This window comes from Nostoc sp. KVJ20 (genome assembly GCF_001712795.1).
GTDB lineage: Bacteria > Cyanobacteriota > Cyanobacteriia > Cyanobacteriales > Nostocaceae > Nostoc.
On record NZ_KV757639.1, the window covers coordinates 1 to 49,809 of the forward strand.

Annotated in this window: 31 protein-coding genes and 1 tRNA gene; 21 read left to right on the forward strand and 11 right to left on the reverse strand. The window is 43.2% G+C overall.

Annotated elements, in window-relative coordinates:
* Positions 1-208: 208 nt before the first annotated feature.
* Both A4S05_RS20715 and recN read right to left on the reverse strand, forming a co-directional pair.
* Positions 209-586 (reverse strand): hypothetical protein, encoded by a 378-nt coding sequence (locus tag A4S05_RS20715; RefSeq protein WP_176727051.1) that lies wholly within the window; start codon positions 584-586, stop codon positions 209-211.
* A gap of 118 nt (positions 587-704) precedes the next feature.
* A complete protein-coding gene (gene recN / locus A4S05_RS20720) occupies positions 705-2,453 on the reverse strand; it encodes a DNA repair protein RecN (protein ID WP_069071692.1) in 1,749 nt (582 codons plus the stop codon).
* Between the two features lie 256 nt (positions 2,454-2,709).
* Between recN and A4S05_RS20725 the strand changes: the two genes are divergently transcribed.
* Positions 2,710-4,722, forward strand: a complete 2,013-nt coding sequence (locus A4S05_RS20725) for an ABC1 kinase family protein (protein WP_069071693.1) — start codon at positions 2,710-2,712, stop codon at positions 4,720-4,722.
* A 31-nt stretch (positions 4,723-4,753) separates the two neighbouring features.
* On the opposite strand, the gene cysC is transcribed toward A4S05_RS20725, so the two are convergent.
* Positions 4,754-5,308 (reverse strand): adenylyl-sulfate kinase, encoded by a 555-nt coding sequence (cysC, locus tag A4S05_RS20730; RefSeq protein ID WP_069071694.1) that lies wholly within the window; start codon positions 5,306-5,308, stop codon positions 4,754-4,756.
* A gap of 545 nt (positions 5,309-5,853) precedes the next feature.
* Between cysC and A4S05_RS20735 the strand changes: the two genes are divergently transcribed.
* Together A4S05_RS20735 and A4S05_RS20740 are read left to right on the forward strand one after the other, a co-directional pair.
* Positions 5,854-6,105 carry a DUF4915 domain-containing protein gene (locus tag A4S05_RS20735; protein ID WP_218107963.1) on the forward strand — a complete coding sequence of 84 codons (252 nt, stop codon included), beginning with the start codon at positions 5,854-5,856 and terminating at the stop codon, positions 6,103-6,105.
* A 147-nt stretch (positions 6,106-6,252) separates the two neighbouring features.
* Positions 6,253-10,989 (forward strand): beta strand repeat-containing protein, encoded by a 4,737-nt coding sequence (locus A4S05_RS20740; protein WP_069071696.1) that lies wholly within the window; start codon positions 6,253-6,255, stop codon positions 10,987-10,989.
* A gap of 220 nt (positions 10,990-11,209) precedes the next feature.
* Here A4S05_RS20740 and A4S05_RS20745 read toward each other — a convergent pair whose 3' ends face one another.
* Both A4S05_RS20745 and A4S05_RS20750 read right to left on the reverse strand, forming a co-directional pair.
* Entirely contained in the window at positions 11,210-11,644 is a 435-nt protein-coding gene (locus tag A4S05_RS20745) for a hypothetical protein (RefSeq protein ID WP_069071697.1), read from the reverse strand.
* A gap of 183 nt (positions 11,645-11,827) precedes the next feature.
* Positions 11,828-14,812 carry a valine--tRNA ligase gene (locus A4S05_RS20750; protein ID WP_069071698.1) on the reverse strand — a complete coding sequence of 995 codons (2,985 nt, stop codon included), beginning with the start codon at positions 14,810-14,812 and terminating at the stop codon, positions 11,828-11,830.
* A gap of 596 nt (positions 14,813-15,408) precedes the next feature.
* Between A4S05_RS20750 and A4S05_RS20755 the strand changes: the two genes are divergently transcribed.
* A complete protein-coding gene (locus A4S05_RS20755; RefSeq protein ID WP_069071699.1) occupies positions 15,409-20,841 on the forward strand; it encodes a trifunctional serine/threonine-protein kinase/ATP-binding protein/sensor histidine kinase in 5,433 nt (1,810 codons plus the stop codon).
* Between the two features lie 632 nt (positions 20,842-21,473).
* The gene (locus A4S05_RS20760; RefSeq protein WP_069071700.1) at positions 21,474-21,746 is read left to right on the forward strand and encodes a GlsB/YeaQ/YmgE family stress response membrane protein; all 273 of its coding nucleotides are present in this window, start codon (positions 21,474-21,476) and stop codon (positions 21,744-21,746) included.
* A gap of 355 nt (positions 21,747-22,101) precedes the next feature.
* Here the strand turns inward: A4S05_RS20760 and A4S05_RS20765 are convergent, their stop codons facing one another.
* Positions 22,102-23,385, reverse strand: coding sequence for a nucleotide-binding protein (locus A4S05_RS20765; protein ID WP_305121579.1), 1,284 nt, complete (start codon positions 23,383-23,385; stop codon positions 22,102-22,104).
* A gap of 93 nt (positions 23,386-23,478) precedes the next feature.
* On the opposite strand from A4S05_RS20765, the gene A4S05_RS20770 reads away from it, so the two are divergent.
* Both A4S05_RS20770 and A4S05_RS20775 read left to right on the forward strand, forming a co-directional pair.
* Positions 23,479-24,309, forward strand: coding sequence for a metallophosphoesterase (locus tag A4S05_RS20770; RefSeq protein ID WP_069071701.1), 831 nt, complete (start codon positions 23,479-23,481; stop codon positions 24,307-24,309).
* A 192-nt stretch (positions 24,310-24,501) separates the two neighbouring features.
* Positions 24,502-25,335 (forward strand): metallophosphoesterase, encoded by an 834-nt coding sequence (locus tag A4S05_RS20775; protein WP_069071702.1) that lies wholly within the window; start codon positions 24,502-24,504, stop codon positions 25,333-25,335.
* Positions 25,336-25,853: 518 nt separating this feature from the next.
* Here A4S05_RS20775 and A4S05_RS20780 read toward each other — a convergent pair.
* Together A4S05_RS20780 and A4S05_RS20785 are read right to left on the reverse strand one after the other, a co-directional pair.
* Positions 25,854-26,594 carry a hypothetical protein gene (locus tag A4S05_RS20780; protein WP_069071703.1) on the reverse strand — a complete coding sequence of 247 codons (741 nt, stop codon included), beginning with the start codon at positions 26,592-26,594 and terminating at the stop codon, positions 25,854-25,856.
* A 249-nt stretch (positions 26,595-26,843) separates the two neighbouring features.
* The gene (locus A4S05_RS20785; protein WP_069071704.1) at positions 26,844-27,455 is read right to left on the reverse strand and encodes a J domain-containing protein; all 612 of its coding nucleotides are present in this window, start codon (positions 27,453-27,455) and stop codon (positions 26,844-26,846) included.
* 29 nt (positions 27,456-27,484) lie between these two features.
* Between A4S05_RS20785 and A4S05_RS20790 the strand changes: the two genes are divergently transcribed.
* The 12 genes from A4S05_RS20790 (at position 27,485) to A4S05_RS20845 (ending at position 45,615) form a co-directional block, all read left to right on the forward strand.
* On the forward strand, positions 27,485-28,582 hold the full coding sequence (locus A4S05_RS20790; RefSeq protein ID WP_069071705.1) for a tocopherol cyclase family protein: 1,098 nt from the start codon (positions 27,485-27,487) through the stop codon (positions 28,580-28,582).
* A gap of 33 nt (positions 28,583-28,615) precedes the next feature.
* Positions 28,616-28,689, forward strand: a tRNA-Arg gene (locus A4S05_RS20795).
* Positions 28,690-29,044: 355 nt separating this feature from the next.
* Positions 29,045-29,575: a YdcF family protein gene (locus A4S05_RS20800; RefSeq protein ID WP_069071706.1), complete on the forward strand. Its 531-nt coding sequence runs from the start codon at positions 29,045-29,047 to the stop codon at positions 29,573-29,575.
* Positions 29,576-29,920: 345 nt separating this feature from the next.
* Complete coding sequence (locus A4S05_RS20805) at positions 29,921-31,084, forward strand: GuaB3 family IMP dehydrogenase-related protein (protein ID WP_069071707.1); 1,164 nt, start codon at positions 29,921-29,923, stop codon at positions 31,082-31,084.
* Positions 31,085-31,124: 40 nt separating this feature from the next.
* Positions 31,125-31,298 carry a hypothetical protein gene (locus A4S05_RS41780; protein WP_176727052.1) on the forward strand — a complete coding sequence of 58 codons (174 nt, stop codon included), beginning with the start codon at positions 31,125-31,127 and terminating at the stop codon, positions 31,296-31,298.
* A 134-nt stretch (positions 31,299-31,432) separates the two neighbouring features.
* The gene (gene rpsT / locus A4S05_RS20810; protein WP_069071708.1) at positions 31,433-31,729 is read left to right on the forward strand and encodes a 30S ribosomal protein S20; all 297 of its coding nucleotides are present in this window, start codon (positions 31,433-31,435) and stop codon (positions 31,727-31,729) included.
* A gap of 212 nt (positions 31,730-31,941) precedes the next feature.
* A complete protein-coding gene (locus A4S05_RS20815) occupies positions 31,942-32,739 on the forward strand; it encodes a TatD family hydrolase (RefSeq protein WP_069071709.1) in 798 nt (265 codons plus the stop codon).
* A gap of 783 nt (positions 32,740-33,522) precedes the next feature.
* The gene (rpoB, locus tag A4S05_RS20825; RefSeq protein ID WP_069071711.1) at positions 33,523-36,822 is read left to right on the forward strand and encodes a DNA-directed RNA polymerase subunit beta; all 3,300 of its coding nucleotides are present in this window, start codon (positions 33,523-33,525) and stop codon (positions 36,820-36,822) included.
* A 123-nt stretch (positions 36,823-36,945) separates the two neighbouring features.
* Positions 36,946-38,823, forward strand: a complete 1,878-nt coding sequence (locus A4S05_RS20830; protein ID WP_069071712.1) for a DNA-directed RNA polymerase subunit gamma — start codon at positions 36,946-36,948, stop codon at positions 38,821-38,823.
* Positions 38,824-38,927: 104 nt separating this feature from the next.
* The gene (locus A4S05_RS20835; RefSeq protein ID WP_069071713.1) at positions 38,928-42,974 is read left to right on the forward strand and encodes a DNA-directed RNA polymerase subunit beta''; all 4,047 of its coding nucleotides are present in this window, start codon (positions 38,928-38,930) and stop codon (positions 42,972-42,974) included.
* A 422-nt stretch (positions 42,975-43,396) separates the two neighbouring features.
* The gene (locus A4S05_RS20840) at positions 43,397-44,185 is read left to right on the forward strand and encodes a class I SAM-dependent methyltransferase (RefSeq protein WP_069071714.1); all 789 of its coding nucleotides are present in this window, start codon (positions 43,397-43,399) and stop codon (positions 44,183-44,185) included.
* A gap of 95 nt (positions 44,186-44,280) precedes the next feature.
* Complete coding sequence (locus A4S05_RS20845) at positions 44,281-45,615, forward strand: hypothetical protein (RefSeq protein ID WP_069071715.1); 1,335 nt, start codon at positions 44,281-44,283, stop codon at positions 45,613-45,615.
* Between the two features lie 150 nt (positions 45,616-45,765).
* Here the strand turns inward: A4S05_RS20845 and A4S05_RS20850 are convergent, their stop codons facing one another.
* The 3 genes from A4S05_RS20850 to A4S05_RS20860 form a co-directional block, all read right to left on the reverse strand.
* Entirely contained in the window at positions 45,766-46,203 is a 438-nt protein-coding gene (locus A4S05_RS20850) for a response regulator (RefSeq protein ID WP_069071716.1), read from the reverse strand.
* A gap of 230 nt (positions 46,204-46,433) precedes the next feature.
* Positions 46,434-47,810: a DUF3370 domain-containing protein gene (locus A4S05_RS20855; protein ID WP_069071717.1), complete on the reverse strand. Its 1,377-nt coding sequence runs from the start codon at positions 47,808-47,810 to the stop codon at positions 46,434-46,436.
* 31 nt (positions 47,811-47,841) lie between these two features.
* The gene (locus A4S05_RS20860; RefSeq protein WP_069071718.1) at positions 47,842-48,363 is read right to left on the reverse strand and encodes a pyroglutamyl-peptidase I family protein; all 522 of its coding nucleotides are present in this window, start codon (positions 48,361-48,363) and stop codon (positions 47,842-47,844) included.
* Between the two features lie 58 nt (positions 48,364-48,421).
* Between A4S05_RS20860 and hisH the strand changes: the two genes are divergently transcribed.
* Positions 48,422-49,057 carry an imidazole glycerol phosphate synthase subunit HisH gene (gene hisH / locus A4S05_RS20865; protein ID WP_069071719.1) on the forward strand — a complete coding sequence of 212 codons (636 nt, stop codon included), beginning with the start codon at positions 48,422-48,424 and terminating at the stop codon, positions 49,055-49,057.
* 84 nt (positions 49,058-49,141) lie between these two features.
* The gene (gene rsmD / locus A4S05_RS20870) at positions 49,142-49,687 is read left to right on the forward strand and encodes a 16S rRNA (guanine(966)-N(2))-methyltransferase RsmD (protein WP_069071720.1); all 546 of its coding nucleotides are present in this window, start codon (positions 49,142-49,144) and stop codon (positions 49,685-49,687) included.
* The last annotated feature ends 122 nt before the right edge of the window (positions 49,688-49,809 follow it).

The window sequence follows — 49,809 nt, forward strand, 5'->3', positions numbered from 1 at the left end:
ACCAGACTGAGAAATGCTATACTTGTTTAGATAACATCCAATACGGTTCGGTTAAAGGGGAAAGGGAAAAGGGGAAAGGTTTTGAATACATCCTTTACCCTTTTCCCCTTACCCTTTCCCCAGACCACAAGGAAAATGAAAAATGCTTATCCGAACTGTATTGATATACCTGTTTGTAATAGGATACTTAGCAACCAATACGTTTTAGTTAAGGACTCCTGGTAAAATATTTTTGTTTTTTGAGACGCGATAAATCGCCGTCTCTACAAACGACTAAAAAGCGGTCATCTGGAGAAAAAAGAAAGTGAAAAGGCCCAGACATTCGTCTGTTTAGAAGTTCGCAGATTTGTGTCATCTCTGGATAGGCATACAAGGACACGCCATCTGGATACTTGTAAGAGAAGAATTTCGTCTCATTGTGCGAGAAGCCATAAATTCTCTTAGGAAAACGGTAAATTTGTTGACCTGTAGCTAAATTCCAAAAAATAGCATGGTCTTTTTGGCAAGCAGCAACAGTTCTACCACCATCTAGGAGAAATACTTCTCTAACTACAACCCCTTTATCCATTTCAAAGGTACGAATCACCTTAGAAGAAGTAATTTCCCTGACAGTTACTTGCCCTTGTCAATTGCCACTAACTTGGTAGCCACCTGCTTGCATAGGTTTACTTCATCAGACATAATTGCCTCGCTCTGCTGTAATATCAATTTTGCTCCCGGTGACGGTGGTTTGCAGCTTGTAATAACAGAGATTCTGCAAAAGCGATCGCATCGCTTGCAGATTTACCACCAGCTAACTGCGCTAATTCTTCCCGGCGAGTGGTTAAATTATCTAAAGTAGTAACTCTGACAACAGTACGCTGTTCAGCATTTCCATTGTTGGCTTTTTTACCCTTACTTGGATTAATAGTTTGCTTATCTACGCGGAAATGCCGATCAGCCATTGCCGCAACTAAAGGCTGGTGGGTAACACATAACACTTGGTTGCGTTGACTTAGCTGGTGTAATTTTTCCGCGATCGCTTGGGCTACCCTTCCCGAAACCCCGACATCAATTTCATCAAAAACCATCGTTCCAGCCACGTCAACCTGAGAAAAACAAGCTTTCAGCGCCAGTAAAAAGCGGCTCATTTCCCCGCCAGAGGCAACTTCCGTTAAAGGTTGCAGTGGTTCTCCAGGGTTGGAACTAAATGTAAAGGTAATTTTATCTGCTCCCATCGCAGTTGGGAAAGCTGGTAATATTTCAACCAGAAACTTCACCTTTTCCATCGCTAGGGGCTTGAGTTCAGCTATCAAACGTGATTCTAAATTAGCAGCCGCCTTACTCCGCAGTTGAGTTAACTGATTAGTTGCTTGGGTGAGTTTTTCAAAACACGCCTTTTCTTGCTGTTCCAAGTTTTCAATAGATTGTTCGCTGTCGTTAAGTTGGGCCAATTCCCCTTGGATACGTTGGTAATAAGCGATCGCTTCTGTAAGTGTCGGCCCATACTTGCGGCAAATTTGCTTTAATTCCTGAATCCGTTCTTCCACCTCTTCCAACCGCTGCGGATCGGCTTCCAAACCATCCCCATAAGCATTAATTTGCCTTCCCACTTCCATTACCGCAGCTTGGGCGTCCCGCACCAATTCCAACAAATGTTGTAGTTGGGTATCGTATTCCACCATGTCATTTAATATCGCCTCACTGTCTCCCAATAAATCACCTGCGGCGGGAGTTTCATGATCGTTTTGATACAAAGCCTGATAAACTTTGTAACTCATCTGTTGCAAATCGACAACATGATTTAGGCGTTCCCGTTCTTGTCCCAATTGTTCCAATTCATTTGGTTCACTGAGATTGGCTGCTCCCAATTCCTGCACTTGATAAGTCAGCAAGTCGAGTTGTTGCAACCTTTCCCGTTCTGATGTCCGGCGTTTTTCTAGTGCTAAATGTGCCTGTTGGTAAGTACTAAAGCTCGTGGCAACTTTATGACGTTGCTGCATTAGAGAGTCGCCGCCATATAAATCCAACCAGTCCCGGACTTGGGCAGATTGTCCTACTTGTACCGTTTGACCTTGAGCAGTAATTTCCACCAAGCGATCGCGCATTCCTCCCATAATCTGGCGATTTACCAACACACCATTCACCCGCGATCGACTGCGGATATTACTAGCGGTGGCTGTGATTTCTCGGCTTATGACTACAGAATTTTCATCAAGTAAATCTATTTCTTGTTCGGTCAACCAAGCTGCTAGAGGGGCGTTTGAGGTGAAAGTCGCTTCCACCATCGCCCGACTTGTTCCTGTACGAATGACTCGACTAGAAACTTTACCTCCTAAAGCGGCATCAATGGCATCCAAGATAATCGATTTTCCAGCGCCGGTTTCACCTGTCAACACATTTAGTCCCGCGCCAAATTCCAATTCCAGTTGGTCAATTAGGGCAAAGTTTTCGATTCGCAGACAGAGCAACATCAAGCCAAATTCTCCATGAGGGCAGATGCGAGATACTTCTAACTTACAAGACAATAAGCATGAGCTTTCAGCAACTAGCAATACCTACTACTATTGAACTAGTATGCCCGTTTAAGTGTAGCAGACCTATTAGCACTATGAGCAGGGAGAAATGAGGAAGAAATAACGAATGCCCAATGCCCCATTTCCAATTCCCAATTTCTAAACATATTGTTACAATACTTAATGTGATCGTTCTGAACTGGTAGCCTTCTTCATGATTGTTAAGACACTTCCCCCTAGTTCCCAACTGATTCAGGAGGACAGTAGCAACGGCACAAATCGCCGAGGCGAACTGGACGTTATTGATATAGTGCCAGAAGATAATGGTACACAAGGCTTGGTTGTGCGTAGGCGTAGCCCATCGCAGACATCAGCATCCCTGTTAGCTGCCCAAAAGCTCAGGACAACTGCTCAACCAGAGACGCTTTACGATCCCGTAGGCATAGCCGCGCATTACCAAAATAGAAAACTGCAAGTTGTACGGCGGATTTTCGCCGTGTTGGGGCCGACCCTATCTTTTGCTTTTGGGTTGTGGTCGGATAGTAAACGGGGAATTGTCGTCAAAAATGATCGCCGCCGAGCCACTCAGTTACGAGAATTACTGACGCAACTGGGGCCTGCTTACATCAAAATTGGACAAGCTTTGTCCACCAGACCGGATCTAGTTCCTCCCGTATACCTAGAAGAATTAACTAGGCTACAAGACCAATTACCACCTTTTCCCAACGAAATTGCCTACCAGTTTATCAAAGAAGAATTAGGCGCACCTCCAGAAGAGGTTTACGCCGAACTCTCAGCCCAGCCAATTGCTGCGGCTTCCTTGGGGCAAGTTTATAAAGGTAAGCTAAAAACTGGTGAAGAAGTCGCTGTTAAAGTTCAACGCCCTGACTTAAGAGAGGGGATCACCATTGACTTGTATATCTTGCGTAACCTCGCTGCTTGGGTGCAGAAAAAGGTCAAACGGGTAAGAAGTGACCTAGTTGGGATTCTTGATGAATTAGGCGATCGCATCTTTGAAGAGATGGACTACATCCATGAGGGCGAGAATGCCGAACGATTTTTCGAGCTATATGGTCACATAAAAGACATATACGTACCGGAAATTTACTGGGAATATACCAATCGTCGCGTCTTGACGATGGAGTGGATTAACGGCACTAAATTAACCCAGACAGAAGAAATTAGCGCCCAAGGTATAGATGCTCGTTATCTAATTGAAGTGGGTGTGCAGTGTTCCCTGCGCCAGCTGCTAGAACATGGATTTTTCCATGCAGATCCCCACCCTGGTAATTTGTTAGCGACAACTGATGGTAAATTAGCTTATCTCGACTTTGGAATGATGAGCGAGATCAAGCCACCACAGCGTTATGGTTTGATTGAAGCGATCGTCCATGTCGTCAACCGCGACTTTGAAGGATTAGCAAAGGACTACGTTAAGTTAGATTTCTTATCACCAGAAACCGATTTAACACCAATTATCCCAGCTTTTGCAAGAGTCTTTGCTGATGCCGAAGGAGCCAGTGTTGCCGATCTTAATATTAAAAGCATCACCGATGAACTATCTGCTTTGATGTATGAATATCCTTTCCGCGTACCGCCTTACTACGCTCTAATTATTCGCTCACTCGTGACACTGGAAGGTATTGCAATATTTATAGATCCGAACTTTAAAGTCCTCAGTGAAGCTTATCCCTACGTTTCTAAACGCCTGTTAACCGACTCAGCACCGCAATTAAGAGCATCATTGCAAGATTTGCTATTTAAAGATGGGCGATTTCGCTGGAATCGCTTAGAGAACTTGTTAAAAAATGCCCGCAATAGTCAAGACTACGACTTTAATTTAGTGCTGAATCAGGGAATAGAATTTTTGTCATCTGAACGCGGTGCTTTTATTCGTGACAAACTAGTAGATGAATCTATCAACGGACTTGATGCTTTAGGTAAAAATGTTTTGCATAACTTTACCTCCCTGTTGCGGGAACGGGTAGGATTGACAGCAGTTAATGAAACTCCAGCGGCCACAGTTGAGCAACAACAAACGTTGCAGCATATCAAACGTATATTGGGCATTCTTCAAGAAACAAGAGGCTTTGACCCAGTGCAACTAGCGTCCCAAATTGCCCAGTTATTGGTAAATTCAGATGTACAACGTTTGGGTCAACAAATTGCTAGTCGCTTCACGCAAAAAGCAATAGCCAGGTTAATTCGGCAATTATTGATAACGTAGTAAAAGTTATGAGTTAAAAACTTTCTTTAACTCATAAATTAATCATTTTAGCAGTTGTATAACCCAATTCTTCCAGCTTTTCTAAAACCTTAGTTGCACTTTCAACAATGCTTTCTTGGTTAGTTTTGCATTCGACTTCAGGACTGAGTGGTATTTCATAAGGATCATCAATACCAGTAAAGTGCTTAATTTCCCCGGATCTAGCTTTTTTATATAACCCTTTCACATCTCGCTGTTCACAAACTTCTAATGATGCATTGACGTACACTTCAATGAAAGATGGAATACTTTGGCGCACTTCTTCCCGAATTTTGCGGTAAGGAGAAATGGCTGAAATCAATACAATTACATTATTTCTGGCCAGAAGGCTAGCCACAAAGCCAATGCGCCGAATATTCTCTTCTCGATCCTCTTTACTGAAACCCAACCCTTTGCATAAGTTTTGACGTATCGCGTCGCCATCCAAAACTTCAACTCTATATCCCTGTATCCGCAGTTCCTTCTCTACGAATTGACAGATAGTAGTTTTACCTGCACCACTTAAGCCAGTGAACCATATTGTCATACCATATTCTTTTTGTCTCATCCTACCTCCGCTGTAGACTTCAAATGGCACACCCAAAAAAGCTTTTTTGGATAATGTCAGGTCAAATAATAATTTTATTTTTAAAATCTTTTTTTAGCAGGAATTTCGGGCGTCGCTTGGCGACTAGTATCAGTCTTGCTACTTTTACTTCTACTAATTTCGAGCAAAGGAATCGCACTTACACGTATATCGCTTCAATATTTAATACAGCGACTAGCGATGTCTACGATGAGCTATGCCTACGCACTTGCTCAAGCCTAACAACGGGCTTTATGGCTATAAAAAACAAAAACTGCTAACCTAGGCTTCAAATTCTTGAAGTTTTGACCAAGCTTTATATTCAGTATATATACAGGTTTATTTTAAAGAAATAGTCTTTATTATGACAATAGTCTATTAAATAAGACTTAGCATTAGGACATTATAAAAAACTAAGTTCAAAATGTTTACAAAGTTAAATACAGTGCAGTTTTATAGCTGCGCGAACTTTCATCAGGGGGCGATTCCTTTGGATTGCTTTCCTAGTAAAAGTTTGTTTTTTGACAATGATGGCACACTTAGTGGTCTATCTCATTAATTTTACAGGGTTAGTTTGCCACGGATGGCATACTTCCCAGGCGACCTCAACATTCACGACCTGGAATTTGGCAGAGAAGGACTATGGATTGTCAACACCCACTTTTTCTGCCTTGATTCTAGACTTCAGCTTTGTACCACGCTGGCATCCCAAATTTATTTCCCAATTAGTATCAGAAGATCGGTGCCACCTGAATGGGTTAGCGATGGTTTTGAATTAGGAACGAAAAGACATCCGCCAAGCATTTACTGCAGCAGAGTTGAACTACTGGTTGCGATCGAGTGCGGTGATTCCTAATGACTAAGGAATCTGTCTAATCACAGCGTAATTGTTGAAATCAAATTTTTAGTTTTTTCAGAGGTTTTTCATGGCTGAATTCAAAGTCAATACTGAGAACGCTAGTAATCAAAATAACTCCACAGTGGCAATTGATGCAGATGGGGATTTTGTTATCTCCTGGCAAAGCTTTGGTCAGGACGGGTCTGGCTATGGAATATATGCTCAACGCTACAACAGTTTTGGGGTAGCTCAAGGGAGCGAATTTAAAGTCAATAACACCACCGACAACGACCAAAAGAACCCCATAGTAGCGATGGATGCAGACGGGGACTTTGTCATTTCCTGGCAAAGCCTGAATCAAGACGGTTCTGGCAATGGAATATATGCCCAACGCTACAACAGTGCTGGGGTGGCTCAAGGGAGCGAATTTAAAGTCAATACTGAGAACGCTGATCAGCAAAGTAACCCCACATTAGCGATGGATTCAGATGGGGACTTTGTTATCTCCTGGCAAAGCCTGAATCAAGACGGTTCTGGCTATGGGATATATGCCCAACGCTACAACAGTGCTGGGGTGGCTCAAGGGAGCGAATTTAAAGTTAATACTGAGAACGCTGATCAGCAAAAGAACCCCGTAGTAGCGATGGATGCAGATGGGGACTTTGTCATTTCCTGGCAAAGTTATCAGGATGGGTCTTACTATGGGATATATGCTCAACGCTACAACAGTGCTGGGGTAGCTCAAGGGGTCGAATTTCAAGTTAATAACACCACCAACAACGAGCAATCGAACCCCACAGTAGCGATGGATTCAGATGGGGACTTTGTTATTTCCTGGCAAAGCCTTAATCAAGACGGGTCTAGCTATGGGATATATGCCCGACGCTACAACAGTGCCGGGGTAGCTCAAGGGGTCGAATTCCAAGTCAATAACATCACCAACAACGATCAAAAAAACCCAGTAGTAGCAATGGATACAACTGGGGACTTTGTTATTTCCTGGTCTAGCTATGGTCAGGACACATCTTATGATGGGATATATGCTCGACGCTACAATAGTGCCGGGGTAGCTCAAGGGGTCGAATTCCAAGTCAATACCTTCACCCCCAACTATCAATCTAACCCCACAATAGCGATCGCTCAAGATGATAACTTTGTCATTTCCTGGCAAAGCACTAATCAAGATGGGTCTGGCGATGGCATATATGCCCAACTATACAAAAACAGTGGGGTTCCCCCGACTATCACTTCTGGTTCTGCCTCTGCCTTGGCATACATTGAGAACGCCATTACAGCCATTGACTCAGGCATCACTGTCAGCGATGCAGACTCCCCCAACCTTTCCAGTGCCACTGTCAGCATTACCAGTGGTTTTGTCTCTGCTCAAGACACCCTCGCTTTTACCAACCAAAATGGAATTACGGGCAGCTACAACAACAGCACAGGGGTTTTAACCTTAACTGGCAGTGCCACTGTTGCTAATTATCAAACCGCACTGCGTTCTATTACTTATACCAACACTAGTGATAATCCCGCTACTACACCTCGTACCGTTAGCTTTCTAGTTAATGATGGGACTGCTGATAGCACCGCAGTTACCCGTAATATTAACATTACGGCGGTGAATGATGTACCCATTGCTACTGCCACCAACTCTGCCCTGGCATATACTGAGAACGCCACTATAGTCATTGACTCAGGCATCACCCTCAGCGATTTAGACTCTGCTAACCTGTCCAGTGCTACCGTTAGTATTACCAGCGGTTTTGTCCTTGCTCAAGACACCCTTGCCTTTACCAACCAAAATGGAATTACAGGCAACTACAACAGCAGCACAGGGGTTTTAACCTTAACTGGCAGTGCCACTGTTGCCAATTATCAAACCGCACTGCGTTCTATTACTTATAACAACAGCAGTGATAACCCCAATACTACACCTCGTACCATCAGCTTTTTAGTTAATGATGGGACTGCTAATAGCACCACTGTTACCCGCAATATTAATATTACGGCAGTGAATAGTGCGCCCGTTGCTACTGCTACCAACTCCGCCCTGGCATATACTGAGAACGCCACTACAGTCATCGACTCAGGCATCACTGTCAGCGATGCAGACTCCCCCAACCTTTCCAGTGCCACTGTCAGTATTACCAGTGGTTTTGTCTCTACTCAAGACACCCTCGCCTTCACCAACCAAAATGGAATTACAGGCAACTACAACAGCAGCACAGGCGTTTTAACTTTAACTGGCAGTGCCACTGTTGCTAATTATCAAACTGCACTACGTTCTATTACTTATATCAACAGCAGTGATAACCCCGCTACTACACCTCGTACCGTCAGCTTTCTAGTGAATGATGAGACTGCTAATAGCACCACCGTTACCCGCAATATTAATATTACAGCGGTGAATGATGATCCCGTCGCTGTTAACGATAGCATCACCACAAACAAAAATACACCCATTATCATTAGCGCTACTACTTTGTTGAGCAATGATATGGATGCAGATGTCATTGATGTATTGAATATTATTAGCTTCACTCAACCTAGCCACGGAAGCTTACTTAACAACAACAACGGTACTTACACTTATACGTCCGTCGAAAACTATTATGGCTCCGACAGCTTCACTTACACCATAAGTGATGGGCAAGGAGGCAGTAGCACTGCTACCGTCAACTTGACCATTAATGAAGTCACGCCTCCCATTAATGGCACTTCAGGTGCAGATAACCTGACTGGTACAGGGATCATGGATATCATCTCAGGGTTGCAGGGCAATGACACCCTCAACGGACTAGGTGATAACGACACTCTCGATGGCGGCGATGGAAATGATTTCTTAGATGGTGGTACAGGAGATGACAGTCTCATTGGTGGTAAAGGCAATGATACTTATATTGTGGACAGCATCGGGGACACTATTATTGAAGCCGCCAGTGCAGGCACAGATTTAGTTAAATCTTCAGTGAGTTGGGTGTTGGGAAATAACCTGGAGAACTTGACCCTGACTGGAACCGACGCAATCAATGGTACTGGCAACAGCCTTAAGAACATTCTTATAGGAAATACTGCTGCTAACAACTTGAGCGGAGGAGATGGTAACGACAGTCTTTTTGGTGATTCAGGTAATGACACCTTGTTGGGCGGTGCAGGCAATGACACCTTGAATGGAGGTTTGGGATCTGACACTCTTGATGGTGGCGCAGGCAACGACATTTACACTGTAGACAACATAAACGATGTTATTGTTGAAGGCTTAAATGCAGGCACAGATTTAGTCAATTCTTCAGTGAGTTGGGTGTTGGGAAATAACCTGGAAAAATTGACCCTGACTGGAAGCTCGGCAATCAATGGTACTGGTAACAACCTTAACAACATCCTCATAGGAAATACTGGCGCTAACAACTTGAGCGGAGGAGATGGTAACGACAGCCTCTTTGGTAGCTCAGGCAATGATACCTTGTTGGGCGGTGCAGGTAATGACACCTTGGATGGAGGTGCAGGGATTGACAGTCTTGATGGTGGAGCAGGCAATGACATTTACACTGTAGATAATGTGAACGATGTTATTATCGAAGGTTTAAATGCAGGCATAGATTTAGTCAAGTCTTCGGTGAGTTGGGTGTTAGTAGATAATCTAGAGAACTTGACACTGACTGGAAGCTCGGCAATCAACGGTACTGGTAACAGTCTTAATAATATCCTCATAGGAAATACTGGCGCTAACAACTTGAGTGGAGGAGATGGTAACGACAGCCTGATTGGTGGTACAGGTAATGACACCTTGTTGGGTGGTTCCGGCAATGACACCTTGGATGGAGGTGCGGGGATTGACAGTCTTGTTGGTGGAGATGGTGATGACATTTACACTGTAGACAGCCTCAGCGATATTGTTGTCGAAGGCTTAAATGCAGGTATAGATTTAGTCAAGTCTGCTGTGAGTTGGGTGTTGGGAAATAACCTGGAGCATTTAACCCTGACTGGTAGTAAGGTAATCAATGGTACTGGTAACAGCCTTGATAATATTCTTACGGGAAATGGTGGCGCTAACATCTTAAGCGGAGAAGGTGGCAATGATAGCCTCTTTGGTGGCTCAGGCAATGACACTTTGTTGAGCGGTGCAGGTGATGACATCTTAGATGGAGGTGTAGGGATTGACAGTCTTGTTGGTGGAGCTGGCAATGACATCTACACTGTAGACAACCTCAGCGATATTATTGTCGAAGGCTTAAATGCTGGCACAGATTTAGTCAATTCTTCGGTGAGTTGGGTGTTGGGAGATAATTTGGAAAACTTGACCTTGACTGGAACCAAGGTCATCAATGGTACTGGTAACGGCCTTAATAATATCCTTACGGGAAATAGTGGCGCTAACATCTTGAGCGGAGAAAGTGGCAACGATCGCCTCTTTGGTAACTCAGGCAATGATATTTTGGATGGAGGTGCAGGTGACGATGAACTCATCGGTGGAATTGGTCGAGATACGCTAACTGGTGGAACTGGGGCAGATAGCTTATATCTGACTGATACCCGCACTGGTGGCTATGATACTATTACTGATTTTAATGTTGGAGATGATACAATATTCATTTCCAAGGCAGAATTCGGACTCAGCCAATCTCAGAATACTGTACTTGATTCCGGCTTGTTCCGACTTGGTACTATTGCTACAACCGCAAGCGATCGCTTTATCTACAATCAAACTACGGGGAATATATTCTTTGACGTAGATGGGACTGGTAAGACTGCACAAGTTCAAATCGCCCAGTTCTCCAATCAGGCAATGCTTACTAATGCAAATATTACTGTGATTGCCTAACTTTGCTCAGACAATTAACCTAGAATCAACCTAATGTAGAGACGCGAAATTTCGCGTCTCTACACGCTTGTGGGTACTGTGGCTTTATAGGCTAATACGCTTGGGTTAAGGGCTACTGGCAACAATTTTGAGTTTTTGAGACGCGATAAATCGCCGTCTCTACAAGTGTTTTTGCTCATTCTGAACTCTATTGCTTTATAGGTAACACAACTGCAAACTTTTAACTTTCCTCTTGGGTATAACCATTTTTCTCGCGTTTGAGGCTTTCTTCTAAGGCTTGAATTTGTTCACGTCTGGCTTCTAATTCCAAGGAACGCCTTGCTAAGTCTTGGTTTTGCAACGTCAAGGATTGTCGCCAATGTTCTGCTCGCTCGGCTTCGTGCTGCAAAAATTCTGGGGTAATGCCGATGGTGAGGTAGCTTTGTACCAGATGGAGTACCCAGTTGGTGGCGTCTTCTATTCTTTCAATATCGCCTGTAGGGGAAAGTTCCACTAAAACAAGCAAGTTCTCACTCATGATCTTTCCCTTTCCCAACAGAATGAAAGCCTCTTCGGGAATTATCGCCCACAAGTTATCAGCTTCTTGACGCGCCAATAAGCGTAACTGGTGCTGGTCTAAAAAATCGTTTTTACGCACCTGGGCTAGATATAGCATGAGGGTCGCTTCGCTCCACAATTCAAAATTAAAAATTCAAAATTAATAAAAAATTAATAAAAAATTAATAAAAAATAAGTGCCAGATATTGATATTTTGATTTTGTTCATTCGTAATGGGTAATTGGGAATTATTTTACATTCCATTACCCATTACAGTTATCCTAAGCCACGTTGGCGATCGCTACGACAATCCCTTCAAACGCTCGCGCAAAATTTCTGCTTGCTTCTGTGCTTCTGCTAAAGCTTCCCGCGCTCCCTGTACTACGTCGGCTCTAGCTCTATCTACGAAACTAGGATTGTTTAATCTGGTACTCAGGGATTGAACTTCTGCTTCAGCTTTACTCAAGCTTTTTTCTAGCTTGGCACGCACAACTTCAATATCTACCACACCGCTGAGAGGAATTAGCACTTGTATTGTACCAATTACACCTGCGATCGCATTTTCCGATTCTTGTGGTTGTTCTAATTCTCTCTGTGGGAAAAAGCGTCTCCATAACCTAAGTCTCGCTTGAGCAGTCAGTAAATTTTGGCTCACAAACCAAGCTGTGTAACCAAAACCAACTAGTTCAAAGAAAGTTCCGACAATGGGAATGTCATCAATGGCATACCCAACAGCTAAACCCAATCTACCAAAGACAATGGCCACAATAATTAAGCCAATTATCTTCAAACCCCTTTGAGGTTTTTTCGCAGCAACAGTTTGGTTTTCTTGCTTGTCAGTAATAATTAAAGTCTCAACCTTAGCCAAATCTTTAATATAAGACTGTCCAGCAGTAAGAATTTCCCGCTCCTTCTGGCTTTCAGTTTGCAAATTCGCTGTTACTTTAACCCCTGGTTTAATATCCGCTTCAGCCCGCAAATTCCGAATTGTGCGGATAGTAGCAATCAGCAATTCAAATTGTTCTTCTAAACCTAAGTCAATCAGGTTTGCATCTATCTGGGGATATAGTTGCAATGGTAAGGTTTGTGGTGAATCTGGTGGTTGTTGGGTGAGAGTTTGCCAAATTTCTTCGGTAATATGAGGCATGAAGGGATGAAGCAATTTCATAATCCCTTCCAGCACATAACCAAGGGTTTGCTGTGCTACCTGCCGCGATGCGGGATCGGCATCTGCTTGCAATCTGGATTTCACCAATTCAATATACTGATCGCAGAAATCACCCCAAATAAACTCGTAGAGTCCTTTTGCTGCTTCCCCTAAACCGTAATTATCGATGTAATTCGTGGTTTGTTTAACAACTTGATGATACCGCGAGATAATCCAGCGATCGCTCAATTCGGTAGCGACTGGGTTCCCCAATTGTTGCGGTGTTTTTCCATCTAAATTCATCATCGTAAATCGGGCTGCATTCCACAACTTGTTTGCAAAGTTGCGGGACGCTTCCACCGATGCTGATTCATCCTTTTTGCGATCGTATTCCAGCCGGATATCTTGACCCGCACCAGCCACTTCCCTAATTAGGGTATACCGCAAGGCATCAGTACCATATTTGTCAATTAATAACAATGGGTCAATACCATTACCTTTGGTCTTTGACATCTTCTGACCTTTTTCATCCAGCACCAAGCCGTGGATGTAAACGGTTTGGAAAGGCATTTGCTCAGTAAAATGCCCAGCCATCATTGTCATTCTAGCTACCCAGAAAAAGATGATGTCAAAGCCTGTTACCAAAGTTGTAGTCGGGTAGTAAGTTGCTAAATCCTGAGTTTGTTCCGGCCAGCCCAAAGTCGAAAACGGCCAGAGTCCCGAAGAAAACCAAGTATCTAGCACATCTGGGTCTTGTTCTAACTTGACATTTTCGCCAAATTGTGATTTAGCTTTCTCCCAAGCTTCAGTTTCCGATTTCGCTACTACAAAGGGCGTGTTATCGGTAATTTGCCCATCCGTTTCACTGACAGCGTACCAAGCAGGAATTTGGTGTCCCCACCATAATTGGCGAGAGATACACCAATCTTTGAGTTTTACTAGCCAATCACGATAAACCTTAGTCCAGCGTTGGGGGACAAACTCTGGGGAAGTTTGCTGGTCGAGGAATTCGAGAGTGTTGTCAGCGAGGGGACGAATTTTGACAAACCACTGAGTTGAGAGGAGGGGTTCAATAGGTACTTTACCGCGATCGCTGTAGGGAACGGTATGCTTATAATCTTCTATCTTCACCAGAAAGCCATCTGCCTCTAGACGAGAAACCACATTCTTTCTAGCAACAAAGCGGTCTTGTCCTTGAAACTCCCCGGCATTGGCGTTGAGAGTGCCATCTTTATTCATAATGTTGATAAAGGGCAAATTATGACGCTTACCCATGTCAAAATCGTTCGGGTCATGGGCGGGAGTCACTTTCACGCAGCCTGTGCCGAAAGTAGGATCAACGAATTCATCGCCAATGATGGGAATTTCTCGTTGTAAAATGGGCAGAGTTAGAGTTTTGCCGATGAGGTGTTTATAGCGATCGTCATTGGGATTAACTGCTACTGCCGTATCACCTAGCATAGTTTCTGGTCTAGTTGTCGCCACCTCTACAAAGCCGGAACCATCGGTGAGAGGATAGCGGAAGTGCCAGAGATTGCCATTAACCTCTTGATTTTCTACTTCTACATCAGACACAGCCGACTGAGAAGCTGGACACCAGTTAACTAAATATTCACCACGATAAATTAAGCCTTCCTCGTAAAGACGAGTAAATGCCTCGACAACAGCTTTAGATAAACCCTCATCCAGGGTAAACCTTTCCCGTGACCAGTCCACCGAGACACCCAAGCGTCGTAGCTGATTAAGAATCGTTCCCTCAGACTCCGCTTTCCATTGCCAAGCGCGTTCTAGGAACTTTTCACGCCCCAACTCGTAGCGAGTTTTACCCTCTGTCTTGAGTTGCTTTTCCAGCATACTATGCACAGCAATGCTGGCGTGGTCAGTTCCGGGTAGCCACAGGGTATTGCGCCCCTGCATCCGGTGGTAGCGCACAAGAGTATCAATCAACGCACTTTCAAATGCGTGTCCCATGTGCAAACTGCCGGTGACATTCGGCGGTGGAATGACGATACAGTAAGGTTCGCCGCCTTTATTAGGGTCAGCTTTATAAACTTGGTTGTCTTCCCAGAATTTTTGCCACTTGGCTTCAGTGGAAAAAGGGTCGTAGAGACTGGGAAGATTGGGAATGGTTGCGGTCATGCGGGGCAAACTAACTATGGAAGGACTCTATTGGCACTCCCTGACCTGAAGGTGCAGGGATTCTTGATTCAACGAGTCCACTTGGGTTAGACCCCTTGCGGTATCTAATCCAGAGGTGGTTCTCTCCTCAAGCGTTAACTTTCCGAGTGCCCCTCGGTAGTTGGATGATTCCAAAATTTGTTTGATTTAAACTCTGATCGCCTAGTCCCCATGAAGATTTTACCTATTCCTGGGTTGTTCTAGAACTATGGAATAGAACCCCATATCTTCAATTGTCAAGGTACAGATTGCCGTTAGGCACTTAGGTTTTTATACAGGTTGATTACCGTTCCTGTTAAGCCCAATCTTACCAGAACGTGACTGAGGCGTAAACACCTCAAACCGTTTTCATCACGCAGTCTGAAGTACGGAATACGGCGCTGTGCGCCTGTTCCTCAAGGGTTGGAGAGGGTTTGATGGAAACGTAGATATCAAGGGTATCGTCTTCTCTGCAAGAGGCTGCACATTGGCGAAATGTCTCCCAGAGAAGACGCTATCTGTAAGTATTGCCATGTTTTTGGGAAACCTAAATACTGAGGTCTCAAAGATTAAGCCCTATGGTCAGCATTCCCGGATATCACGTTAGCGAAGAACTCTACAATGGTTCTCGAACCTTAGTTTATCGTGCTAATCGAGAAACTGATCAAAAATCTGTGGTGATTAAGCTGATGAAAACTGCTTATCCCAGCTTCAGCGAATTGGTACAGTTTCGCAATCAGTTCACCATCGCCAAAAATTTGAATATACCTGGAATCATCCAAACCTATAGTCTGGAACCCTATCAAAATGGCTATGCGTTAGTGATGGAAGACTTTGGGGGAATTTCTCTTAAAGAATGGGGAGTAGGGAGTAGGGAATGGGGAGTGGGGGTAAGGGTAGAATCTCTGATGGAATTTTTACGAATTGCGATCGCACTGTGTAATGCATTAGATATTCTAATTCGTCATCGGATCATTCACAAAGATATTAAACCCGCCAATGTTTTAATTAATCCAGAAACTAAAGAAGTTAAGTTAATTGACTTTAGTATTGCATCTCTGCTGCCACGGGAAACTCAAATTCTTATGAGTCCTAATGTGCTAGAAGGGACACTCGGTTATGTATCTCCAGAGCAAACTGGAAGGATGAATCGGGGGATTGACTACCGGACTGATTTTTATTCTTTGGGTGTAACTTTTTACGAATTACTATCAGGGCAATTACCATTTCAATCGCAAGACCCGATGGAATTGGTACATTGTCACATTGCAAAACTTCCACCCCTTTTAGGGGACAGGGGAGAGGGGACAGGGAATAGGGAAGAGATTCCTCAAGTTCTCTGTGACATTGTGATGAAACTGATGGCTAAAAATGCCGAAGACCGATATCAGAGTGCATTTGGGCTGAAATATGATTTAGAAAATTGTTTGGCTCAACTCAAGGAGACGGGGAAAATTGCAAGTTTCCCAATTGCTCAACGTGATGTGTGCGATCGCTTTATTATCCCAGAAAAACTCTATGGTCGTGAGCATGAAGTTGAAACTCTGCTAAAAGCCTTTGACCGTGTTACCAACAACCAAACTGAACTAATGCTGGTGGCTGGTTTTTCTGGTATTGGTAAAACTGCAATTGTTAATGAGGTTCACAAACCCATTGTCCGGCAAAGAGGCTACTTCATTAAAGGCAAATTTGACCAATTTAATCGTAATATCCCCTTCTTTGCTTTTGTCCAGGCGTTTCGAGACTTAATGAGGCAATTGCTGAGTGAAAGTGATGCCCATTTGTCAACTTGGAAAAATAAGATTTTACAAGCACTGGGTGAAAATGGGCAAGTCATTCTTGAGGTAATTCCAGAACTAGAACAAATTATTGGTCAACAACCATCTGCAACGCAACTGTCATCAAGTGCAGCACAGAATCGGTTTAATTTGTTATTACAAAGGTTTGTTAAAGTATTCACTACCAAAGAACATCCCCTAGTCATTTTTTTAGATGATATGCAGTGGGCAGATTCAGCATCAATGAAGTTAATCCAGTTACTAATGAATGAGTCCAAGGAAGGATATTTGTTATTAATTGGAGCTTATCGAGATAATGAAGTGTCTGCTGCTCATCCATTAATGTTGACATTAGATGAGATTGCTAAAGCTAATGCTACTATTAACAAAGTTACATTAGCTCCTCTGAGTGAAGCAAGTTTAAATAAACTGGTTGCTGATACCCTAAAATGTTCACTACAAAACACACAATCTTTAACACAGCTGGTATATCAAAAAACCAAGGGCAATCCATTTTTTAGTACACAGTTTTTCAAAGCTTTGCATGAAGACCAGCTAATTAAATTTGATTTAGAGACCGGAAGTTGGCAATGTAATCTTGCCCAGTTAAAGGCGTTAGCTCTGACAGACGATGTGGTTGATTTTATGGTATTACAGTTGCGAAAATTGCCAGCATCAACACAGAATATTTTGAAACTAGCAGCTTGTATTGGTAATCAATTTGACTTAGCAACATTGGCGATTGTTTCTGAAAATTCCGAGACTGAAACCGCAACATCCCTCTGGAAAGCACTACAAGAGGGATTAATTCTGCCACAAAGTGAAGTTTACAAATTTTATGTCGGGCGAGAAACACAGGATTTAGTACAAAGTTCGCTAACTGTAAACTATAAATTTTTACACGATCGCGTTCAACAAGCAGCTTATGCATTAATTCCAGAGGATAAAAAACAATCCATCCATCTGCAAATTGGTCAACTGCTATTAAGCAAAATACCTATTAAAAAGCAGGAAGAGAGAATTTTTGAGATTGTTAATCAGTTGAATATTGGTGTAAAGCTAATCACTAGACAGTCTGACAGAGATAAATTAGCACAGTTAAATTTGCTAGCTGGTCAAAAAGCCAAACTATCCACGGCTTATACTAATACGATCGAATATATTAATTGTGGTATTCAGCTATTGAGAACAGATAGCTGGCAACAACAGTATTCACTCACATTAGCATTATATGAAGAAGCTGCTTCAGCAGCCTATCTCATGGGTCAATTTGACCAGGTAGAAGAGTTTGTTAAGCAAGTGCAACACCATGCTAAAGCTTTACTAGATCGGGTTAAATCGATTGAGATTCAAATCCAATCTTATTTAGCTCAGAGTCGTTTTGATGATTCAATTCGGACTGCGATCGCACTGCTAAATCTCTTAGGCGTAAAACTATCTCATCAAGCGAATCAAACGCAAAATTTATTAAGTTTAGCTAAAACCAAATTAAGATTTTTAGGTAAATCTCCTTTAAGTTTAATTGATTTAGCTGACATGACGGGGGACAAACAACTGGCAGCAATCCGAATTCTAGCTAGTACGAATTCAACGGCTTATATTGCTCGTCCAGATTTATTGCCACAAATAATTTTGAGCGAAGTCAATTTATCGATGCAGTACGGCAATGCAGCTGCATCTGCATTTGGCTATGCCTGGTATGGATTAATTGAGTGTGGCATTCTGGGAAATATTGAGACAGGTTATGAATTTGGTCAATTAGCATTGCAAGTCCTCGAAAAATTTCATAGTAAAGAATTAAAAGCTAGAACCTTCTTCATTGTTCAAACATTTATTAATCACTGGCATCAACCCCTTAAAGACACAATCGCACCGTTAACTGAAGCCTATCAAGTAGGTTTAGAAACAGGAGATATTGAATATGCAGCTTGGGCTAGCTATAGCTGTAGTTTTCATGGATACTTGATGGGGCAGGAATTGGCTGAGTTAGAAAAACAGATGGGTGACTATGCTGAAGTCTACAGCCATTTTAAACAAGAAAAACCTCAGACATATATTAATTCATTTCGTCAAGCCATCTTGAATTTGTTGGGACAGTCTACTAATCCTAATTACTTATCAGGTGATGTTTATGATGCACAAACTATTCGCCCTTTACAACAGCAAGCAGGCGATCGCACTGGATTGAGTTTTAGCTATGCCAATGAACTCATACTTTGCTACCTGTTTGAAAATTATACCGGAGCATCTGAAGCCGCAATTCATGCAATGACCTATTTAGATGGGGTAACATCGGCGGCAATTGTACCAATAGTTTATTTTTATGAGGCGCTAACCCAATTAATTCTCTATCCAACAGCAACAACTGCCCAGCAAAAACAGATTCTTAAAAAAGTAACTTCCCATCAGAAAAAGCTGAAAAAATGGGCGCATCATGCCCCAATGAATCATCAACACAAATTTTACTTAGTTGAAGCAGAACGGCATCGGATTTTGCAGCAAAAAAACAAAGCAATGGAACTGTACGATCGCGCCATAACTCTAGCTAAAGAAAACGGATATATCCAAGAAGAAGGCTTGAGCAATGAGTTGGCTGCCAAGTTATACCTCGACTGGGGCAAAGAAAAAATCGCCCAAACTTATATGCAAGAAGCTTATTACTGCTACGCTCGTTGGGGTGCTAAAGCCAAAACCGAAGACTTAGAAAAACGCTATCCCCAACTCCTGGTTCCCATCTTACAAGAGCAGCTTAATCCCTTGCAACTGAGATCAACCATCGATACATCATCATTTCCACATCAAACCATCCACACAAATCTTTCTAGTAGCAGTATTTCTGAAGCCCTCGATTTGGCTACCATTCTTAAAGCCTCACAAGCTCTCTCCAGTGAAATTAAATTAGAGCAATTACTCACTATTTTCTTGCAAGTGATAATGGAAAATGCTGGGGCACAAAAAGCTGCCCTACTTGTACTCCAACAGGAGAACTTAACAGTTGAAGCCGTAGCCACCATCAATGAAGGAGTCACTCTACTATCTGTACCATTATCAATCAGCGAAGGCATTCCGATTACACTAGTAAACTTTGTCAAACACAGCTTAAAAACCGTTGTGCTGGATGATGCAACAGCAAAAACTGATTTTATCGCCGATCCATATTTCATTCAGCAACAACCTAAGAGTGTGTTGTGTACGCCGATATTAAACCAGGGTAAAATCATTGGGCTGGTGTATCTAGAAAATCCGCTGACAATTGGTGTATTTACGAGCGATCGCACTGAAGTCATCCAACTGCTATGCTCCCAAGCCGCCATATCTCTAGAAAATGCCCGTCTTTATCAAGAATCTCAGAATTATGCCGATCAACTAAAGCGATCGCTGCAAGAACTTGAGCATACCCAACTACAAATGGTGCAAAACGAAAAAATGGCAACCTTGGGCAATTTAGTTGCAGGGGTGGCACATGAAATTAATAATCCCATAGGATTTCTCGAAGGTAGTCTCAATAATGCCGAAGAGTATACTCAAGACTTACTTGCCCATATTCAATTGCTTAAACAACATCATCCCACTCCAGCGATCGCAGTCATTGAGCATGGCGAAAAAATTGACCTAGAATTTCTGATTGAAGACTTACCAAAGCTAGTAAGTTCGATGAAGGTGGCTTCGGAACGGATTAAAGACATTAGTACCAGTCTTCGCACCTTTTCCAGAGCCGATACAGCCGAAAAAGTTGCTTGTAATCTCCATGAAGGGATTGAGAGTACCCTGTTGATTTTGAAGTATCGCCTCAAAGCTAACGAAAAACGTCCAGCGATCGAAGTCATCACCGAATATGGAAAATTACCACCTGTTAAGTGCTTTTTGGGACAACTAAATCAAGTGTTTATGAACATCCTCGCTAATGGCATTGATGCCTTAGATACATCCATTAGCGGGCTTTCTTTTGCTCAAGCCCAAGCAAATCATCAGCAAATACTGATTCACACCGAAGTATCCAGTGACGAGCGCACGGTAACAATTTACATCAAAGATAACGGTCAAGGGATGTCAGAGGAGGTTAGAGCCAGGATCTTCGACCACCTGTTTACAACTAAAGAGGTTGGGAAAGGAACAGGATTAGGATTAGCGATCGCTCGTCAAATCGTTGAGGAAACCCATAACGGGCGGTTGAGTTGCAATTCTGTGCTTGGCGAAGGAACAGAATTTGTCATAGAGATTCCAGTGTCTTAATAGCTACTAGTACCGCAAGGCGTAATTCGTAATTCGTAATTCGTAATTAATTGTTTGCAAAGGTTTCAGACATTTAAAATGGGTGGCTGATTTACGCCAAACTGTACTAGTGCGATTTCAAAAAATACAGAGATAAAAACGAGGGGAAAAGGGGAAAGGAATAAACAATTCACCCACAAAGGGCGAGGTTTTTATCTTTTCCCCTTACCCTTTTCCCAGCCCAGATAACAGATGAAGAGTGCTTATCCGAACCGTATTGAGAGCTACCTTATTCACAATACAGGTCGATGCATTAGCTTTTCTAATCGTGTGCGCCTGATTTTGCCTCCTTTACATTACTTTAGAGACAGTCTCTAAAAACTTAGCTTAATTCTTCTAGTAGAGGAGAGAGCTAATTAAAAATGCGTATACTGCAATTACCAAGCAATAGTTTGATAAGCCCCTAGTTAAAGACCGACTAGGAGCTTTTTTTATTGATTATCTATCTCAATTGGATCATATTGAAAAAACTTAGTAGTAATTAAACTATTCCTTATGGATATTAATAATTAATTCTGATGGTAGATTGAGTCAGAGATGAAGATAGTTAATATGTATTTGTCGGTCAAAAACGTTTACCAAAATTAACAACAATGAATATTCTTGCTTGGATTGTTTTAGGTCTAATTGCTGGTGCGATCGCAAAAGCTATATATCCTGGTCATCAAGGCGGTGGAATTCTAGGAACAATTGTGTTAGGAATCATCGGTGCTTTTGTTGGCGGTAGTTTAGGTGTATTCTTCAGTACGGGAACCTTAGCTTTAGCAGCTCCTAGTCTTAGCATTCCAGGCATTGCGGTAGCAGTTCTTGGTGCGATTGTCGCAGTTTTCTTGTGGAATTTACTAACCAACCGCAGTGCTGTATAAAAGTAAAATTGCGGTAAATCAATGAGAAAGATTTCGCAAATTCATTTAACTATTTTTAACTGTGAATTAAATTAAAAAAATAGCGTCTCCGTAATTACAGGTAGGCGTTATTTTTTTGATTGTAATAAAATAATCAAAATTAGCGCTAGCTAATAGGCTATTACAGTTCAGATAAGACCAAAACACTTGTAGAGACGGCGATTTATCGCGTCTTCAATACCCACTAATAGGCTATGTTACAGCTTAGAGAGTGTTTAAAAGTCAGTAAAGCCTTCATTTTCAGCACAGATATTGCTAAAAATTCGACAGGTAGGAAGATTAGCGATCGCTAAGTATAAATGTTATTTTAAGAGTGTTAATTAGCTCTAAGAATTCCTATGCCAGCTTTTCTTTCAATATAATCTGCTAAGTTGATAAAATCTTCACGCGGGTAGCACCTTCCACCAACCAGATCAAAAGCTAATCTACTGGCAGGATTTTCTGGATTTTCGAGTATATGTATACCCCAGTAGTAAAGTAGGTCACTAGTGCGAATACAAACTTCTTCTGGATCTATACAATGAAATTTATTATCTATTTTGCTAATTTCCTTATAAGCATTAGAATAGACTTCTTTTAAAAGTCTTAAACGCTTAATGCCAGGATCTTTAAAGTTGTTAACTAGTACAAATAAATGAGCTTCATGATTTATTTTACGTATATCTGTCACAGTTGATTGAATAACTTTACCATGCTTGCTTATTCCCAGTGGATTAAAGGTTGTTGGAATAATACAATAATCTAATCGCTTAACTAGCTCTCCTGGATTACGCTCTAATGCTGGTGAGCAATCGCAAATTACTATTTGACAGTCACGGGCAGCATCTTCATTCCAATCATTTCCATTAAACACTTGAATAGTTGTTCCTACACCTTTAGGATTGGGAACAAAAACACCATCACCTACTAATTTTTGCAGATTTTGTTCTGGATCTAAATCCACAAGCGCCACATTAAATCCTTGCAGCGCTAATGCTCCCGCTAAATGTCCTGCTACAGTTGTTTTCCCTACTCCACCTTTACAGGTAAAAATCCCAAAATAAACTTTTTTTGGTGTAATTTCTTCGGTAGTTTCAGGATTACTTCTGCCACCAATGACAGAATCACCATCAATCCCAACAAGCTTATTTTCATGGGCAATCCCACAACGAATTCTAGTATCTTTACCCCAGGTTCTCATTAATGCCAATGCTGGGCCGCCAAATCCTTTTGTGGTTATAAACCAACCAAAATTAAATTTTTTGCCTTCGTCAGAATCTAAAAAGTCAGCAAACTTTAAAAGCTGCGGCGCTGTTACGTTACCTTTTAGCCATTTAACCTGAACAACACCAACTAGATTTCCTTTTTTGACCACTAGATCATAGCCAGGTTGATTGGTCTTTGCAGTTTCAACAGTCCAATCTGCTTTATGGATCAGTTTTGCTACGTGCTGCTCAAAGTGGGTAAAATCCTGGATGAATTGTGGTTCTAATGGTGATGGCATAAACAGCTTTAAGTATTTTGGATCAATGCGGTAGTATGTAATACAGTATACTAAATTAACAGCAAAGTTACGTCTGAGTTTAATAAGTATAAATACTATAAAATCTACAGGTTTCATAAAATTTTCAATAAGTTGGACTGGTCGCTGCACACAAACCGACGATGTTTAGTTAAGCTGTAAGCGCTATGATTAAAGTTTATTGAACGTCTTATGCACTGGTTGTTATCTGGGCCGTTGAGTATAGAAGAATTGACGGTTAACATTGCAGGGTTGCCTGCATCGTTACAAGGTAAGAAGTTGGTGCAGTTGTCAGATTTTCACTACGATGGTTTGCGGCTGTCGGAAGATATGTTAGAAAAAGCGATCGCAGTTACTAACGAAGCTGAACCAGATTTGATTCTATTAACTGGTGACTACGTAACTGACGATCCGACGCCGATTCACCAACTGGTACTTCGACTCAAACATCTGCAAAGTCGCAGTGGTATCTATGCTGTTCTTGGCAATCATGATATACATTACAAACACGCAAAAACAGAGGTTACACAGGCGTTAACTAGCATTGGAATTCACGTCCTTTGGAATGAAATTGCCTATCCACTAGGAAAAGAATTGCCACTCGTTGGACTTGCGGATAGTTGGTCACAGGAATTTCACCCCGCACCAGTTATGAACCAGCTAAACCCCGACACACCCTGCATCGTTTTATCGCACAACCCCGATACTGCGGAGATATTACAAGCATGGCGAGTCGATTTACAATTATCCGGTCATACTCACGGTGGTCAAATCGTGATTCCCGGAATTGGCCCTGTGGCGTTGTTTTACGAGAAACTTGTAGAAAAAATACCCAAAAAAGTGCGACGTCGATTCCCATTTTTGGAAGTAAATGTTTCTGTAGTCAGCCATTGGGAATGGGCACAGGGTTTTCATCAGCTAGGAAAAAATCAGTTATATGTCAATCGTGGTTTGGGAACTTACCTCCCAGGACGCTTATTTTGCCGCCCAGAAGTTACTATAATCACCCTACAAGGTGAGTAAGCTAATTCAAAATTCAATATAAAAGAATGCAATTACAGCAGGTATTCTGGCTAATGAGTACCTGGCATACATAAATGAAATCAATGAATTAATTGTATCTACAGTAGATGACATAAATTATTGCATTTTATCAAGTTACATTTTGATTTTTGGTAAGCTGTAAGCGCTGGTATGAGGAGTCTCGGTTGCCTTATGCATTGGTTGTTTACGGGACATTTAAGAGTAGATAAAATAACGGTTAAGATTGCACAACTTCCTGCATCTTTACAAGGTACAACGCTAGTGCAGTTGTCAGATTTTCACTACGATGGTTTGCGGCTATCGGAAGATATGCTTGAAGAAGCGATCGCAGTTACTAACGAAGCTGAACCAGATTTAATTCTATTAACTGGTGATTACGTAACTGACGACCCCATGCCAATTCACCAACTGGTGCTTCGATTAAAACATTTGCAGAGTCGCTGTGGTATTTACGCCGTACTCGGCAACCACGATATCTATTACAGCCACTCCAAAGCAGAAGTTACACAGGCTTTAACTAGCATTGGGGTGCATGTGCTTTGGAATGAAATCGCCTATCCACTAGGAAAAGAATTACCACTTGTGGGACTAGCTGATTATTGGTCACGGGAATTTTACCCCGCACCAATCATGAATCAACTGGATTCTGTTATACCCCGTATTGTTTTATCCCATAACCCAGATACAGCCAAGATATTGCAACAATGGCGCGTAGATTTGCAACTATCTGGTCATACTCACGGTGGTCACATCGTAATTCCGGGCATTGGCCCCCTAGTACTTTATTACAAAAAGCTACTCAAACAAATTCCTAAAAAATTGCGGCGTTGGGTAACATTTTTTCTGGGAGACTGCTCGAAAGTAGTGCGATATTGGGAGTGGGCGCAAGGATTTCACAAGATAGAAGAAAATCAACTATATGTCAATCGTGGTTTAGGAACTTATAAACCAGGACGTTTATTTTGTCCGCCAGAAGTAACTGTAATTACCTTAATTAGTCATTAACAATTCTGAATTTTTTAATGAACTCAAAGCAGAAACCGCCAGAAGCTACGATGGATAGGTATCAGCAGCTTGGGGCGGTTTCTTGAAGATTGGAGAATTCAGAAATAACTAACTCAACTAAGGTGGACAGCATTCGCGATCGCTCTACTCAGAATTGCACATCCTTACATTTCAACTAGGTAGGCATTTTCTGGCTGTGCGTTCTAAAACCTCCAAAACAACTCATTGAACTCAAGGCAAAAACACATTCAATGGATGCCACAACCATAAAGAGCGATCGCAAGAACATTAGAGCAGGAGGCACAGGCTCTAACTTGAAAGTTTTTGTTTAACTTTTAACCTGTTTGTACCTTGCTCTTAATCTAGCATCGTGTTTGTTTAGCTACAAGACACGTTTACTAAACTTTAACAGCATTAATTTATCGCAATAATTCAAAAATATTGCTTAAAAACTGCCCACTTGTTGCGTATTGGCGTGAATACCAACATTATCAAGTGGGCTGAAAGTTCAGAAGCCGTTATTGAGCAGAACCGCCTCCGCCTGTAGTAGCATCACCTGCGGTAGAAGAACCGCTATTAGATGCAGGTGGAGTAGTTTTAGAGGTATCACTTGTCGTGTCTGGAGCGACATTCTTGGGAGAAGTATCGCTCTGCGAAGTCGGAGTGTTATTAGATGGACTCGTGGTCTGGCTCTGTGTCGCATTGGGAGTTGGCTGAGTTACAGAAGGTGCTTTTTCTGCCGCAGGCTGCTGGGGTGGAATGGTAATGTTAATATCCGGTTGGCGAGGTGCAGATGGAGGTGTAGCCTGCTGTTGTGGAACAGGAATAGGAACAGGTACTTCTCTAATTGTTTCGATTATCGTCGTTTGTGGTTGAGGAGATGCACTGGGGGTTGCACTACTATTACTCGGTACAGGAACCACGACTGGTACAGTCTTGTCAACGGCTGCGTTATTCTGCTGGTTGAAGTACCAAACTCCACCTATAACCAAACCAAGCAGGGAAGTAATGATAATACCCAACACTAAACCACCACTAACATTGTTTTCATCACGCTGGGCTAAATCTGCCTGCTGATTGCTACGCTCAGTATTTCTACCTTGTACGTAACCGTTACTGAAAGAGTTTGGATTAACTGTGCTGTTCTTTACGGTTTCAGTGGTTTGCGTCAAGTCAGTGTGAGTATTACCATTAGCATCAGTGTAAGATTCTTGCTTAAATTCACTGTTTTGGCTTTCGCGTTCATTGGGAATAGGCATAGCTATTGATTTCACTCCTCGATATCATGTTGACAAACTAAAGTTTTGTAAAAACAAGAGGTTTTACTCAATTGAAAAATATATGTTGCTGATAAATGTTGGGTTTTATTTGCTACGCGACTGTTGGTGATTCTCAGGATAACCTCTGAGATCAGCAAGTGGCTCTATCTGTAGGAAGTTAATACTTAATCAAGAGAAAGAGTGTCCCAAAGATGGATGTTATTAAGGTGTCACCTGATGGGTAAAACCTTATCTCCAACGCCGATTTAGCCTCAGTAAACTTTTTATCCTCTGACAAAATCTTTCTACCAGAGGTCTAGGCTTTGATACATATCTAGGTGAGCGCGATCTACGTGTACTCCCCGGATTTCTTAACTCTTGTTCTATTTGAGCAGCTTTATTTAAATCTGAAGCGGCTCTATATTCGTATCCCAATTGTGAGCAAACTAGTCCACGATATTTATACGCGTCAACGTAGTGAGGATTGAGACGAATTGCGTGGGTAAAATCTGCGATCGCATCCTCATATCTTCCTTCTGTAGCATTCTCTACTCCTAAAGTATAGAAAGTTTCTGCATCCCAACGATTGACAGATATTTTTGTGGGATTTTTAGGCGAAGATGAAGATGGATTTTCAGGAATGGGAGGCTCAGATGGACTTTCAGATTTGAGCTTATTGTAAGCTGCGTTGATTGATTTGATTTTTTCCTCAGCTTCCTGTTTTTGCTTTTGATCAACAAAGCGATCGGGATGCCAAATTTTCACCAGTTTACGGTAAGTTCGCTTCACCTGTGCTTGAGATGCACCGGGTTCCAGCCCCAGAATTTCATAAGCATGATTGATATCGAGGTCATCGCGCATACTGAAAAAATCGGCAACTATATAGATATATGTTAACTATTCCCCTAAATCTCCTTCAATCAACCCAAACGCCTCATTCTGGTTATCACTGGGATGGAAGTAGTCGCCGCTTCTTTGAAGGCTGGTATTACCGCGTCACGTTACCGGAAATTGGACAAACATTCGCCTTTATGTACTCCATTGAAGACCCCATCGGCGATAAACCCCACAGCGGTGGTGCAGCTCAAATACTAGGGCCAGATGATGAGTATCTATGCCGTACTTTTCCTGATGTCAACAAATTTTGGGGTAGTCGGGATGTCCTGGGTTTAGGTCATTGGGGTAAAACCAATTTGCAAGTTTCTCCCCTATACCTCCTTCCAGCAGAGTTTAAGCATCATGTACAAGAAGGCTATCAAGCTACAGCCACCTTGAACCAGGGAATAATTTGCGATCGCGCTACCAATAATTATTGCCGTTGGGAGTATGAAATTCAACCAATATACGGTTGGGGAAATCAAAACAGCATTCAGCAATCAACCGCAGGCTGGCTGTCGTTCTTGCAGATTTTTGAACCCGGATGGCAAATTTTGATGGCTCATGGTTTAGCCAGTGGAAAGATTGACTGGAATGGCAAAATCTACGAATTCACCAACGCCCCAGCCTACAGCGAGAAAAATTGGGGTGGTGCTTTTCCTCAAAAATGGTTTTGGATAAATTGTAATTTCTTTGAAGGCGAACCCGACTTAGCATTAACTGCTGGCGGTGGGCGGCGGGGCGTGCTGTGGTGGATGGAATCTGTAGCGATGATTGGACTGCACTATCAAGGCAAGTTTTATGAATTCGTTCCCTGGAATTCAAAAGTAGAGTGGGAAATTCAGCCTTGGGGTAGATGGCAAATGAAAGCTAGTAACTCTCATTACGAAATTGAATTGACAGGAACCACCAATCTATCTGGTACACCTCTACGTGCGCCCACAGCAGAAGGTTTAAGATACTGTTGCCGAGATACTATGCAAGGAAAGCTAAATTTAGAGTTACGAGAACTGAATGGAAGAAAATCTCAAATAATTCTCAAAGCAGAAAGTCTTCTTTGTGGTTTAGAAGTAGGCGGCGGCTCTTGGGATAATTGTTGGCAGTCTGACTAAAACTACTGCTATAATTATATATGCTTCGCAGTTGGGGTTGTAGCTCAGTTGGATAGAGCGGACGCCTCCTAAGCGTCAGGTCGTGCGTTCAAGTCGCACCAGTCCCGTTTATTCAGGCAATTAACATATAACAATTCATCGGAGCACAGCCTTGCTTGTGCACCTGCTATTAGTCTCTATTCTATGCAATCGAGAAGAACTAGATAAAGTGGTTACAACCCTTTGATGAATCGTCCGATACAGGTTAGGATAATCCATCAATTAGAGGTAAAACTTTAAGCACGCTTAATCGCGCTGCGACGAAAAAATCGACCAAATTTATTATATTTGGGCAGATTTTTTGGAAGTTTGCTAATCTACTATCAATTGTTTTTTCTTCTAGACAGAGAAAATTTTGGACTGAGTAAATTAAGTTATTGAGCCTTGAATAAGCTACTCTTTACAGGTAAATCTTTTCGTTTTATGGCTTTTGTCCTACCGCTATTCGTGTGGTGGGGATACAAAGAAGTACAAAACCAATTTGTACAGCCGCAAGCAGTTATAGTGTTGGGTGGTTCAACGAGACGTTTAGAGAGAGAGAAGTTTACAGCAAAGTTTGTTAGTGAGCATCCAAATATACCGATTTGGATTACTGGCGGTAGTCCACCTACATTCACCCAACGAGTGTTTACCAAAGCTGGTATTGATCCCAAACGTTTACACTTGGATTATGAAGCAGTAGATACAGTTACTAATTTTACTACGTTGGTGGATGATTTGCAAGCTCGTGGCATCAAGAGCGTTTACTTAATTACTTCAGACTTCCACATGCGTCGGGCTTGTGTCATCGGCGAAATTATTTTGGGTAGTCGGGGTATTTATTTAAAACCAGTGCCAGTTCCTTCAGAAAACCCCCCTGAATCTATCGAAAAATCTATTCGTGATGGAGCTAGAGCGATAATTTGGTTAGCAACTGGTTACACTGGTGTCGATGCTGCGAAAAAGAAACGGTAAATAAATTTGGGATTTTGGAAATGAAAATTTTCAAATTCAAAAACTTTATCGAGATGAAATAAGACAAACTATTCCAAGTTGGTGGCATTTATGGGAATTTGCATGATCTTGACCTAAGTCAATACAGGCAAATTAAGAGAACTAATGCCAATAATCTTGACATCAACTCAGTAAGAACAGACACATCAAAGTATAATTTTTGAAAAACTAGCGCAACACTAACCTTCAAACAACACAGCAGCCTGGACTGTTCGGAGTAGTCTAGTATAGTTCGGGGAAAAAAACGCCCCAAGTTCTCCCACAATTTGATACCCTAGCTTAAACAGATTTGAGAAAATTTAAAGCGTGGAAATTCAACTTGGGCGGGGAAAAACAGCTCGCAGAGCTTACGGAATAGATGAAATTGCTCTAGCCCCCGGTAACAGAACACTAGACCCTAGTTTGGCGGATACTAAGTGGCGTATTGGCAATATTGAGCGAGAAATCCCGATAATTGCCAGTGCAATGGATGGCGTAGTAGATGTTCGTATGGCTGTACGTTTGTCACAGTTAGGAGCATTAGGTGTCCTCAATTTAGAGGGGATTCAAACTCGCTATGCTGACCCAGAGCCAATATTAGATCGGATTGCCTCTGTGGGGAAAGATGATTTTGTTGCCTTAATGCAAGAACTCTATGCCGAACCAATAAAGCCGGAATTAATTGAACAACGTATTCAGGAAATTAAACAACAAGGTGGGATTGCGGCGGTAAGTGCAACTCCAGCCGGTGCAAGTAAATACGGTGAGGCGGTGGCAAAAGCTGGGGCAGATTTATTTTTTGTGCAGGCTACGGTAGTTTCTACTGCACATCTGTCACCAGAGTCTTTGGTACCACTTGATTTAGCAGAATTTTGCCGTTCCATGCCTATCCCAGTGGTGTTGGGAAATTGTGTGACTTATGAAGTCACTTTGAATTTGTTGAAAGCTGGAGCAGCTGGAGTACTGGTGGGAATTGGGCCTGGTGCCGCTTGTACGTCCCGTGGCGTATTGGGTGTGGGTGTGCCACAAGCGACTGCGATCGCAGATTGTGCAGCAGCACGAGATGATTACTACAAGGAAACCGGCAACTATATCCCCATTATTGCTGATGGCGGTTTAATCACCGGTGGCGACATTTGCAAATGCATCGCCTGCGGTGCCGATGGTGTGATGATTGGTTCCCCCTTTGCCAGAGCCGAAGAAGCCCCAGGAAGAGGTTATCATTGGGGTATGGCGACTCCCAGTCCAGTCTTACCCCGTGGCACCCGGATTCGCGTTGCCACAACCGGTAGCTTAGAGCAAATACTCATTGGCCCAGCCGGACTAGATGATGGCACTCACAATCTTTTAGGAGCCTTAAAGACGAGTATGGGCACTTTGGGAGCTAAAAATATTAAAGAAATGCAACAAGTGGAAGTTGTGATTGCGCCTTCCCTATTAACTGAGGGTAAAGTTTACCAAAAAGCTCAACAATTAGGTATGGGGAAATAAAGGGAATAGAGAGTAGGGAGTAGGGAATAGGGAATAGGAGATGGGGAGAAATAGCCCCATACCCAATGCCCACTCCCCACCTTTGCAGGGTAGGTATTTAAGAAAGGTTATAGATAGTTCACTACTATACTGGTTGTTAAGTTTTTGGGTGGAGGATGAAAAGCGTTTAGCACAACCCGCTGATTTACAATTTGAAGTTGCGGATAGTGGCTGATACTCCATACACTCTTGGTAGCCAGTGTGTTTAAAGAGAATTTTTTTAGGAAATTATAACATTGGCAATTTGGATGCTATATTAGTAAGTCTAGTAGTGTGTGTACATAATTAATAGTATTTTTGGAATTGACTGTGGCGAATACAAAGTCTGCTCTCAAGCGTGCCGAAATCGCAGAACGTAACCGACTGCGTAATAAAGCTTACAAATCAGCAGTCAAGACGCTGATGAAGAAATACTTTAATGCTGTAGCTGCCTGTACAGCTAATCCTACCCCAGAATTAAAACAAGAAGCACAGGCTCGCTTATCCGAAGCTTACGGCAAAATCGATAAAGCAATCAAACGGGGTGTCCTTCACCCCAATAATGGGGCAAGGAAAAAGTCAAGATTGGCTCACAAATTAAAACCCCTCATACAAACAGCTGAGTAGTCATTGGTCATTTGTCCTTTGTCATTAGTCACAAAACAAAAACAGAAGTCTGAGCGCCGACTGTCAACGATAGCGTAGCTTTACCGAGTCCCCTTACCCTTAATGGGAAGCAAGCTATTTGCAGCGTTCCGTCGGTATCGTCTGCCTCCATGCCCAACAGGGTACAAAACTCCGGAAACAAATGACGAAGGACAAACAACAAAGGACAAAAGATGCAACTGATAGACACACACGTACATCTCAACTTTGATAGTTTCCAGCCGGATTTAGCAACAGTGCGATCGCGGTGGCAAGAAGCAGGTGTAGTGCGTTTAGTACATTCCTGTGTTCACCCAGAGGAGTTTTCCAGTATTCAATCCATAGCCCAAGAGTTTCCCGAAATCAGCTTTGCTGTTGGATTACATCCTTTAGATGCTGATAAGTGGAATAGCGAGACAGCCGAGAAAATCAAAACTTTAGCTAGTTCTGACTCGAATGTAGTGGCCATTGGAGAAATGGGGCTGGATTTTTACAAAGCTGATAACTACGAGCAACAGTACATGGTGTTCGAGTCACAGTTGGCGATCGCATCTGAACTCAACTTACCAGTGATTATTCACTGCCGCGATGCTGCTGTGGCAACCAGAGAAGTGTTGCAAAAATGGCGAAAACTCAAAGGAGAAAGAGTGCGGGGTGTCATGCATTGTTGGGGAGGAACACCAGAAGAAACTCAGTGGTTTCTGGATTTGGGCTTTTACATCAGCTTTAGCGGAACGGTAACGTTCAAAAACGCCAAAGCGATCCAATCCTCAGCTGTGATGGTGAATAGCGATCGCCTACTGATTGAAACAGACTGTCCTTTCCTATCCCCAGTTCCGAAACGGGGTGAGAGACGCAACGAACCTGCTTACGTGCTTTATGTAGCCGAGCAAGTAGCTAAACTGCGTCAGGAAACGGTAGAGGCGATCGCCCATCAAACCACCCAAAATGCCTGTGAATTATTTGGTTTGTCAATATCAGGTGTGCCCTAGTATATTTTGTTAAGTTGTGCTAAAAAAATATAACTCTAGGGGGACAAAAATATGCTAATATTATTCCCTCAAAAACATTTTGCTTGCGCCATAATGATAAAGGAAGGAACCTAAAACTTTTCGTCTGAATTTTCCGTGCTGTTATGGCTTGGCCATCCTCCCAATCTCTACAAGCGGATGCTCTCCACACATGACTAACCGTGCCAATCCAAATTGAGCTAGACTTTTGCACAACATCGGCTTGGTGTGTATTGAACCTATTGAAAATCGTTAAACAAAATTGCCTTGTGAGTACAATTCAGCAAAATAAAGTGATTCTGATTCAAAACCGACAAGGTACGGATCATCCCCTCAGTCTTAGGATATCTAGGATATCACTGAGAGTATAAACAGCGGGGTGGACTGAAGACACACCGGATGGAGCTGCGTCAGCAAATTAACGCGCTTTTTGGAGGGGAAGTGAGGAAAGTAGATCAAACTCAGGAATATCTCAGCATATTCTTTTTGAAATGGGGATTGGGGATGAGGTGTGGGGTGCAGAGTGGAAAGACTTTCAGCAACTTCTTTCCTGCTCCTCTGCTCCCACATTTCCTATTTAAGAGCGATTACTCCATTGTCAAAATGCTCATTCCAGCCAGCTTTAATCGCTGCGTTTGTCCACACCTGTAAACAACAAGTGTGTAATAAAAAGTTCCCAAACAGCTAAGGACACTGGCTAGCAGTGGGAAGCGTTAAAGAGCAGTGTCCAAGGGAAAAGTTAACCAGGTTGACAAAGGTAGAGGCATGACTAAAGAAACATATATGGAACCCGCCTTTCTATTGCCCGACTTGATTGAAATCCAGCGGTCAAGCTTTCGCTGGTTTTTGGAAGAAGGGCTGATAGAAGAACTTAACTCCTTTAGTCCTATTACAGATTATACGGGCAAATTAGAACTGCACTTTTTAGGTCATAACTACAAACTCAAAGAACCAAAGTACAGCGTTGAAGAAGCCAAACGGCGGGATAGCACCTATGCCGTCCAAATGTATGTTCCCACACGGTTGATTAATAAGGAAACCGGGGAAATCAAAGAGCAAGAGGTATTCATTGGTGATTTGCCCTTGATGACCGATCGCGGGACGTTTATTATTAACGGAGCCGAGCGGGTAATTGTCAATCAAATAGTGCGATCGCCAGGGGTTTATTACAAATCAGAAATCGACAAAAACGGGCGACGTACTTATTCAGCTAGCTTAATTCCTAACCGGGGAGCATGGCTGAAATTTGAAACAGACCGTAACGATTTAGTTTGGGTACGCATCGACAAAACCCGCAAACTATCAGCGCAGGTACTTCTAAAAGCTTTAGGGTTATCAGACAACGAAATATTCGATGCCTTACGCCACCCCGAATATTTCCAAAAAACCATCGAAAAAGAAGGGCAGTTTTCTGAAGAAGAAGCCCTGATGGAGTTATATCGGAAACTGCGTCCTGGTGAACCACCCACAGTATTAGGTGGACAACAACTTCTAGATTCTCGTTTCTTTGACCCAAAACGTTATGACCTTGGTCGCGTCGGACGGTACAAGCTCAACAAGAAATTGCGCCTTTCTGTTCCCGACACGATGCGCGTGTTGACTGCTGGCGATATCTTGGCAGCCGTAGATTACCTGATCAATCTAGAATATGACATCGGTAATATCGATGACATTGACCACTTAGGCAACCGTCGGGTGAGAAGCGTCGGGGAATTGCTGCAAAACCAAGTGCGGGTCGGTTTAAACCGCTTAGAGAGAATCATTCGGGAACGGATGACTGTATCCGATGCTGAAGTCCTAACTCCTGCTTCCTTGGTGAACCCTAAACCATTGGTAGCAGCAATTAAAGAATTCTTTGGTTCCAGCCAATTAAGTCAGTTCATGGATCAAACCAATCCTCTCGCAGAACTGACCCACAAACGCCGTCTGAGCGCCCTTGGTCCTGGTGGTTTAACTCGTGAACGCGCCGGTTTTGCGGTGCGGGATATTCACCCTAGTCACTATGGACGTATTTGCCCCATTGAGACACCAGAAGGCCCCAACGCCGGATTGATTGGCTCCTTAGCAACCCATGCGCGGGTTAACCTGTACGGCTTCCTAGAAACACCATTTAGACCTGTAGAAAATGGGCGAGTCAGATTTGATCTGCCTCCAGCCTACATGACAGCCGATGAAGAAGACGATCTGCGGGTTGCTCCGGGAGATATTCCTGTAGATGAAACCGGGCACATTATTGGGCCATTAGTGCCAGTCCGTTATCGTCAAGAATTTTCTACCACAACACCAGAGCAGGTGGACTACGTAGCAGTATCTCCTGTACAGATTGTATCGGTAGCAACCAGCATGATTCCCTTCTTGGAGCATGATGACGCTAACCGAGCGCTGATGGGATCGAACATGCAACGGCAAGCAGTACCCCTGCTCAAACCAGAGCGACCGCTGGTGGGTACTGGTTTGGAAGCGCAAGGAGCAAGAGACTCTGGGATGGTAATTGTATCGCGTACTGATGGCGATGTCACTTATGTGGATGCCACAGAAATTCGCGTCCGCCCCAAACCTAACACCTCCGAGATTAGATATACCCTTTCCAAGTACCAACGCTCAAACCAAGACACCTGTTTAAATCAGAAACCTCTCGTCCGCATTGGTGAGCGAGTTGTTGCTGGTCAGGTATTGGCTGATGGTTCCTCCACCGAAGGCGGTGAATTGGCACTGGGACAAAATATCGTGGTTGCCTATATGCCTTGGGAAGGCTACAACTACGAAGATGCGATTTTAATCTCTGAAAGACTGGTACAAGATGATGTCTACACCTCAATTCACATTGAAAAATATGAAATTGAAGCTAGACAGACCAAACTGGGGCCAGAAGAAATCACCAGAGAAATTCCCAACGTCGGGGAAGATGCCTTACGTCAGTTGGATGAACAGGGAATCATTCGCATTGGGGCATGGGTAGAAGCTGGAGATATCTTAGTAGGAAAAGTCACACCAAAAGGTGAATCTGACCAACCGCCAGAAGAAAAATTGTTGCGGGCCATTTTCGGTGAAAAAGCACGGGATGTGCGGGACAATTCCCTGCGAGTACCAAACGGTGAAAAAGGTCGCGTAGTTGATGTGCGCTTGTTTACTCGTGAACAAGGCGATGAACTGCCACCAGGAGCCAATATGGTAGTCCGGGTGTATGTTGCTCAAAAACGCAAAATCCAAGTTGGCGACAAAATGGCAGGACGCCACGGTAATAAAGGGATTATTTCTCGGATATTACCGGCGGAAGATATGCCTTATTTGCCCGATGGTTCACCAGTGGACATTGTACTTAACCCCTTGGGCGTACCCAGTCGGATGAACGTCGGACAAGTATTTGAGTGCCTGTTGGGTTGGGCTGGTCAAACCTTGGGAGTCCGATTTAAGATTACTCCCTTTGATGAAATGTACGGTGAAGAGACATCCCGCCGAATCGTGCATGGCAAATTGCAAGAAGCACGGGACGAAACAGGGAAAGACTGGGTATATAACCCAGATAACCCAGGCAAAATCATGGTGTATGACGGTCGGACAGGTGAACCCTTTGACCGAGCAATTACCATCGGTGTGGCTTACATGCTGAAACTGGTGCATTTGGTAGATGATAAGATCCACGCCCGTTCCACAGGCCCATACTCACTGGTGACTCAGCAACCCTTGGGTGGTAAAGCACAACAAGGTGGTCAGCGGTTTGGAGAAATGGAAGTGTGGGCATTGGAAGCCTTTGGTGCGGCTTACACCTTACAGGAATTGCTCACAGTTAAATCTGACGATATGCAAGGACGGAATGAAGCGTTAAATGCGATCGTTAAAGGTAAGGCAATTCCTCGTCCTGGAACTCCAGAATCCTTTAAAGTGCTAATGCGCGAGTTGCAATCATTGGGGTTAGATATTGCTGTACACAAGGTAGAAACCCAAACGGACGGCAGTTCCCTAGATGTGGAAGTCGATTTGATGGCAGACCAATCAGCCCGTCGCACACCTCCTCGACCAACTTACGAATCTCTTTCCCGCGAATCGCTGGAAGACGACGAATAATTCGTAATTGATAATTCGTAATTCGTAATTGAAGAATTAATTACGAATTACGAATTAAAAATTGTTAATTACGAATTAGAAATTGTTAATTACGAATTACGAATTACGAATTACGAATTAAGTATGAGACCTGCCCAAACTAATCAGTTTGACTACGTAAAAATCGGCTTGGCTTCCCCTGAACGCATTCGCCAGTGGGGCGAGAGAACATTGCCCAATGGTCAAGTAGTCGGTGAAGTTACCAAGCCAGAAACAATTAACTACCGAACTCTCAAGCCAGAGATGGATGGCTTGTTTTGTGAGCGCATCTTTGGCCCAGCGAAAGATTGGGAATGTCATTGTGGCAAGTATAAGAGAGTTCGTCACAGAGGTATTGTTTGTGAGCGCTGTGGTGTAGAAGTCACCGAGTCACGGGTGCGTCGTCACCGCATGGGCTATATTAAACTCGCCGCACCAGTAGCTCACGTTTGGTATCTCAAGGGTATTCCTAGCTATATTTCCATCCTGTTGGATATGCCCTTGCGGGATGTCGAGCAGATTGTCTATTTCAACTCTTATGTTGTCCTGAGTCCAGGTAATGCCGAAACTTTAACTTACAAACAACTACTGAGTGAAGACCAGTGGTTGGAAATAGAAGACCAAATTTATAGCGAAGATTCTGTGCTGCAAGGCGTAGAGGTAGGTATTGGGGCTGAAGCGCTGTTGCGTTTGCTTGCCGATATCAATTTGGAACAAGAAGCCGAAAGCCTACGCGAAGAAATTGGCAACGCCAAGGGACAAAAGAGAGCCAAGCTAATTAAGCGACTACGGGTGATTGACAACTTCATCGCTACTGGTTCTAAACCAGAGTGGATGGTAATGGCAGTTATTCCCGTAATTCCGCCCGACTTGCGGCCAATGGTGCAACTAGATGGCGGACGGTTTGCTACTAGCGATTTGAATGATTTGTATCGGCGGGTAATTAACCGGAACAATCGTTTGGCACGCTTGCAAGAAATTTTGGCACCAGAGATTATTGTGCGGAACGAAAAGCGGATGCTGCAAGAAGCAGTGGACGCTTTGATTGACAATGGTCGTCGGGGACGCACTGTGGTAGGGGCAAATAACCGACCCCTGAAATCTTTGTCCGACATTATTGAGGGTAAGCAAGGACGTTTCCGACAAAACTTGTTAGGTAAACGAGTTGACTACTCTGGACGTTCGGTAATTGTGGTCGGGCCAAAGCTGAAAATTCACCAGTGCGGTTTGCCTAGAGAAATGGCGATTGAACTATTTCAACCATTTGTGATTAACCGCCTGATTCGTAGCGGTATGGTGAATAACATCAAAGCTGCAAAAAAGCTGATATCCCGCAATGATCCCAGTGTTTGGGATGTGTTGGAAGAGGTGATTGAAGGACACCCTGTAATGCTAAACCGGGCACCAACTTTGCACCGTTTGGGTATTCAGTCTTTTGAACCAATTTTGGTAGAAGGTAGAGCGATTCAATTGCATCCTCTAGTTTGTCCGGCGTTTAACGCCGACTTTGACGGCGACCAAATGGCGGTACACGTCCCTCTATCGTTAGAAAGTCAGGCTGAAGCGCGGTTGTTGATGTTGGCTTCTAACAATATTTTGTCACCAGCCACAGGTAAACCCATCATCACGCCCAGTCAAGATATGGTGTTGGGAGCCTATTATTTAACAGCAGAAAATCCTGGTGCAACTAAAGGGGCAGGAAATTACTATTCCTCGTTGGAGGACGTAATTATGGCTTTCCAGCAAGATCAAATTGACTTGCACACCTATATTTACGTAAGGTTTGACGGTGAAATAGAATCAGACCAACCCGATACAGAACCGGTGAAAGTGACGGAAAACGAGGATGGTACTCGCACATTACTCTATAAGTTCCGTCGAGTCAGACAAGACGCTAAAGGCAATGTACTTTCACAGTATATATACACAACTCCTGGACGCGTTATTTACAACAATGCCATTCAGGAAGCGCTAGCAAGTTAGAGAATAGGGCATGGGGCATAGTGCATAGGGAACAATTACCAATGCCCAATGCCCAATGCCCAATGCCCAATGCCCAATGCCCAATGACTCAGGACTAATGATTAATGACTAACGAAAAAATGATTTTTCGCAATCGCGTAGTTAACAAAAGTCAACTGCAAAAATTAATTTCTTGGGCCTTTACGAATTATGGTACAGCGCGAACCGCAGTGATGGCGGACAAATTGAAAGATTTGGGATTTCGCTACGCTACCAAAGCCGGGGTTTCCATCAGTGTAGATGACTTGATGATACCACCAACTAAGCGATTGCTCTTAGAAGCAGCCGAGGAAGAAATTCGCGCTACTGAAACCCGTTATCAACGGGGAGAAATCACTGAAGTAGAACGCTTCCAAAAGGTAATCGATACTTGGAACGGTACTAGTGAAGCCTTGAAAGATGAAGTCGTCGTTCACTTCAAGAAGACTAATCCCCTGAACTCCGTATATATGATGGCATTTTCCGGGGCACGGGGTAACATCTCTCAAGTGCGGCAATTGGTGGGGATGCGGGGACTGATGGCAGATCCTCAAGGGGAAATTATCGATTTGCCGATCAAAACCAACTTCCGTGAAGGACTGACTGTAACGGAATATATTATTTCGTCTTACGGTGCCAGAAAAGGATTGGTGGATACTGCCTTGCGGACGGCTGACTCCGGTTATCTGACTCGCCGTTTGGTGGACGTATCCCAGGATGTGATTATTCGGGAATTTGACTGCGGCACCACTAGAGGTCTTAGCATTCGACCAATGACAGAAGGTGCCAAAACCCTGATTCCTCTGGCGACCCGCTTGATGGGACGAGTAATTGGCGAAGATGTGGTGCATCCGGTCACAAAAGAAGTGATTGCCGCCCGCAATTCCCCAATTTCTGAGGATTTGGCGAAGAAAATTGAAGAATCTGGGGTGGGAGAAGTTGTGGTGCGATCGCCACTAACTTGTGAAGCCGCACGTTCTGTCTGTCAACACTGCTACGGCTGGAGTTTGGCACACGCCAAGATGGTAGATTTGGGCGAAGCTGTGGGGATTATTGCCGCCCAAAGTATCGGCGAACCTGGTACTCAATTAACCATGCGGACATTCCACACAGGTGGGGTGTTCACTGGAGAAGTGGCGCAACAAGTTCGTTCTAAAATTGATGGGACTGTCAAACTTCCCCGCAAATTGAAGACCAGAACGTATCGTACCCGCCACGGGGAAGATGCACTCTATGTTGAAGCTAATGGCATCATGCTTTTGGAACCAACAAAAGTAGGTGATGTTACCCCAGATAACCAAGAGGTTCATCTTACCCAAGGTTCAACATTATATGTATTTGATGGAAATAAGGTAAAACAAGGTCAGTTATTGGCAGAGGTTGCCCTTGGTGGACGCACAACTCGGACTAATACAGAAAAAGCCGTTAAAGATGTTGCCTCCGACTTAGCTGGGGAAGTCCAATTTGCCGAAGTAGTTCCAGAACAAAAAACTGACCGTCAAGGTAATACCACAACCACAGCCGCACGCGGTGGCTTGATTTGGATTTTGTCTGGAGAAGTTTACAACTTGCCGCCTGGTGCAGAATTGGTGGTGAAAAATGGTGATGCGATCGCTTCTAATGGAGTTTTAGCAGAAACTAAATTAACTAGTTTGCACGGCGGTGTGGTGCGCTTGCCCGAAGCTACTCCAGGTAAGAGTACCAGAGAAATTGAGATTATCACCGCTTCTGTAGTCCTAGACCAGGCAACGGTGACAGTCCAAAGTTCCCAAGGTCGCAATAACTACTTAGTCTCCACTGGCAACAACCAAGTATTTAACCTCCGAGCTACACCGGGCACAAAAGTGCAAAATGGTCAAGTAGTAGCTGAGTTAATTGATGACCGCTATCGCACAACCACTGGTGGATTCCTGAAATTCGCGGGTGTTGAAGTCCAGAAAAAAGGTAAAGCCAAGCTGGGTTATGAAGTTGTGCAGGGTGGTACTCTGTTGTGGATTCCCGAAGAAAGCCACGAAGTTAATAAAGATATCTCCTTGCTGTTGGTGGAAGATGGTCAGTTTGTAGAAGCTGGCACTGAGGTAGTAAAAGATATCTTCTGTCAAAACAGCGGTGTGGTAGAAGTCACCCAGAAAAACGACATCCTGCGGGAAGTGGTGGTGAAGCCAGGGGAACTGCTGATGGTGGACGATCCAGAATCAGTTATCGGGCGAGATAACACCTTCATCCAACCAGGTGAGGAATTCCAAGGCAATGTTGCTACAGAATTGCGTTATATCCAGTATGTAGAAACACCAGAAGGGCCCGCCCTGTTGAGTCGTCCAGTAGTTGAATTTGCCGTACCGGATAATCCAGATGTGCCATCAACCACATCGGTAAGTCAAGAAACCGGGCGATCGATTCAGTTGCGAGCTGTGCAAAGACTACCTTACAAAGATTCAGAACGCGTCAAATCTGTTGAAGGTGTGGAACTGCTGCGAACCCAGCTTGTGCTGGAAATTGAGCAAGAAGGGGAACAAGACCACAATGCCTCACCTTTAGCAGCAGATATTGAATTGGTACAGGATACTGAAGACCCAGAAGTTCAACGTTTACAACTGGTAATTTTGGAATCCTTGGTAATTCGTCGAGACATTACCGCCGATGCTACTCAAGGTAGCACCCAGACAACACTTGAGGTACATGATGGGTTAACCATTGCCCCCGGTTCTGTGGTCGCACGTACCCAAATTTTGTGTAAAGAAGGTGGAGAAGTGCGGGGCGTTAAAAAAGGAACCGAAAACGTGCGTCGCTGTTTGGTGTTGCGCGACGCTGACAGGCTTCCCATTAATACTAGTACTCAGCCCAAGGTGAAAGTGGGTGACTTGCTAGTAGAAGGTACAGAAGTTGCTCCTGGAGTTTTTGCCCCAGAATCAGGGCAAGTAGTGGATATCAAGAGTGCCGCTGCTGCATCTGGTGGAGAGTCAGCTTTGAGTACTAAAAACTACGTTATTACTACCCGCATCGGTCGCCCTTATCGAGTCAGCCCTGGTGCTGTGTTGCAGATAGAAGACGGCGATTTAGTGCAACGGGGTGATAACTTGGTGTTGCTGGTGTTTGAACGCGCCAAAACCGGAGATATCATTCAAGGTTTGCCCCGGATTGAGGAACTACTTGAAGCTCGGAAACCGAAAGAAGCGTGCATTCTATGCCGACGGGGAGGAGAAGTTAAGGTAGTTTACGGCGATGGTGATGAAGCGATCGCCATCAAGGTCGTAGAATCAAATGGCGTGGTCACAGATTATCCTCTGGGCCCAGGACAAAATTTGATTGTCCCCGATGGATCTTATGTTTTGGCCGGACAACCCTTAACTGATGGCCCATCCAATCCCCACGAAATTTTGGAAATCTTCTTTAGCCTGGGTTCCGAAGACGGAATCTATGCTTGTGCCAGCATTGCCTTGCAGAAGGTACAGACATTCTTGGTGAATGAAGTGCAAATGGTGTATCAGTCTCAAGGGATTGATATTTCCGATAAACACATTGAAGTGATTGTTCGCCAGATGACCAACAAAGTGCGGATTGATGATGGTGGTGACACCACTATGCTTCCCGGCGAATTGGTGGAACTGCGCCAAGTTGAGCAGGTGAACGAAGCGATGGCAATTACAGGCGGTGCTAGGGCACAGTATACCCCAGTATTGTTGGGGATCACCAAAGCATCCTTGAACACCGACAGCTTTATTTCCGCCGCATCCTTCCAAGAGACAACACGGGTACTTACTGAAGCCGCCATCGAAGGCAAATCTGACTGGTTGCGCGGATTAAAGGAAAACGTGATTATCGGGCGATTGATTCCGGCTGGTACTGGTTACAATACCTATGAAGAACCAGGAGCGATCGATGATTATGCTGCTGAGATTAGCAGTAGTGTCTTAGATGAAGTTGATGATCCCTTGGATATGGTCTTAGATGACCGCACAGCTCGCACCTATAATTTAGATTCTCCGACTCTTGGGGAATCGGGTTTTGGCAGCAGACGTGCAGAAAGGTCAGTTCTAGATGACGAAGATGAATTAATCGCCGATGAAGTAGCAGACGACGACGATTACGAGGAAGAAGAGGAAGACGACGAAGATGATTTCGACGATGAATAGAGACTTGAAATTTCGTGTCTCTATTAAAAGGTAAAAGGTAATATCAAGTTTAGTACGTGGTTTATGACTGTCTTAACAGTAATAAACCACGTTTCATTAGGAGTCTGCTCGATTACTCGTAAAAAAACTATCTCATACCATTTCACAAAAATCTTGATACATATAGATTTTTTGTAGGGGTNNACGCGAAACCGCACGTCCGCCAGAGAATGAATTCTCTGGCGGGTTATGAAGCCCGCAGCGAAGCTATTTCTAGCTTAAGTTGACACCAATGAGCAGTGCTAAACCCCTACCCACGTATTTGTATCATTATTAAAGTGAAATGGTATCACTCCTTGACAAGGCCAGCAATCAATACTATTAAACTTATCTAAAGCTTGTAACTATTTAATAACACGAACTTTCAAAAAGCCAGTAATTCCATGCACAATCGCGAAAGGTTGGTTGATTTAAGACGCACTCATTTCCAGAAACGCTTACCTCTAAATCAGCAAGTTATTAACTTAGCAGGAAATATAGATACCCATGCTTTCTTAAGAAACCCAGCCTCTCACAACATTTTTCTTTATCTGACCGACTACGTAAAAGTTTTTTCTGAGTATTGGTTTAAGACAAGCTCAAATAAAATACGCGTTCTGGATTGGGGGTGTGGTAAAGGGCATATTTCTTTTCTAATGCGTGAAATGGATGTCCAAATAACCAGTTGTGATGTGCGCGGTACTGGTACTGGTGACTCAGCTTTTGGTCAGACTACACCCATTATAGAGAAAGCATCCCTAACGGTTGTTCCCCTAGAACATCCTTATTTACTTCCCTTCAGCGATGCAAGCTTTGATGTCATCTTAAGTTTTGGAGTCCTTGAACACGTTCCCAATGATCTTGCTTCTCTCGGTGAGATTCATCGAGTGTTAAAACCAGAAGGTCTTTTCTTTTGTTTTTTCCTTCCCTACTACTTTTCTTGGACTCAGCGTTTAGCTCATTTGTGGGGAGACTTTTATCACGACCGCTTGTATTCCAAAAAGATGGTGAAAGACCTCCTCAAGCAAACCAACTTTGAACTGCTTGACCTTTGGCATCGGCAACTTCTACCTAAAAATAGTGTTTCATACGCCAACTACCACGTTTTTGAATCTGTAGACCAATGGCTGAGTGAAAACACGCCCTTTAAATATATTGGAACTAACATTGAATTTGTTGCTTTTAAAAGTTAGGCTGCTTGTTTCGTGAGCATGAATCTAGCTATTGCTAGATACTGTAATTCTCTCAAACGCTATAATCTACATCTGTTGCACTGAGAGATTAACTTGTGGATGTCATATTAGAACGATCGCACCAATTAAAACAAGCCTTAGTTGATTTTGTCCTTGATGCTGAAGGCGAACTGGCACAAGCACTAGAAACTTATGCAGCAGCACAGTTGCGCCGTGGAAGTGGGGATAATACACAGCAGGACTTAACCATCGATAGCTTTCTGACAGCCGGGAAAGTCGGTGATAAGTCACCATTAGAGTTGTTTATCGAAAGCCATCCAGATTTAGAAGAAAGCGATCGCAGCCTGATTAACAGTTGGCATCATAGTTTTATTGGCTTATTTGCCATAACGAATATTCTACCTGATGGCTTTGAATTGACGAACTGGTTGACAGATAAACGCTATATCGTCAAGCCAAACAATACTCAAACATTACAGGCAATATCTCGGTTGAAAGTTGGAGAAATCTTGCTCACTCGCATTTCTCCCGTTACTGATAGCTACTGGATGTTATCTGGCCCCTACACAATAATGGGTAAATTAGGTAAACCAAAACTTGCTGTAGCAATTGGTAATTTCAAAGAAAACTATAAAAGTAATCTTTACAGCGATGCTCCAGACTTGCTAGAAGAAGCTTGGCAGTCAGTAGAAAAATATCATCAGCAGTTTGTGGACTTTTTTGGTACTGATGAAATCACACTATCTGGATACCATTTGAATAAAAAAATAGCGGAATTTCAAGAAGTAATTACTGAAAAAACCTTTGCAGCCGCAGGAATTGATACTTCTAAATCTCTGGCGGAAGTGGCAGAAGCAGCTGGCATTGGCGATGAGGAAATAAAAGCCGCAGCACAAGAGTTCGGCGCTGATTCCAACGTCGTCTCTGAGATGTTTAACAGCAAAAGCAGCAAGAGCAAAATGGTGATGCCAAAGGTTGATTTGCCTGCTGAACTCAAGAAAGCAGAACAGGTAACGGCTCTTTCTCATCCCCGTTGGGGACAAATGTTTTTACCAACATATAGTAAGGTACAAGCAATCTTATCGGCAGACGACTGGCAAAGTGTTCAAGGGGCGGAAAAACTAGTTCGCTACTACTTAGAAGATAAAAGTATTAATGCCTTTATTTGGCATCGATTAGCACAACAGTATCCAACTCAATTAGAAAATGTGTTGCAAACATTTTTGCAACGTCCAGAATTCAGGCTTGAAAGTGACTTGGATACACTTTTGCAAGAATTCCACAAACCTCTTGAGCCAGAGTTGCCAGACATTGCCAGTGTACCCATACATTTACATAACTTATTTCAGGAAGCTTTAGGAGAAGTTAATAAATCTAAGCCCAAGGGTAAGGGGCAACAAAAGCCAGCAAAGGGTTTTCAACGAGAATAACAAATATATCCAACATCTCACTCTACCCACTTAGGGTTATATGGTTTCCAAGGTAGAGCCTTTTGTTGGAGCGTACAGCTAGCTGTACGCTCCAAGAGCCTATTGGGTAAAATCAGTCTCAAAAATGAGATGAAAACGGGATAGTTAGATTTAAACATCGGTAGATAGCAAATGAGCAATCTCACCTACGATTTCTTCTGGACTCTCAAGCTTGACTAGAAATCGATCAAAACCAGCATTTAAAGCTTTATAGCTTGAGACTTCCCGTGTATAAGAAGTGATAGCGATCGCAGGTAACTGTCTTAGGGATGGGCAAGAATGCACTCGAATTTGCTCAATTAACCAATTTCCATCATGATCGGGTAACTTCACATTGCACAGCAGAATATCGGGATGAAGCGATTCGACCAAAACAAGGGCTTCTTCTGCATCGGTTAAAGCCATCACCTCTGCACCTGCTGCTTCCAAAATGAAGGTAAGTAAATCTGCAATATCTGGCTCATCTTCTACCAGTAAAATCGTGGTTCCAATAAGGTGCTGGAGCGAATTTAACTCAGTTTCTTGGTTAATTTTTTGATCGGTTGTCATGCCGTCCCTTTATTGCCTGCTATGGTCTGCTATTTATATTGCAACCCATAGAGCGGAATAAGTATTCATCCTAAATACACAAACTTGGGGTGAAAAGCACTTCTATGTAGTTAAATTTCTTAATATTTTGTCTATTTGGTGATGGCGTTTTTGTAGTACTCACGAACTTGACTAATATTTTTTGGTAATAGGTAATTGGAGAAAAGCTATTACCCATTACCCATGACTCATTATCGAGGTTCAGCCTGAGTTGACACTGTTAATACTTGCGGTGGTGTAGCATCCGGCGGATAGAGAAAGTCTACTTCTACCAAAGAGCGATCGCCTGGTTTCATCTTTAATAAAACTAACAGTTCCCCTGGTTGACCTCTCTTTTGCACTAAATGTACAAACTGAGTTTGTGGCTGATTTTGGTCATTTCTATAACGTACCCGCACTGTCCCTCGGAAGAATACTTGACGAGCTGGTGCACTAAAAAAGCGTAACCCTGGTTTGACTAACTGATCCTCCTTCAGTGGTGTTTGTATGGATACACTCACAGTTTGAGGACTTTGAGTATTGTTGTATAGCGGCAACTTGAGATTATATTGAATTCCATAGTTGCCATGAGCGCGATATGCGGTGTCAGGATAGCGCACCAGCATAGGCGCACTTTGAATTTGACCAGTTCCTAAGGTTCCGCCATGTAGGCTACTCAGAGCGTAAGAAAACGCTTGACCAGCCTGGGGAATAGTTAAGTATCTGGCTTTAGGATTATCTACTAACAAGGCTCTCCATCGTGAACCAGCAGATACTCCAGCAACACGCCCATAAATTCTTGGCTTACCCGTTTCTTCTAAGGGAGTGGGGATTTTATCGCGTGGCCCGGACACATCACTATTATTGAGTAAATTTTGCCACTCTTCTAAAGTAGGCGATCGCTCACTGCCATCAGGATTCTCCCGTGCAAACATGGCTAGACTAGCTGCATAGACAGTGCCATTACTTTGCAGTCGCATGAACGTAGACCGACCATTTAAGGGTGGTGTCAATCCCTGCACAGGAATTGGTAAATTTAGTAACATCTGACTTTGCCCAGATGGAATCTCAATTTGGGCAGGGAAAATCTCTTGTCGTTTTCCCCTAAGTACATCAGACATAACGCGATCGCCCGGCCCGGCAAAAATTTTACCTAAAAGATTTTGGCTAAAGGATGGTAATTGAATAAATGGTGCATCCGGTTGACTCAAATAACTCGCCGCTTGCCAAATATTTACCTTCACCGGTTCCGAACTAGGGTTATGCAAAATTATCCCTAGATAAAGAGAACGCAAATTCTCTGCTGGTTCAGCTTTAGCAACATGGTGAGCAAAAATATCAAATCGTCCTCGAAAGGCAAAATTCAGATGTGCCGTTGGTACTTTTTTGCCATCTGCTGGAAAAGTCGAGAGTAAAATTCCTTCTTTCAAAACCAATTCTGGACTATTGCTATTAAAGGTTGGCACTGTATCCAATTGACCTGTTAAAGGACGTACTTCTTGTGGTTGCACGACTTCTTCAGGTGGTGGCGTAGCAGGAGTTGATTGGGCAATTGGAAAAATTGGGAAAATTAGTAACAATGGCAACATATACTTAGATATTTCTTTCACCATACAGACATTAACAACTTGATGAAAGTGCCAGATTGTTAACAATTAATACGAAATCGGCAAGAATCCCCATCAAATTTTCTGGATTGAGAATTGGAACGTGAACAAATATACAACGTGCCGTGAGTTGATTTTGGCTTAAGTAGTCCAACACTGAATAGTAAAGACCCTCGCAAACAAATTTCCCACAGTCGTGGCTAATGTCAATTGCTACTGCTCCCGCCACTAATTTTTCTAAATCAACTTCTGTCTGCAAAACAATTTCTTTCCAGCTAGCAACTGCTTCCACACTTAATTTTGTACGGCTTGCTGCCTGGCCACAACAGATGATGTAATCAGGTTGGATTGCATTGATTTTTTCCATTACCTGAGTGCTGGCAAGTTGCACATCTACGGGTAACTGGCGTAAAAAAGTTAAGTCATGCTGTATCAGATCCAGTTTGGTAACTTCAAGTAATAAATCATCAGAAGAATTTGACAGTTGATCCTTTAGCCAAATATCAAAAGAAGTTAATAGAATTCTTTTCTTCATAACAAATATTATTTAGAATAGAAAAACCCTCCATAATAAATTTACAAGGAGCAGGTAAATGCCAGTAATTGCGGTCGTAGATTACGAGATGGGAAATTTGCACTCAGTCTGCAAAGGCTTGGAAAAAGCTGGGGCAACTCCTAAAGTTACTTATTCTTCAAAGGAACTAGAGCAAGCAGATGCTATAGTCCTACCGGGAGTGGGAGCATTTGATCCAGCAGTGCAACACCTGCGATCGCGTGGTTTAGAACAACCCATTAAAGATGCGATCGCATCTGGAAAACCTTTTTTGGGAATTTGTTTAGGATTGCAAATTCTCTTTGAATCAAGTGCCGAAGGTACTCAACCAGGACTGGGAATTATCAAAGGAAAAGTACGGCGGTTTCGCCCTGAACCAGACATCACTATTCCTCACATGGGTTGGAATCAATTGGAAGTGACTCAACCAAAAAGTATTTTGTGGGAGCATTTACCATCAGATCCTTGGGTGTATTTTGTCCATTCCTACTATGTTGACCCAATAGACCCGCTAATCCGTGCAGCAACCATCACTCACGGTACTCAAACCATCACAGCTGCGATCGCCCATGAAAACCTGATGGCAGTCCAATTTCACCCCGAAAAATCCTCTAATATCGGATTGCAAATCCTGTCTAATTTCGTTGCTCAAGTCCGCGAAAAAATTCCTGCCTAATATTCTTTTTGTCATTTGTTCTTTGTCCTTTGTCTAAAACTAATGACCAATGACCAATGACTAATGACCAATGACTAATAACCAATGAGCCTGAGAATTTACGGTAATCGGCAGCTAAAAACTTTACCAGGGAAAGAAACTAGACCCACTAGTGCGCGGGTAAGAGAGGCAGTCTTCAATATTTGGCAAGGAGAAATTGCAGGTTGTCGCTGGCTAGATTTGTGCGCCGGTAGTGGTTCAATGGGCGCAGAGGCTTTGTGTAGAGGAGCCAGCTTAGTAGTGGGAATTGAACAATCGAGCCGAGCCTGTGCCACCATCCAACAAAATTGGCAGCAGGTAGCTAATGCCGACCAGGAATTTCGGGTATCACGGGGAGATATTACCCAGCAGTTAAAGACTTTATCAGGCAAGCAATTTGACAGAATCTACTTTGATCCACCTTATGCCAGTGGATTGTACCAGCCAGTATTAGAAGCGATCGCTCACCATCAACTTTTAGCTCCTAGCGGCGAAATCGCAGTTGAACACGCCTCACAAGGTTGGACACCGCCAGAGATTCCCCTTTGGGAAATTTGCCGCCAGAAAGTTTACGGCAACACATCACTTACTTTCTACAAAATTGTGGAATGAGAGCAGAGGGAGAATATCAGAGAGCAAGGGGAGATGAGGCAGTAGAGGAAGCAAGTAAACAATAGACTTCTTGCAGAAGTGGTTAAAGGGGAAGGTGGGGCCCTTTCAAGGGTAGGGGTTTA

Excerpts from the sequence above, each read along its gene's own strand:
- recN (WP_069071692.1), bottom strand. The coding sequence starts at position 2,453 with ATGTTGCTCTGTCTGCGAATCGAAAACTTTGCCCTAATTGACCAACTG.
- A4S05_RS20725 (WP_069071693.1), top strand. The coding sequence starts at position 2,710 with ATGATTGTTAAGACACTTCCCCCTAGTTCCCAACTGATTCAGGAGGAC.
- cysC (WP_069071694.1), bottom strand. The coding sequence starts at position 5,308 with ATGAGACAAAAAGAATATGGTATGACAATATGGTTCACTGGCTTAAGT.
- A4S05_RS20735 (WP_218107963.1), top strand. The coding sequence starts at position 5,854 with ATGATGGCACACTTAGTGGTCTATCTCATTAATTTTACAGGGTTAGTT.
- A4S05_RS20740 (WP_069071696.1), top strand. The coding sequence starts at position 6,253 with ATGGCTGAATTCAAAGTCAATACTGAGAACGCTAGTAATCAAAATAAC.
- A4S05_RS20745 (WP_069071697.1), bottom strand. The coding sequence starts at position 11,644 with ATGCTATATCTAGCCCAGGTGCGTAAAAACGATTTTTTAGACCAGCAC.
- A4S05_RS20750 (WP_069071698.1), bottom strand. The coding sequence starts at position 14,812 with ATGACCGCAACCATTCCCAATCTTCCCAGTCTCTACGACCCTTTTTCC.
- A4S05_RS20755 (WP_069071699.1), top strand. The coding sequence starts at position 15,409 with ATGGTCAGCATTCCCGGATATCACGTTAGCGAAGAACTCTACAATGGT.
- A4S05_RS20760 (WP_069071700.1), top strand. The coding sequence starts at position 21,474 with ATGAATATTCTTGCTTGGATTGTTTTAGGTCTAATTGCTGGTGCGATC.
- A4S05_RS20765 (WP_305121579.1), bottom strand. The coding sequence starts at position 23,385 with ATGAAACCTGTAGATTTTATAGTATTTATACTTATTAAACTCAGACGT.
- A4S05_RS20770 (WP_069071701.1), top strand. The coding sequence starts at position 23,479 with ATGCACTGGTTGTTATCTGGGCCGTTGAGTATAGAAGAATTGACGGTT.
- A4S05_RS20775 (WP_069071702.1), top strand. The coding sequence starts at position 24,502 with ATGCATTGGTTGTTTACGGGACATTTAAGAGTAGATAAAATAACGGTT.
- A4S05_RS20780 (WP_069071703.1), bottom strand. The coding sequence starts at position 26,594 with ATGCCTATTCCCAATGAACGCGAAAGCCAAAACAGTGAATTTAAGCAA.
- A4S05_RS20785 (WP_069071704.1), bottom strand. The coding sequence starts at position 27,455 with ATGCGCGATGACCTCGATATCAATCATGCTTATGAAATTCTGGGGCTG.
- A4S05_RS20790 (WP_069071705.1), top strand. The coding sequence starts at position 27,485 with ATGTTAACTATTCCCCTAAATCTCCTTCAATCAACCCAAACGCCTCAT.
- A4S05_RS20800 (WP_069071706.1), top strand. The coding sequence starts at position 29,045 with ATGGCTTTTGTCCTACCGCTATTCGTGTGGTGGGGATACAAAGAAGTA.
- A4S05_RS41780 (WP_176727052.1), top strand. The coding sequence starts at position 31,125 with ATGGGGAGAAATAGCCCCATACCCAATGCCCACTCCCCACCTTTGCAG.
- A4S05_RS20815 (WP_069071709.1), top strand. The coding sequence starts at position 31,942 with ATGCAACTGATAGACACACACGTACATCTCAACTTTGATAGTTTCCAG.
- rpoB (WP_069071711.1), top strand. The coding sequence starts at position 33,523 with ATGACTAAAGAAACATATATGGAACCCGCCTTTCTATTGCCCGACTTG.
- A4S05_RS20830 (WP_069071712.1), top strand. The coding sequence starts at position 36,946 with ATGAGACCTGCCCAAACTAATCAGTTTGACTACGTAAAAATCGGCTTG.
- A4S05_RS20835 (WP_069071713.1), top strand. The coding sequence starts at position 38,928 with ATGACTAACGAAAAAATGATTTTTCGCAATCGCGTAGTTAACAAAAGT.
- A4S05_RS20840 (WP_069071714.1), top strand. The coding sequence starts at position 43,397 with ATGCACAATCGCGAAAGGTTGGTTGATTTAAGACGCACTCATTTCCAG.
- A4S05_RS20850 (WP_069071716.1), bottom strand. The coding sequence starts at position 46,203 with ATGACAACCGATCAAAAAATTAACCAAGAAACTGAGTTAAATTCGCTC.
- A4S05_RS20855 (WP_069071717.1), bottom strand. The coding sequence starts at position 47,810 with ATGTTGCCATTGTTACTAATTTTCCCAATTTTTCCAATTGCCCAATCA.
- A4S05_RS20860 (WP_069071718.1), bottom strand. The coding sequence starts at position 48,363 with ATGAAGAAAAGAATTCTATTAACTTCTTTTGATATTTGGCTAAAGGAT.
- hisH (WP_069071719.1), top strand. The coding sequence starts at position 48,422 with ATGCCAGTAATTGCGGTCGTAGATTACGAGATGGGAAATTTGCACTCA.
- rsmD (WP_069071720.1), top strand. The coding sequence starts at position 49,142 with ATGAGCCTGAGAATTTACGGTAATCGGCAGCTAAAAACTTTACCAGGG.